The sequence below is a fragment of the Streptomyces sp. NPDC000134 genome (assembly GCF_042899225.1).
Classification (GTDB): domain Bacteria; phylum Actinomycetota; class Actinomycetes; order Streptomycetales; family Streptomycetaceae; genus Streptomyces.
The window spans coordinates 166,960-224,630 of the sequence record NZ_JBIAZN010000012.1 but is presented as its reverse complement, the minus strand read 5'-3'; the positions used below and the strand labels follow the sequence as shown (position 1 = coordinate 224,630).

The 57,671-nt window shown below is 71.3% G+C and carries 49 protein-coding genes and 3 tRNA genes (1 of these 52 running past the window's edge); 28 read left to right on the top strand and 24 right to left on the bottom strand.

Annotated features, from left to right (window positions below; all coding sequences use genetic code 11):
• Nucleotides 1-195 precede the first annotated feature (195 nt).
• The 8 genes from ACFY32_RS20120 to rpmH all read right to left on the bottom strand — a co-directional run bounded on the left by ACFY32_RS20120 (nt 196) and on the right by rpmH (nt 6,242).
• A complete protein-coding gene (locus ACFY32_RS20120; protein WP_359190403.1) occupies nt 196-1,293 on the bottom strand; it encodes a ParB/RepB/Spo0J family partition protein in 1,098 nt (365 codons plus the stop codon).
• Nucleotides 1,290-2,363 carry a ParA family protein gene (locus ACFY32_RS20115; RefSeq protein ID WP_359190902.1) on the bottom strand — a complete coding sequence of 358 codons (1,074 nt, stop codon included), beginning with the start codon at nt 2,361-2,363 and terminating at the stop codon, nt 1,290-1,292. The genes ACFY32_RS20120 and ACFY32_RS20115 overlap by 4 nt, the downstream gene beginning before the upstream one ends.
• Nucleotides 2,364-2,663: 300 nt before the next feature.
• Nucleotides 2,664-3,383: a 16S rRNA (guanine(527)-N(7))-methyltransferase RsmG gene (gene rsmG, locus ACFY32_RS20110; protein ID WP_390674870.1), complete on the bottom strand. Its 720-nt coding sequence runs from the start codon at nt 3,381-3,383 to the stop codon at nt 2,664-2,666.
• 124 nt (nt 3,384-3,507) lie between these two features.
• Complete coding sequence (locus ACFY32_RS20105) at nt 3,508-4,020, bottom strand: R3H domain-containing nucleic acid-binding protein (RefSeq protein ID WP_359190397.1); 513 nt, start codon at nt 4,018-4,020, stop codon at nt 3,508-3,510.
• A gap of 15 nt (nt 4,021-4,035) precedes the next feature.
• Complete coding sequence (gene yidC, locus ACFY32_RS20100) at nt 4,036-5,337, bottom strand: membrane protein insertase YidC (RefSeq protein ID WP_359190394.1); 1,302 nt, start codon at nt 5,335-5,337, stop codon at nt 4,036-4,038.
• Between the two features lie 3 nt (nt 5,338-5,340).
• A complete protein-coding gene (gene yidD / locus ACFY32_RS20095) occupies nt 5,341-5,715 on the bottom strand; it encodes a membrane protein insertion efficiency factor YidD (RefSeq protein WP_390674869.1) in 375 nt (124 codons plus the stop codon).
• A complete protein-coding gene (rnpA, locus tag ACFY32_RS20090) occupies nt 5,712-6,083 on the bottom strand; it encodes a ribonuclease P protein component (protein ID WP_390674868.1) in 372 nt (123 codons plus the stop codon). Before rnpA ends, yidD begins: the two co-directional genes overlap by 4 nt.
• A gap of 21 nt (nt 6,084-6,104) precedes the next feature.
• Nucleotides 6,105-6,242: a 50S ribosomal protein L34 gene (rpmH, locus tag ACFY32_RS20085; protein WP_003956500.1), complete on the bottom strand. Its 138-nt coding sequence runs from the start codon at nt 6,240-6,242 to the stop codon at nt 6,105-6,107.
• Between the two features lie 117 nt (nt 6,243-6,359).
• Between rpmH and dnaA the strand changes: the two genes are divergently transcribed.
• From dnaA to ACFY32_RS20040, 9 genes are all read left to right on the top strand, one after another.
• Complete coding sequence (dnaA, locus tag ACFY32_RS20080) at nt 6,360-8,582, top strand: chromosomal replication initiator protein DnaA (protein ID WP_390674867.1); 2,223 nt, start codon at nt 6,360-6,362, stop codon at nt 8,580-8,582.
• Between the two features lie 904 nt (nt 8,583-9,486).
• Nucleotides 9,487-10,617 carry a DNA polymerase III subunit beta gene (dnaN, locus tag ACFY32_RS20075; RefSeq protein ID WP_359190382.1) on the top strand — a complete coding sequence of 377 codons (1,131 nt, stop codon included), beginning with the start codon at nt 9,487-9,489 and terminating at the stop codon, nt 10,615-10,617.
• A 154-nt stretch (nt 10,618-10,771) separates the two neighbouring features.
• The gene (gnd, locus tag ACFY32_RS20070) at nt 10,772-11,647 is read left to right on the top strand and encodes a phosphogluconate dehydrogenase (NAD(+)-dependent, decarboxylating) (RefSeq protein ID WP_359190379.1); all 876 of its coding nucleotides are present in this window, start codon (nt 10,772-10,774) and stop codon (nt 11,645-11,647) included.
• Nucleotides 11,648-11,679: 32 nt separating this feature from the next.
• Complete coding sequence (gene recF / locus ACFY32_RS20065) at nt 11,680-12,801, top strand: DNA replication/repair protein RecF (protein ID WP_359190376.1); 1,122 nt, start codon at nt 11,680-11,682, stop codon at nt 12,799-12,801.
• Complete coding sequence (locus tag ACFY32_RS20060) at nt 12,798-13,397, top strand: DUF721 domain-containing protein (RefSeq protein WP_390674866.1); 600 nt, start codon at nt 12,798-12,800, stop codon at nt 13,395-13,397. The genes recF and ACFY32_RS20060 overlap by 4 nt, the downstream gene beginning before the upstream one ends.
• A 435-nt stretch (nt 13,398-13,832) precedes the next feature.
• Entirely contained in the window at nt 13,833-15,893 is a 2,061-nt protein-coding gene (gyrB, locus tag ACFY32_RS20055) for a DNA topoisomerase (ATP-hydrolyzing) subunit B (protein ID WP_359190370.1), read from the top strand.
• Between the two features lie 42 nt (nt 15,894-15,935).
• Nucleotides 15,936-18,530 (top strand): DNA gyrase subunit A, encoded by a 2,595-nt coding sequence (gene gyrA, locus ACFY32_RS20050; protein ID WP_359190367.1) that lies wholly within the window; start codon nt 15,936-15,938, stop codon nt 18,528-18,530.
• 18 nt (nt 18,531-18,548) lie between these two features.
• Entirely contained in the window at nt 18,549-19,340 is a 792-nt protein-coding gene (locus tag ACFY32_RS20045; RefSeq protein WP_359190364.1) for a DUF3566 domain-containing protein, read from the top strand.
• A gap of 88 nt (nt 19,341-19,428) precedes the next feature.
• Nucleotides 19,429-19,505: transfer RNA gene (locus ACFY32_RS20040), tRNA-Ile, on the top strand.
• Between the two features lie 326 nt (nt 19,506-19,831).
• On the opposite strand, the gene ACFY32_RS20035 is transcribed toward ACFY32_RS20040, so the two are convergent.
• From ACFY32_RS20035 to ACFY32_RS20015, 5 genes are all read right to left on the bottom strand, one after another.
• Nucleotides 19,832-23,782 carry an AAA family ATPase gene (locus ACFY32_RS20035; protein ID WP_390674865.1) on the bottom strand — a complete coding sequence of 1,317 codons (3,951 nt, stop codon included), beginning with the start codon at nt 23,780-23,782 and terminating at the stop codon, nt 19,832-19,834.
• 304 nt (nt 23,783-24,086) lie between these two features.
• Entirely contained in the window at nt 24,087-24,650 is a 564-nt protein-coding gene (locus tag ACFY32_RS20030; RefSeq protein ID WP_359190359.1) for a hypothetical protein, read from the bottom strand.
• 274 nt (nt 24,651-24,924) lie between these two features.
• On the bottom strand, nt 24,925-25,680 hold the full coding sequence (locus ACFY32_RS20025; protein WP_359190356.1) for a glycosyltransferase: 756 nt from the start codon (nt 25,678-25,680) through the stop codon (nt 24,925-24,927).
• Between the two features lie 8 nt (nt 25,681-25,688).
• A complete protein-coding gene (locus tag ACFY32_RS20020; RefSeq protein ID WP_390674864.1) occupies nt 25,689-26,477 on the bottom strand; it encodes a GntR family transcriptional regulator in 789 nt (262 codons plus the stop codon).
• Nucleotides 26,478-26,676: 199 nt separating this feature from the next.
• Nucleotides 26,677-27,063 (bottom strand): DUF6344 domain-containing protein, encoded by a 387-nt coding sequence (locus ACFY32_RS20015; protein WP_390674863.1) that lies wholly within the window; start codon nt 27,061-27,063, stop codon nt 26,677-26,679.
• A 339-nt stretch (nt 27,064-27,402) separates the two neighbouring features.
• On the opposite strand from ACFY32_RS20015, the gene ACFY32_RS20010 reads away from it, so the two are divergent.
• Both ACFY32_RS20010 and ACFY32_RS20005 read left to right on the top strand, forming a co-directional pair.
• Nucleotides 27,403-27,531: a DLW-39 family protein gene (locus ACFY32_RS20010; protein ID WP_003999697.1), complete on the top strand. Its 129-nt coding sequence runs from the start codon at nt 27,403-27,405 to the stop codon at nt 27,529-27,531.
• Between the two features lie 206 nt (nt 27,532-27,737).
• Nucleotides 27,738-29,024 carry a hypothetical protein gene (locus tag ACFY32_RS20005; protein WP_390674862.1) on the top strand — a complete coding sequence of 429 codons (1,287 nt, stop codon included), beginning with the start codon at nt 27,738-27,740 and terminating at the stop codon, nt 29,022-29,024.
• Nucleotides 29,025-29,031: 7 nt separating this feature from the next.
• Here ACFY32_RS20005 and ACFY32_RS20000 read toward each other — a convergent pair whose 3' ends face one another.
• Nucleotides 29,032-30,534: a protein kinase gene (locus tag ACFY32_RS20000; RefSeq protein WP_390674861.1), complete on the bottom strand. Its 1,503-nt coding sequence runs from the start codon at nt 30,532-30,534 to the stop codon at nt 29,032-29,034.
• A gap of 116 nt (nt 30,535-30,650) precedes the next feature.
• Nucleotides 30,651-31,199 carry a DNA-binding protein gene (locus tag ACFY32_RS19995; protein WP_030244913.1) on the bottom strand — a complete coding sequence of 183 codons (549 nt, stop codon included), beginning with the start codon at nt 31,197-31,199 and terminating at the stop codon, nt 30,651-30,653.
• Nucleotides 31,200-31,381: 182 nt separating this feature from the next.
• Here ACFY32_RS19995 and ACFY32_RS19990 point away from each other — a divergent pair.
• Together ACFY32_RS19990 and ACFY32_RS19985 are read left to right on the top strand one after the other, a co-directional pair.
• Nucleotides 31,382-31,454: transfer RNA gene (locus tag ACFY32_RS19990), tRNA-Ala, on the top strand.
• Between the two features lie 259 nt (nt 31,455-31,713).
• Nucleotides 31,714-32,490, top strand: coding sequence for an isoprenyl transferase (locus ACFY32_RS19985; RefSeq protein ID WP_359190341.1), 777 nt, complete (start codon nt 31,714-31,716; stop codon nt 32,488-32,490).
• 102 nt (nt 32,491-32,592) lie between these two features.
• Here the strand turns inward: ACFY32_RS19985 and ACFY32_RS19980 are convergent, their stop codons facing one another.
• The gene (locus ACFY32_RS19980; RefSeq protein WP_359190338.1) at nt 32,593-33,294 is read right to left on the bottom strand and encodes a DUF5324 family protein; all 702 of its coding nucleotides are present in this window, start codon (nt 33,292-33,294) and stop codon (nt 32,593-32,595) included.
• Between the two features lie 339 nt (nt 33,295-33,633).
• Between ACFY32_RS19980 and ACFY32_RS19975 the strand changes: the two genes are divergently transcribed.
• Nucleotides 33,634-34,167, top strand: a complete 534-nt coding sequence (locus ACFY32_RS19975; RefSeq protein WP_359190335.1) for a peptidylprolyl isomerase — start codon at nt 33,634-33,636, stop codon at nt 34,165-34,167.
• Nucleotides 34,168-34,289: 122 nt separating this feature from the next.
• Entirely contained in the window at nt 34,290-35,183 is an 894-nt protein-coding gene (locus ACFY32_RS19970; RefSeq protein ID WP_359190332.1) for a rhomboid family intramembrane serine protease, read from the top strand.
• A 258-nt stretch (nt 35,184-35,441) separates the two neighbouring features.
• On the opposite strand, the gene crgA is transcribed toward ACFY32_RS19970, so the two are convergent.
• Nucleotides 35,442-35,696: a cell division protein CrgA gene (gene crgA / locus ACFY32_RS19965; protein ID WP_190203074.1), complete on the bottom strand. Its 255-nt coding sequence runs from the start codon at nt 35,694-35,696 to the stop codon at nt 35,442-35,444.
• Nucleotides 35,697-35,837: 141 nt separating this feature from the next.
• On the opposite strand from crgA, the gene ACFY32_RS19960 reads away from it, so the two are divergent.
• The 5 genes from ACFY32_RS19960 to ACFY32_RS19940 all read left to right on the top strand — a co-directional run bounded on the left by ACFY32_RS19960 (nt 35,838) and on the right by ACFY32_RS19940 (nt 39,538).
• Entirely contained in the window at nt 35,838-36,617 is a 780-nt protein-coding gene (locus ACFY32_RS19960) for a DUF881 domain-containing protein (RefSeq protein WP_359190328.1), read from the top strand.
• Nucleotides 36,618-36,890: 273 nt separating this feature from the next.
• Nucleotides 36,891-37,052 carry a hypothetical protein gene (locus ACFY32_RS19955; protein WP_097266338.1) on the top strand — a complete coding sequence of 54 codons (162 nt, stop codon included), beginning with the start codon at nt 36,891-36,893 and terminating at the stop codon, nt 37,050-37,052.
• Complete coding sequence (locus ACFY32_RS19950) at nt 37,049-37,687, top strand: aminodeoxychorismate/anthranilate synthase component II (protein WP_359190325.1); 639 nt, start codon at nt 37,049-37,051, stop codon at nt 37,685-37,687. The genes ACFY32_RS19955 and ACFY32_RS19950 overlap by 4 nt, the downstream gene beginning before the upstream one ends.
• The gene (locus tag ACFY32_RS19945) at nt 37,684-38,760 is read left to right on the top strand and encodes a class E sortase (RefSeq protein WP_390674860.1); all 1,077 of its coding nucleotides are present in this window, start codon (nt 37,684-37,686) and stop codon (nt 38,758-38,760) included. Before ACFY32_RS19950 ends, ACFY32_RS19945 begins: the two co-directional genes overlap by 4 nt.
• 13 nt (nt 38,761-38,773) lie before the next feature.
• A complete protein-coding gene (locus ACFY32_RS19940) occupies nt 38,774-39,538 on the top strand; it encodes a class E sortase (RefSeq protein ID WP_359190320.1) in 765 nt (254 codons plus the stop codon).
• Between the two features lie 170 nt (nt 39,539-39,708).
• On the opposite strand, the gene pknB is transcribed toward ACFY32_RS19940, so the two are convergent.
• The 6 genes from pknB to ACFY32_RS19910 all read right to left on the bottom strand — a co-directional run bounded on the left by pknB (nt 39,709) and on the right by ACFY32_RS19910 (nt 47,956).
• Nucleotides 39,709-41,742 carry a Stk1 family PASTA domain-containing Ser/Thr kinase gene (gene pknB / locus ACFY32_RS19935; RefSeq protein ID WP_390674859.1) on the bottom strand — a complete coding sequence of 678 codons (2,034 nt, stop codon included), beginning with the start codon at nt 41,740-41,742 and terminating at the stop codon, nt 39,709-39,711.
• Between the two features lie 203 nt (nt 41,743-41,945).
• A complete protein-coding gene (locus ACFY32_RS19930) occupies nt 41,946-43,418 on the bottom strand; it encodes a penicillin-binding protein 2 (RefSeq protein ID WP_359190314.1) in 1,473 nt (490 codons plus the stop codon).
• Nucleotides 43,415-44,857 (bottom strand): FtsW/RodA/SpoVE family cell cycle protein, encoded by a 1,443-nt coding sequence (locus ACFY32_RS19925; protein ID WP_359190310.1) that lies wholly within the window; start codon nt 44,855-44,857, stop codon nt 43,415-43,417. Before ACFY32_RS19925 ends, ACFY32_RS19930 begins: the two co-directional genes overlap by 4 nt.
• A 27-nt stretch (nt 44,858-44,884) precedes the next feature.
• Complete coding sequence (locus tag ACFY32_RS19920; RefSeq protein ID WP_359190899.1) at nt 44,885-46,420, bottom strand: Stp1/IreP family PP2C-type Ser/Thr phosphatase; 1,536 nt, start codon at nt 46,418-46,420, stop codon at nt 44,885-44,887.
• 143 nt (nt 46,421-46,563) lie between these two features.
• Nucleotides 46,564-47,079, bottom strand: coding sequence for an FHA domain-containing protein (locus ACFY32_RS19915; protein ID WP_359190307.1), 516 nt, complete (start codon nt 47,077-47,079; stop codon nt 46,564-46,566).
• 10 nt (nt 47,080-47,089) lie between these two features.
• On the bottom strand, nt 47,090-47,956 hold the full coding sequence (locus tag ACFY32_RS19910; RefSeq protein WP_359190305.1) for a DUF3662 and FHA domain-containing protein: 867 nt from the start codon (nt 47,954-47,956) through the stop codon (nt 47,090-47,092).
• A 396-nt stretch (nt 47,957-48,352) separates the two neighbouring features.
• Between ACFY32_RS19910 and ACFY32_RS19905 the strand changes: the two genes are divergently transcribed.
• The 7 genes from ACFY32_RS19905 to ACFY32_RS19875 all read left to right on the top strand — a co-directional run bounded on the left by ACFY32_RS19905 (nt 48,353) and on the right by ACFY32_RS19875 (nt 54,390).
• Nucleotides 48,353-48,436, top strand: a tRNA-Leu gene (locus ACFY32_RS19905).
• A gap of 159 nt (nt 48,437-48,595) precedes the next feature.
• Entirely contained in the window at nt 48,596-50,017 is a 1,422-nt protein-coding gene (locus ACFY32_RS19900) for a DUF2252 domain-containing protein (RefSeq protein ID WP_359190302.1), read from the top strand.
• A gap of 245 nt (nt 50,018-50,262) precedes the next feature.
• Nucleotides 50,263-51,066: a hypothetical protein gene (locus ACFY32_RS19895; RefSeq protein WP_359190299.1), complete on the top strand. Its 804-nt coding sequence runs from the start codon at nt 50,263-50,265 to the stop codon at nt 51,064-51,066.
• Nucleotides 51,067-51,119: 53 nt separating this feature from the next.
• A complete protein-coding gene (locus tag ACFY32_RS19890; RefSeq protein ID WP_359190896.1) occupies nt 51,120-51,449 on the top strand; it encodes a rhodanese-like domain-containing protein in 330 nt (109 codons plus the stop codon).
• A gap of 144 nt (nt 51,450-51,593) precedes the next feature.
• The gene (locus tag ACFY32_RS19885) at nt 51,594-52,307 is read left to right on the top strand and encodes a DUF5819 family protein (RefSeq protein ID WP_359190296.1); all 714 of its coding nucleotides are present in this window, start codon (nt 51,594-51,596) and stop codon (nt 52,305-52,307) included.
• Nucleotides 52,304-53,644, top strand: a complete 1,341-nt coding sequence (locus tag ACFY32_RS19880) for an HTTM domain-containing protein (protein WP_390674858.1) — start codon at nt 52,304-52,306, stop codon at nt 53,642-53,644. Before ACFY32_RS19885 ends, ACFY32_RS19880 begins: the two co-directional genes overlap by 4 nt.
• Nucleotides 53,641-54,390, top strand: a complete 750-nt coding sequence (locus tag ACFY32_RS19875; protein ID WP_359190290.1) for a TrmH family RNA methyltransferase — start codon at nt 53,641-53,643, stop codon at nt 54,388-54,390. The genes ACFY32_RS19880 and ACFY32_RS19875 overlap by 4 nt, the downstream gene beginning before the upstream one ends.
• Nucleotides 54,391-54,410: 20 nt before the next feature.
• On the opposite strand, the gene paaN is transcribed toward ACFY32_RS19875, so the two are convergent.
• Nucleotides 54,411-56,105: a phenylacetic acid degradation protein PaaN gene (gene paaN / locus ACFY32_RS19870; RefSeq protein WP_390674857.1), complete on the bottom strand. Its 1,695-nt coding sequence runs from the start codon at nt 56,103-56,105 to the stop codon at nt 54,411-54,413.
• 160 nt (nt 56,106-56,265) lie between these two features.
• Between paaN and ACFY32_RS19865 the strand changes: the two genes are divergently transcribed.
• Nucleotides 56,266-57,671, top strand: partial view of a 3-hydroxyacyl-CoA dehydrogenase gene (locus tag ACFY32_RS19865; protein ID WP_359190285.1) — the 5' portion only. It continues 112 nt past the right edge of the window; only the first 1,406 of its 1,518 coding nucleotides appear in the window; it begins with the start codon at nt 56,266-56,268; the stop codon falls past the right edge of the window.

Here is a 57,671-nt window from a genome sequence, read left to right as displayed (position 1 = left end):
CAGTGCACTCCGTTCCCTGAGCAGCCTGCCGATGAACCCGGCGACCGCACGTCATACCTGATCGCATCGTATCCACCATACGATTGCCCTGATACCGACTGAAAGCAAAGAGCGAGCCACGTTCCGGTACACACCGGACATGGCCCGCTCCATCGACCGGCGCGGCACCCGAGGTGCCTTCAGCCGGTCCGTGGCTCAGGAGTCGGAGTCCTCCGGCTCCCCCTCCAGAAGGCTCGTCTGCAGCACGGGCCCCTCGCCGGGAGCGAGCGTGCCGAGAATCCGCTCAAGGTCCTCCATCGAGGCGAACTCGACGGTGATCTTGCCCTTCTTCTGCCCCAGGTCGACCTTCACCCGGGTCTCGAAGCGGTCCGAGAGCCTGGTCGCGAGGTCGGAGAGCGCCGGGGAGACCCGAGCACCGGCTCGCGGCCCCTTGGGGCGCAGGGCCTTCTCCGGCCGGGACCCCATCAGCGTCACGATCTCTTCGACGGCCCGCACCGAGAGCCCCTCGGCCACGATCCGGTGAGCCAGCCGGTCCTGCTCCTCGGAGTCCTCCACCGAGAGCAGCGCCCGCGCGTGGCCCGCGGAGAGCACTCCGGCCGCGACCCGCTTCTGCACCGACGCGGAGAGCTTCAGCAGACGCAGGGTGTTGGAGACCTGGGGCCGGGACCGGCCGATCCGGTCCGCCAACTGGTCGTGCGTGCAGTTGAAGTCCTTCAGCAACTGGTCGTAGGCGGCGGCCTCTTCCAGCGGGTTCAATTGGGCGCGGTGCAGGTTCTCCAGGAGGGCGTCCAGGAGGAGCTTGTCGTCCTCGGTCGCCCGCACGATCGCCGGGATCGCCTCCAGGCCGGCCTCGCGGCAGGCCCGCCAGCGCCGCTCGCCCATGATGAGCTCATAGCTCTCCGGGCCCGTCTGCCGGACGACGACCGGCTGAAGGAGACCGACCTCCTTGATGGAGGTGATCAGCTCCGCGAGCGCGTCCTCGTCGAAGATCTCACGCGGCTGACGCGGGTTGGGCGTGATGGAGTCCAGCGGAATCTCGGCGAAGTGCGCACCCATGGGAGCCATGGGCGGCTCCGCCGGAGTCGGGGCCCGTTCCTCTGTTTCACGTGAAACAGGCGGCAGACTTGCCACCTTCGCCGCCGCCACCCCCCGATCGGTCGTCAGCCCGGGTACGGCCGTGGGGGACGCGGACGGCGCGGCTCCCAGGGCGGCCGAGGCCACCGACTTCTCCGTTGAGGCAGGGGGGATCAGTGCAGCCAGTCCGCGACCCAACCCCCTCCGTCGCTCGTTCACTGCATCCCCTCCGCCATACTCGGGTCGTTCTGGGCGCCGGTGTGGGCGTGTGTCGGGTCATAGCTGACTCCCACGCCCCTCAGCGCGATCTCTCGGGCCGCCTCAAGATAGGAGAGGGCACCGCTTGATCCTGGATCGTAGGTCAGTACCGTCTGCCCGTAGCTCGGCGCCTCGGAGATACGGACGGAGCGGGGAATGCTCGTCCGCAGCACCTCGTCGCCGAAGTGGTTGCGCACCTCGTCGGCGACCTGGGAGGCGAGTCGCGTCCGGCCGTCGTACATGGTGAGCAGGATGGTCGACACATGGAGTGTGGGGTTGAGGTGCCCCCGCACCAGGTCGACGTTGCGCAGCAACTGGCCCAGTCCCTCCAGCGCGTAGTACTCACACTGAATGGGGATGAGCACCTCTTGACCCGCGACGAGCGCGTTCACCGTCAGCAGGCCCAGGGACGGCGGGCAGTCGATGAGGATGTAGTCCAGCGGCTGCTCATACGCCTGGATCGCCCGTTCGAGCCGGCTTTCGCGGGCCACCAGGGAGACCAGCTCGATCTCCGCGCCGGCGAGATCGATCGTGGCGGGGGCGCAGAAGAGGCCCTCGACGTCAGGGACGGGCTGGACGACGTCCGAGAGAGGCTTGCTCTCGACCAGGACGTCATAGATGGATGGGACATCGGCGTGGTGGTCGATGCCCAGGGCGGTCGAGGCATTGCCCTGGGGGTCGAGGTCGACCACCAGGACGCGACCGCCGTGCAGGGCCAGCGAGGCGGCCAGATTGACGGTCGTCGTCGTCTTGCCGACTCCGCCCTTCTGGTTGGCGACCACGATGACACGGGTCTGCTCAGGACGTGGCAGGCCCTCGCCGGCTCGGCCCAGCGCCTCCACCGCCAGTTGGGCCGCACGACCGATCGGAGTGTCGTCCATCGGAGGCGGTGTTTCACGTGAAACATCCGCCCCCATCGACTCGGTACGGGGACCGGGGACCGGATCGGTCATCGGTCCCGCGATGTTGGCGTCGGACCGCAAGGATTCACTCTCCTCGACTTCAGGCTCGCGATGAACAGAGCCTCCCATGCCTTCGGGGTCACGAACCAGTGAGGTCAGGGGTTCTGTGGAGAAATCCACCTCTGTGGACAACTCCGTACCCCTTGCGGGGACCGAACCGCCCTCAGCGAGGGGAGTGCCCTCGGCGGAAGCATCGTCTCCCAGGTATCCGAGGGGCTTGCGGTCGTGAGGTTCGGCCGCAGCGCGGCCGCGACTGATGATGCCGTGCAGCAGTGAGCGACGTTTCACGTGAAACACGATGCACAGCCGCCGAGGCCGAACTGCCGCGACACTCCGGCGCCCCTGGGCGGGGAGGCTGGTGTGGAGTAACTAGCCGCGGCGGCGACGTGCCCGCCCCGTACGGGCCGCCTTCGCCCGCTTGGCCGCGAAGCGCACACCGCCCGGACTCTCCCCCACCTCCACGCGGACGACCGTGGACCTCGGGTCCACGATGCCCTCGCCGACATGCAGGATCGACGTCTCCACGGCACCCAGCTTGCTCAGTGCCGTCGACGCGCTCTTCAGCTCCTCCTCGGCGGTGTCGCCCTTGAGCGCGAGCATCTCCCCGTACGGCCGCAGCAGCGGGATGCCCCAGGTGGCCAGCCGGTCCAGCGGAGCCACGGCACGGGCGGTCACCACATGCACCGGGGGCAGCTTGCCCATGACCTCCTCGGCCCGGCCCCGGACCACGGTCACATGGTCCAGCCCCAGCAGCTCCACGACTTCGGTGAGGAAGGTGGTGCGCCGAAGAAGCGGCTCCAGGAGGGTGATCTTGATGTCCTCCCGCACCAGCGCCAGCGGGATGCCGGGCAGGCCGGCCCCCGAGCCGACGTCGCAGACCGTCACCCCCGAGGGCACGACCTCCGACAGCACCGCGCAGTTCAGCAGGTGCCGCTCCCACAGGCGAGGCACTTCACGCGGGCCGATCAGCCCGCGCTGCACACCGGCCTCGGCCAGCAGCTCCGCGTAGCGGACCGCATCCGCAAAGCGATCGCCGAACACCTCGCGTGCCTGCTCGGGCGCAGGGGGAAGCTCCGCTGCCTCCGTCACGGGGACCGTCCTTCCGTACCGCGCCGGCGCCTCGGGCGCCGACACCAGAACCACCAGAACTATCAGGCTGACAAAGTTCGGCCCCGCCTGCGCAACAGACGGGGCCGGGGGACGCGGGGTCCGATCAGGCGGGCAGTACGACGACGAAGCGCCCCGGCTCCTCGCCTTCGGACTCGCTGCGCAGGCCGGCGGCCTTGACCGCGTCGTGCACGACCTTGCGCTCGAACGGCGTCATGGGCTTCAGGCGCACGGGCTCGCCGCTGGTCCTGACCTCGGCGGCGGCCTTGGCGCCCAGCTCGGACAGCTCGGTGCGCTTGCGGGCGCGGTAGCCGGCGATGTCGAGCATCAGACGGCTGCGGTCACCGGTCTCCCGGTGCACGGCCAGGCGGGTGAGCTCCTGGAGCGCCTCCAGCACCTCACCGTCCCGGCCGACCAGCTTCTGCAGGTCGCGGCTGTCCGTGTCGCTGACGATCGAGACGGAGGCGCGGTCGGCCTCGACGTCCATGTCGATGTCACCGTCGAGGTCGGCGATGTCGAGCAGACCCTCCAGGTAGTCCGCCGCGATCTCACCCTCCTGCTCCAGGCGGGTCAGGGTGTCTGCACCCTCGGCAGCGGCGGAGATGGTGCCTTCCGTCACGGGATGGACTCCTTCTTACTTCTTCGACGGGGACTTGGGCCGCTGGGGACCCTTGCGCTGCCCGGACTGGGCCTTGCTGCGGGTACCGGAGGCGGGCTTCTGACCGGCCTTCTTGGGCGCGGCGGGCTTGGCGTCCTCGGGCTGGTCGGCCTTGCGCAGGGACGTCGGCTCACCGGTCGCGGACGGACCCGCGGCGGACGCCCCGCTCTCACCGGCCGCCTTGGGCGGACCTGCCTGGCGCTTGGCCTTGGGCTGCCGCTTGGGCTGCTGGCGCTTGGGCGCGGCCGGGATCGGCGTACCGTCCTCGGTCTCGGCGACGATCGCGGTCTCGCTCTTGACCACGTTGCCGTCGGGCTGGGCGGCCAGGCCGGCCTTGGACAGACCGTTGATGAACTTGCGCTCGAACTCGTTGCGGTCGCGGCCCTTGGCGACGATGGCCTTGACGATGGCGCGCTCGCTGCGGCGGCGGATCTTGCCGTGCTGCGTGACGTGCTTGTGCAGGCGCTCCAGGTAGGCCGACTGGGCCTTGGAACCCGGCGTCGGGTTGTTGCGGATGACGTACATCTGCTGGCCCATGGTCCACACGTTGGTGGTCAGCCAGTAGACGAGGACACCGACCGGGAAGTTGATGCCGAAGACGGCGAACATGACCGGGAAGACGTACATCAGCATCTTCTGCTGCTGCATGAACGGCGTCTTCACCGTGGTGTCGACGTTCTTCGTCATCAACTGGCGCTGGGTGAAGAACTGCGACGCCGACATCAGCACGATCATGATCGCGGTGACGACCCGGACGTCCGTGAGGGAGGACCCGAGGGCGTCCACCTTCGACGCGCCGTCGGTGAACTTCGCCGCGAGCGGCGCACCGAAGATGTGGGCCTTCTGGGCGCTCTCCAGCAGCCGCTCGTTGATCACGCCGATGGTGTCACCGGTCGCGATGCCGTTGAGCACGTGGTACAGGGCGAAGAAGAACGGGGACTGCGCCAGGATGGGAAGGCACGAGGAGAGCGGGTTGGTACCCGTCTCCTTGTACAGCTTCATCATCTCTTCGGACTGGCGCTGCTTGTCGTTCTTGTAGCGCTCCTGGATCTTCTTCATCTCGGGCTGCAGCGTCTGCATGGCCCGGGTCGACTTGATCTGCTTCACGAAGAGCGGGATCAGGCAGATCCGGATCAGCACCACGAGAGACACGATGGACAGGCCCCAGGCCCATCCGGTGTCAGGGCCGAAGATGGCGCCGTACACGCTGTGGAACTGGACGATGACCCAGGAGACAGGTGTCGTGATGAAGCTGAAGAGGCTGGCAATCGTGTCCACTAATCATGCTCCTTGGGCATGGGACTGGGTCTCTGCGGCCGGGCTCGGGGAACCGGACCGACTCGTCGGCGCAGTCGGTCCCCCGGTGGCCGGTTCGGCGGCGGAGGGCCCGCCCTTGCGTGCGCGCCAGGCGTCACGCAGCATTTCGTGCCACCGCGGACGCTTGCGCGGCGGAACATGGTCCACCCCGCCCAGCGACCACGGGTTGCACCGCAGGATGCGCCAGGCGGTGAGCACGGTTCCCTTCACGGCACCGTGCCGGTCGATGGCCGTGTAGCCGTAGTGGGAACACGACGGGTAGTACTTGCAGACCGGCCCCAGCAGAGGACTGATCGTCCACTGGTACAGCTTGATCAGAGCCAGCAGCGGGTACTTCATCGCGCGCCCCCTCCCAGCAGCCGCTGTAGGGCGGCGTCCAGGTCTTGGGCCAGTTGTGCATGGTCGGCGTCACCCGCTCCGGGCAGCGCTCGTACGACTACCAGGCTACCGGGGGGAAACAGGCCCACTCGGTCGCGCATCAGGTGGCGAAGTCTGCGCTTCACCTTGTTGCGGACGACCGCTCCGCCCACGGTCTTGCTCACGACGAAACCCGCACGCGTCGGGGGAGCGCTCTCCCCAGGCGCGTGCGGGTCCGTGGCACCGCTACGAAAGTGGACGACGAGGAACGGGCGGCCGGCCCGGCGACCCCGTCGAACCGCGGTCGCGAAATCCTCGCGCCGCCTCAGCCGGTTCTCGGTGGGCAGCACGACGTCATGACCTGATCGGAATCAGGCGGACAGGCGGGCGCGACCCTTGCTGCGGCGGGACGCGAGGATCGCGCGGCCGGCACGGGTGCGCATACGCAGCCGGAAGCCGTGGGTCTTCGCGCGACGACGGTTGTTCGGCTGGAAGGTGCGCTTGCTCACTCGGGGGCTCCAGAAAGAATCGGTGGTGGCGGGGTGCCGTCCTGGCTGTCACCGTGCGCCCACGAGTAGCTCGCGTCACGCCCGTGTGCACCGCTTTCCGATCACCTGAAGCGATCTGTGCCCATCGGAGGCAGGCGGCAGCAGCCATCGACAACTCGACCTGGTTACGGTACGCGGGACTGCGCCATTCGGTCAAACCAGCGCCTGCCGGGAGACACTTGTCCACAGGCTGGGGACAACAACTTGAACCGCACGGGCCACGCTGACTACCGTGACTGGACTCCGATTCGTTCCCTTATCCCCGCCCGACCCGATTTTCATCCCGACCCGTCCCCGGATCACACCTTCGGGGGACCCCGTGAGAGAGCGTGCCCTGTGGCTGACGTACCTGCCGATCTTGCCGCAGTGTGGCCACGCGTGGTGGAGAAGCTCCTCGGAGAGGGCCGCGGCCAGGGCGTCGAGTCCAAGGACGAACGCTGGATCCGGCGCTGCCAGCCGCTCGCGCTGGTCGCCGACACCGCTCTGCTCGCCGTACCGAACGAATTTGCGAAAGGCGTACTGGAGGGCCGTCTCGCGCCCATCGTCAGCGAGACGCTGAGCCGCGAGTGCGGGCGGCCGATCCGGATCGCCATCACCGTCGACGACTCCGCGGGCGAGCCCCAGGGCCCGCCGGCGCCCGGTCCGCGCCCCCAGTCGCGGTACGAGGAACCCGAGCTTCCGGCCGGCGGGCAGCAGGGCCGCGACGAGTACGAGGGCTACGGCCGCCACCGCGCGGACCCGCTCCCCACCGCCCGCCCCGCCTATCCGTCGGAGTACCAGCGCCCCGAGCCCGGCTCCTGGCCGCGCCCCGGGCAGCAGGACGAGTACGGCTGGCAGCAGCAGCGCCTCGGCTTCCCCGAGCGGGACCCGTACGCCTCGCCGCAGCAGGACTCGTACGGCCAGGACGCGTACCCGCAGGACGGCGGCTATCCGCAACAGGACTACCGCCCGCAGTCGCCGGAGCGCCCGCCGTACGAGTCCGACCGCTCCCCGTACGACAAGGACCGGCCGTCGTACGACAACGACCGGCCGTCGTACGACTCGGATCGGTCGCCGTACGAGTCCGACCGGTCCGGATACGAGGCGCGGCGCTCCGACTACGAGCAGTCGCGCGGTGACTACGAGCAGCGCGGGCGGCGGGAGCTGCCCGATCCGCCGGCCGGCTCCGGGCACGTGCACCGCGGCGGGCCCGTCGGTCCGGGACCGGCCACCGGCGCTCCCGGCCCGCTGGCCGCGCAGCCCGCGCCGGCCACCGGGCCCGGGGAGCCGACCGCGCGGCTGAACCCGAAGTACCTCTTCGACACCTTCGTGATCGGCGCCTCCAACCGGTTCGCGCACGCGGCGGCGGTGGCCGTCGCCGAGGCGCCGGCGAAGGCGTACAACCCCCTGTTCATCTACGGGGAGTCCGGACTCGGCAAGACGCACCTGCTGCACGCCATCGGGCACTACGCGCGGAGCCTGTACCCCGGAACGCGCGTGCGGTACGTCAGCTCGGAGGAGTTCACCAACGAGTTCATCAACTCCATCCGGGACGGCAAGGGCGACAGCTTCCGCAAGCGGTACCGGGAGATGGACATCCTGCTCGTCGACGACATCCAGTTCCTGGCGGACAAGGAGTCGACGCAGGAGGAGTTCTTCCACACCTTCAACACGCTGCACAACGCCAACAAGCAGATCGTGCTCTCCAGCGACCGGCCGCCCAAGCAGTTGGTGACGCTGGAGGACCGGCTGCGCAACCGCTTCGAGTGGGGACTGATCACCGACGTCCAGCCGCCCGAGCTGGAGACGCGGATCGCGATCCTGCGCAAGAAGGCGGTGCAGGAGCAGCTCAACGCACCGCCGGAGGTGCTGGAGTTCATCGCCTCCCGGATCTCGCGGAACATCCGCGAGCTGGAGGGCGCGCTGATCCGGGTGACGGCGTTCGCGTCGCTCAACCGGCAGCCGGTGGACCTGGGCCTCACCGAGATCGTCCTGAAGGACCTCATCCCGGGCGGCGAGGACTCCACGCCGGAGATCACCTCGACGGCCATCATGAGCGCGACCGCCGACTACTTCGGCCTCACGGTCGAGGACCTGTGCGGCAGCTCGCGCGGCCGCCAGTTGGTGACCGCCCGGCAGATCGCGATGTACCTCTGCCGCGAGCTGACCGACCTCTCGCTGCCGAAGATCGGCGCGCTGTTCGGCGGCCGGGACCACACCACGGTGATGCACGCCGACCGCAAGATCCGCAATCTGATGGCGGAGCGGCGCTCCATCTACAACCAGGTCACCGAGCTGACCAACCGCATCAAGAACGGCTGACAGAACGGCTGCCGCCAGCGGCGTACGGGGCGGTTCGGAGCGGTTCGCGGGCCGCTGTACGGCGTCCGGGGCGCCGTCCGGAGGAGATCCGGGCGGCGCCCTTCGTCGTTCCCGGGTCACCCGGTGTTCGATTTCGCGCCAGGTTACGGTCGCCGTCCACAGATTCGGTGACTTTCTTCCGTCCACACCTTGGGGACCCGGAAGTTGTCCCGATCCTGTCCACAGGCAGACCTGGTGAAAAGCCATCAGTCCAGGTCAGTCGCCTGTGGATTCGTGGACGAAGGATCTCCACAGGGTGTGGACAGACGGATCGTCCACAAGCTGTGCACGAAGTTGTCCACGGGCAACCCACAGGCCGGGGGTGGTTGTCCCCAGTGTTCGGCGGCTTCTCCACAAGGCTGTCCACTGTTCGGCAACCCGACGCGCCTCCTCACCGCGTCGAGTGAAAGGCGTCACATCGAGGTGGCGGATTGGGCTGTGGGAAAGGCGGGTAAACCTGGGGACGGCGTTGGGGAGAAGTCGCCTCTCCCTGTGCACGGAGTGTGCAGAACTTTCCGTTCTCCACAGCGGGCCCGGGTTGTCCACCGGCTCCGCCCACAGGCCCCGTGGACAAAATTTCCGGTCTGAGCTGGGCAAACGCGGTTATCCACGGTATCCACAGGCCCTACTACTACCGACGACCAGTAAGAGCCCGGAACTCGCATCGAAGCGGGGCCTGTGCACAACTCGCCCCTCGGTGCCCGACCGCCCCTCGGCACGACTTGACCCCGAAGGGCACCTACTGTCAGTGGGGTGCGTCAGACTGGTCCCCGGTGTCCTGCCCCTCCGAGGGCCGACGACACCGGGTCAGACGACGAAGGCGAAGCAGGGCGAGAAGCGCCGGCAACAGCAGGAGGCGGCAACGGTGAAGATCCGGGTGGAACGCGACGTACTCGCGGAGGCAGTGGCCTGGGCGGCACGCAGCCTCCCGGCCCGTCCGCCGGCGCCGGTCCTCGCGGGCCTGCTGCTGAAGGCCGAGGAGGGGCAGCTCAGCCTGTCCAGCTTCGACTACGAGGTCTCCGCGCGGGTCTCGGTCGACGCGGAGGTCGAGGAGGAGGGCACGGTCCTGGTCTCCGGCCGCCTGCTCGCCGACATCTCCCGCGCCCTGCCCAACCGGCCGGTGGAGATTTCCACAGACGGTGTACGGGCGACGGTGGTCTGCGGCTCCTCCCGCTTCACCCTCCACACCCTGCCGGTGGAGGAGTACCCGGCCCTGCCGCAGATGCCGAACGCCACGGGCACGGTCCCCGGCGAGGTCTTCGCCTCGGCCGTCCAGCAGGTCGCCATCGCCGCGGGCCGCGACGACACGCTGCCCGTCCTCACCGGTGTGCGCATCGAGATCGAGGGCGACACGGTGACGCTGGCCTCCACCGACCGCTACCGCTTCGCGGTCCGCGAGTTCCTGTGGAAGCCGGAGAACCCGGAGGCCTCCGCGGTCGCCCTGGTGCCCGCCAAGACGCTCCTGGACACCGCCAAGGCGCTGACCAGCGGTGACCAGGTGATCCTGGCGCTGTCCGGCTCGGGCGCGGGCGAGGGCCTGATCGGTTTCGAGGGCGCGGGCCGGCGGACCACCACCCGGCTGCTGGAGGGCGACCTCCCGAAGTACCGCACGCTGTTCCCGACGGAGTTCAACAGCGTCGCCGTGATCGAGACCGCCCCCTTCGTGGAGGCCGTCAAGCGCGTCGCCCTGGTCGCCGAGCGGAACACGCCGGTGCGGCTCAGCTTCGAGCAGGGCGTGCTCATCCTGGAGGCCGGCTCCAGCGACGACGCGCAGGCTGTGGAAAGGGTCGACGCCCAGTTGGAGGGCGACGACATCTCGATCGCCTTCAACCCGACCTTCCTGCTGGACGGCCTGAGCGCCATCGACTCCCCGGTGGCCCAGCTCTCCTTCACGACGTCCACCAAGCCGGCGCTGCTCAGCGGCAAGCCGGCGCTGGACGCGGAGGCGGACGAGGCGTACAAGTACCTGATCATGCCGGTGCGGCTGAGCGGCTGAGCGCCCTCGGGGCCTGCGTATCCACAGCCTGTGGGCGAGGTGGGCGTACGAATGAGCGCGTATGCCCACAACTGTGCGTGACGGTACGGGTCTAGGCTCGGACATCGGTGCGAAAGTGCCTCTCACGCCACAGCGACCCTAAGGAACGCAACTGATGGAGCTCGGTCTCGTCGGCCTCGGCAAGATGGGCGGCAACATGCGCGAGCGAATTCGCCGCGCGGGCCACACCGTCGTCGGATACGACCGCAACCCGGACCTCGCCGATGTCCACAGCCTGGAAGAGCTGGTGGGCAAGCTCAGCGGCCCGCGCGTGGTCTGGGTGATGGTCCCGGCGGGTGCCGCCACCCAGTCGACCATCGACCAGCTCGCCGAGCTGCTCCAGCCCGGCGACGTCGTCGTGGACGGCGGGAACTCCCGCTGGACGGACGACGAGAAGCACGCCGAGCAACTGGCCGCCAAGGGCATCGGCTTCGTGGACTGCGGCGTCTCCGGCGGCGTCTGGGGCCTGGAGAACGGCTACGCGCTGATGTACGGCGGCGACGCCGAGTACGTCGAGAAGGTGCAGCCGATCTTCGACGCGCTCAAGCCCGAGGGCGACTTCGGCTCGGTGCACGCCGGCAAGGTCGGCGCCGGCCACTTCGCGAAGATGGTCCACAACGGCATCGAGTACGCCATGATGCAGGCCTACGCCGAGGGCTGGGAGCTGCTGGAGAAGGTCGACTCCGTGACCGACGTCCGGGAGGTCTTCCGCTCCTGGCAGGAGGGCACCGTCATCCGCTCCTGGCTGCTCGACCTCGCGGTCAACGCCCTGGACGAGGACGAGCACCTGGACCAGCTCCGGGGTTACGCGCAGGACTCCGGCGAGGGACGCTGGACGGTGGAGGCCGCGATAGACAACGCGGTGCCGCTGCCGGCGATCACCGCCTCGCTGTTCGCGCGGTTCGCCTCCCGCCAGGAGGACTCGCCGCAGATGAAGATGATCGCGGCGCTGCGCAACCAGTTCGGCGGCCACGCGGTCGAGAAGAAGTAACCAGAAGGTCCGAGGGAGGTCGGCGAACGACCATGCACGTCACGCATCTGTCGCTGGCCGACTTCCGCTCCTACGCCCGGGTCGAGGTCCCGCTGGACCCGGGCGTCACCGCCTTCGTCGGCCCCAACGGCCAGGGCAAGACCAACCTCGTCGAGGCCGTCGGCTACCTCGCCACCCTCGGCAGCCACCGCGTCTCCTCCGACGCCCCCCTGGTCCGCATGGGCGCCGACCGCGCGGTGATCCGCGCCCAGGTCAAGCAGGGCGAACGCCAGCAGTTGATCGAGCTGGAGCTGAACCCGGGCCGCGCCAACCGCGCCCGTATCAACCGGTCCTCGCAGGTCAGACCCCGCGACGTGGTCGGCATCGTCCGGACCGTCCTGTTCGCGCCCGAGGACCTCGCCCTGGTCAAGGGCGACCCCGGGGAGCGGCGCCGGTTCCTGGACGAGCTGATCACCGCCCGTTCGCCGCGCATGGCCGGGGTGCGCTCCGACTACGACCGTGTCCTCAAGCAGCGCAACACCCTGCTGAAGTCCGCCGCGCTGGCCCGCCGGCACGGCGGCCGCACCCTGGACCTGTCCACCCTGGACGTCTGGGACCAGCACCTCGCCCGCGCGGGCGCCGAACTGCTCGCCCAGCGACTGGACCTGATCGCCGCCCTTCAGCCACTGGCCGACAAGGCGTACGACCAGCTCGCCCCCGGCGGCGGCCCGGTCGCGCTGGAGTACAAACCGTCGGCGCCCGGCGAGGCGCAGGCGCGCGAGGAACTGTTCGAGCAGCTCATGGCCGCGCTCGCCGAGGCCCGCAAGCAGGAGATCGAGCGGGGCGTCACCCTGGTCGGCCCGCACCGGGACGATCTGCTGCTCAAACTCGGTGAGCTGCCCGCCAAGGGATACGCCTCCCACGGCGAGTCCTGGTCCTACGCGCTGGCGCTGCGCCTCGCCTCGTACGACCTGCTCCGGGCGGAGGGCAACGAACCGGTGCTCGTCCTGGACGACGTCTTCGCCGAACTGGACACGCGGCGCCGCGAGCGCCTGGCCGAGCTGGTCGCGCCCGGCGAGCAGGTCCTGGTGACCGCCGCCGTCGACGACGACGTACCGCACGTCCTGGCGGGAGCGCGGTACGCGGTGACCGGGGGCACGGTGGAGCGCGTATGAGCGGCGACGAGCCCCCCGGGACGCCCCCCGCATCCCCTGGGACGTCCCCCGAGAAGCCCTCCGGGAAAGCACCGGGAAAGTCGCCCGGGAAGGCACCCGAGCCCTCCGGCGTCGACCTCGCACGCGTGGCGCTGCGGGCGGCGAAGGAAGCGGCACGCGCGCGCGGCGAGGCCGCGCAGCAGAAGAAGCAGGCACGGCGCGGGGGCCTGCGCTCCGGCGCGCACGCCGACGGGCGCGACCCCATGGCGCTCGGCTCGGCGATCAACCGACTGATCACCGAGCGTGGCTGGGAGACCCCGGCCGCGGTGGGCGGCGTGATGGGCCGCTGGCCGCTGATCGTCGGCGAGGACGTGGCCAAGCACTGCGTACCGGAGCGGTACGACGAGGAGGAGCGGGTGCTCTCCGTGCGCTGCGACTCCACGGCCTGGGCGACGAACCTGCGGCTGCTCGCGCCGACCCTGGTCGCCCGGATCAACGAGGACCTCGGGCACGGCTCGGTCCGCCTGATCAAGGTGCACGGCCCCGGCGGCTCCCCCCGGCGCTACGGCCCCCTGCGCGCCCCCGGCAGCACGGGTCCCGGCGACACCTACGGGTGATCCGGACCCCCTCCGGGCGCCTTTTCCCCGGGGGGTGACAGACATCACATCTACGCGCGTCAACCGCCATTTCGTCCCGCCGGCGGCCTTCTTGCCGTACCACCGCACACGGTTGCGAATCGGGGTCTGCCTCCTCGGTAGCCAAGGGTTGACGGCCCGAAGCGCTGAGTGCCTCCGTGAGCCCCCTGGGGCCCCCATCCGCATATCGGGAGTCGGCCGAGCACGGTTCAGGGCGGCACATGCGGACTCAGGTACCGGCAAACCCCCATCAGTGTCAGTGCTACCGGTAGACTGGAGGGCAATCCCGCCCCCATCGTGGGGACCGCCCGGGAAACGCTGAGCAACGCTGATCAAGGCTTACCAACGCAACATGCCGCAGCCGCTCCGGCAACCTGCCGACGAGCCCGGCTCGTGCTGTGCCAGAAAGGGCGCTTCGTGGCCGATTCCGGCAACCCCAACGAGAACATCCCGTCCACCGACACCGGCGTGAACGACGCGGCGAGCACCTCGAACGACGAGGTCACCGCCTCGTACGACGCAAGTGCCATCACCGTCCTCGAGGGTCTGGACGCGGTCCGCAAGCGACCCGGTATGTACATCGGTTCGACCGGTGAGCGAGGACTGCACCACCTCGTGCAGGAGGTCGTCGACAACTCGGTCGACGAGGCGCTGGCCGGCCACGCGGACACCATCGACGTCACGATCCTCGCGGACGGCGGCGTGCGCGTCGTCGACAACGGCCGCGGCATCCCGGTCGGCATCGTCCCCTCCGAGGGCAAGCCGGCCGTCGAGGTCGTGCTGACCGTGCTGCACGCGGGCGGCAAGTTCGGCGGTGGCGGCTACGCGGTCTCCGGCGGTCTGCACGGCGTGGGCGTCTCCGTGGTGAACGCGCTGTCCACGAGGGTCGCCGTCGAGGTCAGGACCGACGGTTACCGGTGGACGCAGGAATACAAGCTGGGCGTCCCCACCGCCCCCCTGGCCCGGCACGAGGCCACCGAGGAGACCGGCACCACGGTCACCTTCTGGGCGGACGGCGACATCTTCGAGACGACCGACTACTCCTTCGAGACGCTGTCCCGGCGCTTCCAGGAGATGGCGTTCCTCAACAAGGGCCTGCGGATCAACCTCACCGACGAGCGCGAGTCGGCGAAGGCCACGGCCGGCGCGGACGAGGCGGGCGAGGACGAGAAGCACGAGGTCAAGCACGTCTCGTACCACTACGAGGGCGGCATCGTCGACTTCGTGAAGTACCTCAACTCCCGCAAGGGAGAGGTCGTCCACCCCACGGTGATCGACCTGGAGGCCGAGGACAGGGACAAGCACCTGTCCCTGGAGGTCGCCATGCAGTGGAACGGCGGCTACACCGAGGGCGTGTACTCCTTCGCCAACATCATCCACACGCACGAGGGCGGCACCCACGAGGAGGGCTTCCGCGCGGCGCTCACCTCGCTGATCAACAAGTACGCGCGGGACAAGAAGCTGCTGCGCGAGAAGGACGACAACCTCACGGGTGACGACATCCGCGAGGGCCTGACGGCGATCATCTCGGTGAAGCTGAGCGAGCCGCAGTTCGAGGGCCAGACCAAGACCAAGCTGGGCAACACCGAGGTCAAGACCTTCGTCCAGAAGGTCGTCTACGAGCACCTCAACGACTGGCTGGACCGCAACCCCAACGAGGCCGCGGACATCATCCGCAAGGGCATCGCGGCGGCCACCGCACGCGTGGCGGCCCGCAAGGCGCGCGACCTGACCCGCCGCAAGGGCCTGCTGGAGTCGGCCTCCCTGCCGGGCAAGCTGTCCGACTGCCAGTCGAACGACCCGACCAAGTGCGAGATCTTCATCGTCGAGGGCGACTCCGCCGGCGGCTCGGCCAAGTCCGGCCGGAACCCGCAGTACCAGGCGATCCTCCCGATCCGCGGCAAGATCCTCAACGTCGAGAAGGCGCGCATCGACCGCATCCTGCAGAACCAGGAGATCCAGGCGATGATCTCCGCGTTCGGCACGGGTGTGCACGAGGACTTCGACATCGAGAAGCTCCGCTATCACAAGATCATCCTGATGGCGGACGCCGACGTCGACGGCCAGCACATCAACACCCTGCTGCTGACCTTCCTGTTCCGCTTCATGCGGCCGCTGGTCGAGGCCGGGCACGTGTACCTCTCCCGTCCCCCGCTCTACAAGATCAAGTGGGGCCGGGACGACTTCGAGTACGCGTACTCCGACCGTGAGCGCGACGCGCTGATCGAGATGGGCCGCAACGCCGGCAAGCGCATCCGCGAGGACTCCGTGCAGCGCTTCAAGGGCCTCGGCGAGATGAACGCCGAGGAACTGCGCATCACCACGATGGACCAGGAGCACCGCGTCCTCGGCCAGGTCACGCTCGACGACGCCGCCCAGGCCGACGACCTGTTCTCGGTCCTCATGGGCGAGGACGTCGAGGCCCGGCGCGCCTTCATCCAGCGCAACGCCAAGGACGTCCGCTTCCTCGACATCTGAGTCGGTCGCCGCTGACCGCACCAGGAAGGACCTATTTCAGCAATGACCGACGAGAACACTCCCATGACGACGCCCGAGGGTGACGCCCTGGCCATGCGTGTCGAGCCCGTCGGGCTCGAGACGGAGATGCAGCGTTCGTACCTCGACTACGCGATGTCCGTCATCGTCTCGCGTGCGCTGCCCGACGTCCGGGACGGCCTCAAGCCCGTCCACCGGCGCGTGCTGTACGCCATGTACGACGGCGGCTACCGCCCCGAGCGCGGCTTCTACAAGTGCGCCCGCGTCGTCGGCGACGTCATGGGCAACTACCACCCGCACGGCGACAGCTCCATCTACGACGCCCTGGTGCGGCTCGCCCAGCCGTGGGCGATGCGGATGCCGCTCGTCGACTCCAACGGCAACTTCGGCTCCCCGGGCAACGACCCGGCGGCGGCCATGCGGTACACCGAGTGCAAGATGGCACCGCTGTCGATGGAGATGGTCCGCGACATCGACGAGGAGACCGTCGACTTCACGGACAACTACGACGGCCGCTCCCAGGAGCCGACCGTCCTGCCGGCCCGCTTCCCGAACCTGCTGATCAACGGCTCGGCCGGCATCGCGGTCGGCATGGCGACCAACATCCCGCCGCACAACCTGCGCGAGGTCGCGGCCGGCGCCCAGTGGTACCTGGAGAACTACGAGGCCTCGCACGAGGAGCTGCTCGACGCCCTCATCGAGCGCATCAAGGGCCCCGACTTCCCGACCGGCGCCCTGGTGGTGGGCCGCAAGGGCATCGAGGAGGCGTACCGCACCGGCCGCGGCTCGATCACCATGCGCGCGGTGGTCGAGGTCGAGGAGATCCAGAACCGCCAGTGCCTGGTGGTCACCGAGCTGCCGTACCAGACCAACCCGGACAACCTCGCGCAGAAGATCGCCGACCTGGTGAAGGACGGCAAGATCGGCGGCATCGCCGACGTCCGCGACGAGACGTCCTCGCGCACCGGCCAGCGCCTGGTCATCGTCCTGAAGCGGGACGCGGTCGCCAAGGTGGTGCTGAACAACCTCTACAAGCACACCGACCTGCAGACCAACTTCGGCGCCAACATGCTGGCGCTGGTCGACGGCGTGCCGCGCACGCTCTCCCTGGACGCGTTCATCCGCCACTGGGTGAACCACCAGATCGAGGTCATCGTCCGGCGCACGAAGTTCCGCCTGCGCAAGGCCGAGGAGCGCGCCCACATCCTGCGCGGTCTGCTCAAGGCGCTGGACGCCATCGACGAGGTCATCGCGCTGATCCGGCGCAGCGACACGGTCGAGATCGCCCGCGGCGGCCTGATGGACCTGCTCGAGATCGACGAGATCCAGGCCAACGCGATCCTGGAGATGCAGCTCCGCCGGCTGGCCGCGCTGGAGCGCCAGAAGATCGTCCAGGAGCACGACGAACTCCAGACGAAGATCAACGAGTACAACGAGATCCTGGCCTCCCCGGCCCGCCAGCGCGGCATCGTCAGCGCGGAGCTGGCCGCGATCGTCGAGAAGTACGGCGACGACCGCAAGACGAAGCTGATCCCCTACGACGGCGACATGTCCATCGAGGACCTGATCGCCGAGGAGGACATCGTCGTCACGGTCACCCGCGGCGGCTACATCAAGCGCACCAAGACCGACGACTACCGGGCGCAGAAGCGCGGCGGCAAGGGCGTGCGCGGGGCGAAGCTGAAGGAAGACGACATCGTCGACCACTTCTTCGTCTCCACCACCCACCACTGGCTGCTCTTCTTCACCAACAAGGGCCGCGTCTACCGGGTCAAGGGGTACGAGCTTCCCGACGCCGGCCGGGACGCCCGCGGGCAGCACGTGGCCAACCTGCTGGCCTTCCAGCCGGACGAGTCGATCGCCGAGATCTTCGCGATCCGCGATTACGAGGCGGCGCCGTACCTGGTCCTGGCCACCAAGGGCGGTCTGGTCAAGAAGACCTCGCTGAAGGACTACGACTCCCCGCGCTCGGGCGGTGTCATCGCCATCAACCTGCGTGAGCGGGAGGACGGTTCCGATGACGAGCTGATCGGTGCGGAGCTGATCTCGGCCGACGACGATCTGCTGCTGATCAGCAAGAAGGCGCAGTCGATCAGGTTCACCGCCTCGGACGACACGCTGCGTCCGATGGGCCGCGCGACCTCGGGCGTCAAGGGCATGAGTTTCCGCGACGGGGACGAACTGCTGTCGATGAATGTTGTCCGTCCCGGTACGTTCGTGTTCACTGCCACTGACGGCGGGTACGCGAAGCGGACTCCCGTCGACGAGTACCGCGTCCAGGGTCGCGGCGGTCTCGGCATCAAGGCCGCCAAGATCGTCGAGGACCGCGGGGAACTCGTCGGAGCGCTGGTGGTCGAGGAGACCGACGAGATCCTCGCCATCACCCTCTCCGGCGGTGTGATTCGCACGCGAGTCAACGAGGTCAGGGAGACGGGCCGTGACACCATGGGCGTCCAACTGATCAACCTTGGCAAGCGCGATGCCGTGGTCGGCATCGCACGCAACGCCGAAGCGGGGCGCGAGGCGGAGGAAGTCGACGGCGACGTGGTCGTCGACGAGACCGCCGAGGACGCCGCCACCGCCGGTACGGACGAGGGCGAGGCGCCCTCCGCCGAGTAACACGAGGAGAGAGTCATCGTGAGCGGAGCCACGGGCGCCGGATCGGCCAGTACCTCCACAGGTACGGACAGGGACGGCGGCGGCCGTGGCTCCGCCGCGTACGGAACCGGCGATCACGGTTCTGTTTCACGTGGAACGGACTCACCCATCCGCTCGTCGTCACTCTCGAAAGAGACTCATGGAGCCCAGGGGGGAACTGTGACGGACACCCGAGGCCCGGGGACCCAGCAGTACGAAGCTGGCGCGGGCCCGGCCGCCTCCGGCGCCCAGGCAGCGTCGCACCAGGAGGCCGCCCAGCAGTCGGCCTCCCCGCTGCCGGGCGAACGGCAGCAGCAGCAGCCCGGCGGGCCCTACCAGCCGCCGCAGGCGTACCAGACCCCGGCGGGCGGCACCTCCGGCGCCGTACGCCGGCCGCGCCCCGGCGCGCGGACCACCCCGCGGGTGCGCAAGGCCCGCCTGCGGGTGGCCAAGGCCGACCCTTGGTCGGTCATGAAGGTGAGCTTCCTGCTCTCCATCGCGCTGGGCATCTGCACGATCGTCGCGGCGGCCGTGCTGTGGATGCTCATGGACGCGATGGGCGTCTTCTCGACGGTCGGCGGCACGATCGCCGAGGCGACCGGCTCCAACGATTCGAACGGCTTCGACCTCCAGTCGTTCCTGTCGCTGCCCAACGTCCTGATGTTCACGTCGATCATCGCGGTGATCGACGTCGTCCTCGCGACGGCCCTGGCCACGCTCGGCGCCTTCATCTACAACCTCTCCGCCGGCTTCGTCGGCGGCGTGGAGCTGACGCTCGCCGAGGACGAGTGACGGACGCCGGTTACCGATTTTGGGACTGCCCCCCTCGTGCGCTAATCTTCAGGGGTCAGCGCGCGGGACACACACCGCAGAGCGCGGCGGGGCTATAGCTCAGTTGGTTAGAGCGCATCCCTGATAAGGATGAGGCCACAGGTTCAAATCCTGTTAGCCCCACCAGCGAGAAGACCCCCAACCGGTATCGGTTGGGGGTCTTCGGCGTCTACGTCTGACGTCAGCGGAGTACGCGTATGCCGGTTCCGGTCCTCGATCAAGTGATGGCGATCCGTGCCATGCCCCACAGAATGATCAGGTCGAGCGCCATCACGCTGATCGCGGCGATCGTCACCCCGGCCGCGCGGCCCAGCTCATCGTCCGCTGATGTCCGGCATGGACACGGAAACGCCCGGCCGCTGGCGACGGGGGATACGTCAGCGGTCGGGCTGTGGCCAAGGGTACAAGAACGGTGGGGCGGCGGGGGGCGAGTGGGCGGGGATGGCGTGGAGTCATCGGTCGCAGGGGGACTCGTAGTCGAGGCGGGGCAGGTAGTCGTGCCAGTTGTCCGCCGTGAGGACGCCCCGGGTGGTGGAGCAGATGCGGTCGATCGCGTCGTCGACGTCCAGATTCCACAGGCGGACGGTGTCGGTGCCGCTGGAGACGCCGATCATCTGGCTGTTGGGGCTGAAGGACAGGAACGTGCCGGTCTTGGCGTTGGGGCTCATCGCCTGGCCGATGGCGGCGGCGTGGGCGGGGCGGGAGACGTCCCACAGGCGGACCGTGTTGTCGTTGCCGCTGCTGGCCAGGGCGCTGCCGTCGCGGCGGAAGGTGAGGGAGACCACCGCCTCGGTGTGGCCGGTCAGGGCGGCCAGTTCACCGGCGTGGGCGGGGTCGGCGACGTTCCACAGGCGGACGGTGTTGTCGTCGCCGCCGCTGGCCAGGGCCCGGCCGTCGGGGCTGTAGGCGAGGGTGTTGACGGGGCCCAGGTGCCCGGTGAGGGGGCGGCCGGCGCCGGTGGCGTGCCGTGGGTCGGTGACCTTCCACAGGCGGATCGTGGTGTCCGCGCTGCCGCTGGCCAGCGTCCGCCCGTCCGGGCTGAAGGCGAGCGCGTTGACGTAACCGGTGTGCCCGGTGAGCTGGGCGCCCAGGGAGCGCGGGGCGGACGGGTCGGTGACGTCCCACAGGCGGATCGTGCGGTCGTCGAAGGCGGTCGCGAGGGTGCGTCCGTCGGGGCTGTAGGCGAGCGCGTCGGGGCCGGCGAACCGGGTGCGCAGGGCGACCGGTGGGCCGTAGGCGACGGGCCGGGCGGGGTCGGTGACGTTCCAGAGCTGGACCGCGCGGCTGCCGGTCAGCACGGCGAGGGTGCGGCCGTCGGGCGAGAACACCAGGGACCGTACGTCGCCCTTGCCCGGCCGGAACGGGGAGCCCAGGCGCAGCGGGCGGCCCGGCGCGGTGACGTTCCACAGCCGGACGCGGCCGTCCCGGGCGGCGGTGGCGAGCACCCGGCCGTCCGGCCGGAACCTGCCGATGCGGCCGAGCATGTCCGAGGTCGGGATCGACCACAGGCGGACCTTGCCGTCGCCGTTGCCGGTGGCGAGCGTACGGCCGTCGGGGCTGAAGCCCAGGGCGTACATCTCGCCGCTGGCCCCGGCGAGCGGTTCGCCGACCTGGGAGGGGGAGGCGGGGTCGGCGACCTTCCACAGGGTCGCCGTACTGTCCGCGCTGGCGGCGGCGAGCATGGTGCCGTCGGGGCTGAAGTCCACCGACCAGACCGGCCCGGTGTGGCCGGTGAGCGGGGTGCCGAGCGGGACGGCGCGGGCGGGGTCGGCCGTCCGCCACAGCCGTATGGTGTCGTCCGAGCCGCCGCTGGCGAGGGTGCGGCCGTCGGGGGCGAACGCCACCGAGTGCACGGTGGCCGTATGGCCGGTGAGGGTGCCGAGCGGGTCGGCGTGGCGGGGGTCGGTGACGTCCCACAGGCGGATCGTGGTGTCGTCGCTGCCGCTGGCGAGGGTGCGTCCGTCGGGGCTGAACGCCACGGAGCGTACGGCGGCGGTGTGGCCGGTGAGGGTGTCGAGCGGCTCCGGGCGGCGAAGGTCGGCCATGTCCCACAGGCGCACGGTGCCGTCCTCGCCGGCGGAGGCCATGGTGCGGCCGTCCGGGCTGATGGCGAGGAGGTAGACCGGGCCGTCGTGGCCGGTCAGAGGCGCGCCGATGGGGCTCGGGCGGGCGGGGTCGGTGACGTCGTAGAACCGGATGGTGCCGTCGTCGGAGGCGCTGACGAGGGTGTGGCCGTCCGGGGTGAACAGGGCGGTGCTCACCCAACTGGTGTGGCCGGTCAGGGGCTTGCCCAGCGGCTCGGGGCGGGCGGGGTCGGTGACGTTCCACAGCCGTACGGTCCGGTCGTAGCTCGCGGTGGCCAGCAGATGCCCGTCCGGGCTGAACGAGGTCAGGTACACGGCGCCGGTGTGGCCGGTCAGGGGCGTGGCCAGCGGCGCGTTGACTATGGAGAGCAGGCGGTTGCCGGTGCCCTCGTCGTCGGGGCGCAGCTTGTGCGCGACCAGGGCGAGCCGGGCGGACAGCGAGGGATCGGTGTACTGGACGCGGTCCGCCTCGGCGACGATCTGCTCGAACACCGCGTCGTTGCGCTGCTGCCAGGCGACCACCGCGGACCCGGCGGCCAGTAACGCCAGGACGACCAGCGCGGCGACCGCGGCCCGGCCGATCCGCACCGAGCGCCGGCGCAGCTTCACCGAGGCGGCCAGGAACTCCACCGCGCTGCGGGTCAGGAAGGTGTCGCCGGCGGACTCGGCCCAGCCGTGCGCCTGGGCCAGCCGGGACCCCCGGTAGAGCAGCGACGAGTCCCGGCCCGACTCCTCCCAGGCCCGGCCGTCCTCCTCCAGCCTCTGGCGCAGCAGGTTGCCGCCGCGGTCCTCGTCGATCCAGTCGCGCAGCCGGGGCCAGGCGTGCAGCAGTGCCTCGTGGGTGATCTCGACGGTCTCCGCGTCCAGCGTCACCAGCCGGGCGCGCACCAGCGCCTCCAGGGACTCCTCGGTCTTGCCGGGGTCCGTGGACTCCTCCGCCAACTGCCGCCGGGTCCCGCGCCGGCGGGTCGCCTGGGTGTCCTCGCCGAGCCGGACCAGCCGCAGCAGCAGCAGCCGCGCGGCGGTGCGCGCCGCCGGGTCCAGTCCCGACCAGGCCCGCTCGGCACTGGCCGCGACGGCGCCCTGGATGCCGCCCGCCGCGCGGTAGCCGGCCAGGGTGAGCCGGCCGCCCTTGCGCCGCTGCCAGGTGGCGAGCAGGGCGTGGGAGAGCAGCGGCAGCACGCCCGCGTCGTGCGCGCCGCGCGGGCCGTCGGCGCTCACCTCGCGGACGATCAGCTCCGCCAGTCCGGGTTCGATCTCCAGGCCCACCGCCTTGGCCGGCCGGATCACCGCTTCGCGCAGCTCGGCGGTGGTGAGGGGGCCGAGCACCATGTGGCGGTGCTGGAGGGCGTCGGCCAGTTCGGGGTAGCCGAGGCACTGCTCGTAGAAGTCGGCGCGGATGCCGAGCACGACCTGCGCGGGGGCCGCCTCCCCGGGCCCGGCCGGCGCGCACAGGGCGTGCAGGAACCGGATGAACGTCCGCCGCTCCTCCTCGTCCCGGCAGAGCGTGAAGGTCTCCTCGAACTGGTCCACGATCAGAACCGGACCGCCGGAGGACGGTGACCGCTCCCGGGCCCACTCGGCGACGGCCCGCCGTACGCGGTGGTCGGCCTGGGGGGACACCTCCGGGTCGGCGGCGATGACCGGGGCGAGCGCGGGGAGGTGCCGGGCGAGTTCGGTGAGGGGGGAGGCGCCCGGGACGAGCTGGAGGACGGTCCGGGCCGGGGGGCCGCCGTGCTCCAGGGCGGGCACCAGGCCGGCGTGGAGCAGGGAGGACTTCCCGGCGCCCGAGGCGCCCACCAGCATGACCAGGCCCCCCGTCCGCTCCGCCGCGCGCAACTGGGCGACGAGGGCCTCGGTGCTGCGCTCCCGGCCGAAGAACCAGCGGGCGTCCTGCTGCCGGTAGGAGGCCAGCCCCCGGTACGGGCACACCCCGCCGGGCACCGCCTCCTCCGGCGGCCGGGCCTCCTCGGCGGCGGGCGGGCCGGCCACCGCGCTCTCCCACAGGCGCTGCCACTGGGCGAGGTCGTACAGGCCGGGGGAGACCGGTACCGGCCGGTTCCGGCGTGCCTCGGGGACCAGGACCTGGAGCACCGCCGCGAGCGCGATGAACTGGGCGGGCACGTTCCTGGCCCGGCGCCAGTCGCTGATCCGCTGCGCGGACACCCGTACCGGACGGCCCCGTTCGTCGATCCGCTGGAGCCGGACGACCGCCTCGGCCACGCGCTTCAGGGGCGGGTCGCCCGCCTCCTTGTAGAGCAGCGCGAGACGTTCCGCGAAGGCCGTGCGTGCTCCCGAGTCGGAGCCCAAAGTCTCCACCCCTTCACTTCGCTCGCACCGGACATCCGGACCGGAAAACTCACTCTATACGTCTGACCTGCGGCGATGTAGGGAGTCGGGAACCGGAGCCTCCACGGCTCAGGCCCCAGCGGGCAGGATCATCACCCAGTGCTTCCCGCCCGCGACTGCCGGACATGCCACCAGGTCAGTGCCCGGAAACACACCTCTCGACGCCGCGTACTCCGGATCGGCCGCCGGCCGGGTCCGGGAGAAGCGCCCACCGTTCGGTACCGGTCCCCGCGAGGGGAGGGACCGGTACCGGACGATGAGGCACCCGCGGGTGTCAGTCCCCGGCCGGCGCCTCGCGGGCCGGCGGCAGCAGCAGATCGCGCTCGGGATGCTTCTCACCGGTGACGCTGCCGCGGATGCCGAGATCGGCGCGGGCCGCCTCGTGGAAGTGGTTGATCAGCCGGAAGGCGGCGCGGTGCCGCTCGCGCCACTCGGCGAGGCTGCCGGTGATCCGGCCCGTGGCCTGCCAGTCGATCTCGGCGAGCACCGTGTTCAGTTCGTGCCCGGCCTCGACCACGTCGTCGCCGCCGAGCAGCATGACCCGCTCGAACGCCGAACCCCAGCGCCGGCCGCCCTCCGCCAGGTCCTCCCGGAGGTCCTTCTCCGGCCGGTGGTCGTCGCGCCGGCCCTCCCGGGCCTCGTACAGCCGGACGGCCAGCGCGATCCGCATCTTGGCCGCGTCCACGTACTCCGCGTACGTGTCGATCTTGCGGTCGTCCCAGCGGGTCAGCTTCTGATGGCGGTTGCGGCTCCGCTCCATCAGGTGGTTGGTGACGTGCGTGCTCAGCGCGCCGAGCAGCACGGCAGCGATCGTGATGAGCTGCTCACCGGACCCCACCGCGCCTCCCCCGCCCAGGACTTCGCCCCGAAGACAATGTTTATGATCTTACGAGTACCGGGCGTCCCGGGGGACCGGTTCGGAGGGTTCGGCGGTCCCCGCCCCGGGCAGGGAGGCGGTGAAGGTCTCCCTGCCCGGCGCGGGGAGGCCGTGCGGGTCTCCGCCCGGCCGGGCCGCGAGGACGCCGGCGACGAGCGGCGGGTGCGGGACGCGGCCCGGTGGTGTCCGTCGCAGGCGATCGTCCTCACCGGGTGACGGGCGGCTCTCCCGCCGGTCAGGCCGGGGGACAGCGCCAGCCGAACTCCGCCAGGGCGCGGGCCCTGGCCGCCACCACGGCCATCCTGGCGGCGCGTTCGGCGGGGTCCACGTGGGTGAGCTGCCGGGTCGCCTGGCCCTCCCACTTGCGGTAGTAGAGGCCCACCTCCGACGAGAACCAGCCGCGGCTCACCGCGCCGAGCGCCAGCAGCAGCCCGGTGTCCTCCGAGGCGGGCAGCGCCATCCAGCCGCCGAGGGCCAGCAGCAGCTCGCGCCGGACGCAGAGGGTGGCGGGGTGGACCTGGGCGCGGAAGCCGTTCGCCGTCCAGAAGTCCAGCACCGCGCCGCGTTCGATCGGGCCCTCGTCGGGGTCGCCGGGGAACCCGGCCGTCGTCCCGTCCGGCAGCAGGTCCAGCACCCGGGAGGTGGTCCAGCCGATGCCGGGGTCGGACTCCAGGACGGCCAGGTCACGGGCGAGGGTGCCCGGCGGCAGCCGGTCGTCGGCGTCCAGGATCTTCACGTACGTGCCCTCGGCGTGCGCCAGGGCGATGGTGCGGGCCACCCCGGGGCCGCCGGGCCGGCCCTGGCGGAAGGTCACGCGCTCGTCGTCGGGGACGTACGGGCGGACGGCGTCCGTGCCGCCGTCCTCCTGGATCACCCAGTGCCACTCCCAGCCCTCGGGCAGGCGCTGCGCGCGCAGCGAGTCGTACGCCTCGGGCAGGAAGCGGGCCGACGGGGCGTGGACCGCGGTGACGATGACGATGCGCCGGCTCACGGCGGCAGTCACCACCTTTCCAACTGGGTGACGAAGAGGAGTTCCGTACGGTCGCCGGGCAGCGTGATGTCGGAGACGTCGACGGCGCGGCCGCGCACGTCGTAGGAGGTCTTGCGGAGCAGGATCACCGACGTGCCGGGCGGCAGCTCCAGCTCGGCCGCCTCCTCGGGGGTCGGCGGCCGGGCGGTGACCCGTTCCTCCACGCGGTCGACCTCGATGCCGACCGTGTGCAACTGGCTCTGCGTCCCGCCCGGCCAGGGCTCGCGGGAGGCGTCCAGGAGGTCGGGGTCACCCGCGACCAGGTCGCGGACGAGGTACGAGGTGACCAGGTTGAACGGCGCCGTCTCGGAGGCGTGGCGGGTGCGGTACGTACGCCGCAGGAGGACCGTGCCCTCCGCGACGCCGAACACCCGTGCGAGGTCCGAGGGTGCCGAGATGTCCTGGTATTCGGCGTGAAAGGCCAGGTCGGAGACGTCCAGACCGGTGTCGCGCTCCGTGGCGCCGGTGCCGGCGCGCTCGGTCAGCGGGCGCCGGGCCCGGTCCTTCTCCCACTGGTGGCGGCTGTTGGCGCGGACCGCCGGGGTGCGCGGGCGGCGGACGAAGGTGCCGCGGCCGTGCCGTCTGTCGATCAGGCCCTCCTCGGTCAGCACGCGGAGCGCGTTCTGCACGGTCGGCACGCTGCGGCGGTAGCGGGCCGCCAGTTCCGTCTCCGCGGGCAGCTTGTCGCCGGGCGCCAGCTCGCCCGCGCGGATGGCGCGGCGCAGGTCGTCCGCGATCAGTTCGTACGCCTTGGGCACACCGGGAGCGTAACAAGTCCTCATGAGGACTTGAGGAGTGGCAGGGGGTGGCCGGGTGGTGGCGGGGCGGTCGTCCCGGCACGACGAAGGCCCGGCGGCTCCTGCGAGCGGCCGGGCCTTCGTGGTCCGTGGCGGTGCGGTACGCGGATCGCCGTGACATCGGGGTCGGCGGGCGGTCGGCACGCGCGGGCCGGGCCGGTCAGCGCTGGAGCGGCGGGTCGGCGGGGGCGCGGTGCCCGGCGGCGGAGCCGTCGTCGGTGCGGCAGCGGACGACGCGGGTGGCGCCGGCCGGGTCGGCGGCGGTCGCGTCCGTCAGCGGGCGGTGCCGGCAACTGGGGGACGTGCCGTGCGCCTCGGCGTGGATGCGCTGCTTCATCGTGGGGGGCAGGGACCCGGTCCGTGACCAGGGCCGGGGAGCCGGCGCCGGGGCGGCCGTCGGTCGCGGGGCGCTCTCGCTGTTGCGCGCGGCCTCGGTCCGGGGTACCGAGGCGGAGGCGGTCGTGGTGATGAGTCCGAGCGCCGTGAACAGCGCGAGGAAGGCGGTGACGATGGCGGTCCACAACGTCATGACCTTGTTCCGGGCCATGGGCCCCTCACTTTCGGGTCGGGCGATTTGCGTACTTTCCTCATGATGTGTATGAGCGTCGCGAAGTGGTGGACCGACGCCCGTGGCGCGTCGATGTTCAGATGAACACCACACGGATGGGTGCATGACCCCACAAAAGCCACGAATACGGGAGGGAAGCGGCAAAAGGTCACCGTCCGTGGGGGTGTGATCACCCTCCGATCAGAACGGCGTCACCCTTCTCTACAGGGCTCGCCCGGCGCCCAGTTGACGCCGGACGCAGGTCACCGATCGATATCGGTCGGTGTGTATAGTCGGGCGCCAGAGGTCCCCTACGTCAACGAAAGACGAGGTCGCGCGGTGAAGAAGCTTCTCCTGGTCGCACTGGCCGCCATCGGCGGGCTCCTCGTGTACCGCCAGATCCAGGCGGATCGCGCCGAGCAGGATCTGTGGACGGAGGCGACCGACTCCGTGCCCACGGGTTCGTGAGTCCGACCGGCATACGATTCTGAGCAGACCCCGGCCGTCATCACGGTCGGGGTTTTGTGTTGCCCCGGGACGCCCGGCCCGGGTGGGTTTCGGACGCGCGTCCGCGTTGGGCGGATGGCGGACGGGGCCGCGGGGCAGGATGGGCCTCGGTGCGGATGCGGGACGGCCCCGGGGAGCCGTCGGGCGCGCGGAAGGGGTGGCGGGCGATGACGCGGGCGTCGAGGTCGGGGTTACGGGGCCTGGCCGCCGCCGGCGCGGTGCTGTGCCTGACCGCCGGTCCGCAGCGGGCGGCCACGGCCGGGCCGGCCGACACGCCGGCCGGGTACGCCTTCGCCGCCGACGCCCGGCGGATCGACGGGGCGGCCGACGCCGCGGACGCCGAGCCGCTGAAGACCGGGGCCACGTACCGCAGTTCGCTTCCCCGGGACGGCACCCTCTACTACCGGCTGGATCTCGACGCCGTCTCGACCGCCTACGTCTCCGTCACCGCCGTCCCCCGCCCCGGCGGCGAGGTCACCGCCGCCGACGGCATCCGGGTCTTCCTGCGGGACGCCGACGGCGCCTCCTGCGACTCCGGCACCGCGAACTTCGGCGCCGCCCGCAGCCCCCGCCCGGTCACCGCCTGGGGAGAACGGGAGGTCTCCCCCGGCGCGACCCGGTGCCAGGACGCGGGCGCCTACTACCTGGTGGTGCAGCGCTCCCGTCCGCAGGACTCCCCGCCGGACGCCTGGGACCTGGAACTGGCCACCGCCTCCGAACCGGGCCTGGCCCGCACGGCCGCCCGGAACACGCCGGGGACCTGGGACTCGGCGACGCCCGGACCGCCGGCGGGGACGCCGGTACGCCGCCGGGGCGGGGACGGCTTCGCCAAGGCGGCACCCGTCGGCGAGGGCGCCTGGCGGGACGACATCCGCCCCGGGCAGACGCTCTTCTACAAGGTGCCCCTCGACTGGGGCCGGCGGGTGTACGCCACCGCGGAACTCGCCGCCGGCGAGGAGGGCGGCGGCTACGCGACCGCCGCGCTGCAACTGGCCCTGCACAATCCCGTACGCGGCCGGGTCGACAGCGCCGCCGCCGGCTACAGCGGCCGGCGCACCGCCGCTGACCTCGGCCCCGTCCCGCCGGTGGCGTACGACAACCGGTACGCCGTCGCCGGGCGGGTGAGCGCGATGCGGTTCGCGGGCTCCTACTACCTGGTGGTGCACCTCGCCGGACAGGTCGCCGACGACTTCGGGGACGGGCCGTTCGGTCTCACCCTGCGGGTACGGCTGCTCGGCACGGCCGGTGCGGGGCCCGGTTACGCGGGGGAGCCGGTGCCGCGAGGTCTCTTCTCGGTCGCCGGACGTGACCGGGAGGCGGCGGCCGGGCCGGGCGAGGGCGGCAGCGGGGACCCGGCGATGACGGCCGTCGCGGTCGGCGGGATCGGCACGGGGAGCCTGCTGCTGGCCGGGCTCGGGGTGTGGACGGCCGTGGCGCGGCGCAGGGGCGCGTGATCGGCGGTCACAGACGGGTCAGGGCCCAGAAGCCGACCGCGTAGCAGATCAGCGCGAGCAGCAGGACCGGGACCGCCACCTTCGCCGGGGGGCCGGGGCGGCGCAGCTTGTGCGCGCGGCGCCGCGTGCTCGCCGGGGCGGGGGGCGGGGCCTGGGCGTGGTCGGGAGCGGGGGCGGGGGCGGGGGTATGGGCTTGAGCGTGGGCTTGGGCTTGGGCTTGGGCGGCCTGGGCGGTGTACGGAGCCGTAGGGGTGTCGATGCGATCGGGGCCGGCGTGACCGGGCTCCGGGTACGCCGGTGCCCTGCCGACGGGCGACGGGGGCGGGGTGTGGGGGAGCGGGACGGCGTTCGAAGGCAGGGGTGGGTGCTGGGGCGCCTGTTCGGGCCCCGTCCGTGGACCGCGCGGCGGGAGGGAGGTGGTCGCGGTCGTGGCCTGCGGGGGCGGCAGGGGGAAACTGCCGGTGTCCGACTGGGGGAAGAACGGGACACCGCGGGGGTCGCCGGCCGCGGGGGCGGGCGTCCGACCGGAAGTGACGCCGTGTCCGCCCGAGTTCGCACTGTCCGGTCCGTACGCTGCCTGGGACGGTGACGCCTCGCGCGGCGCACGCGGCCCGGCCGCCCGCCGGGCGCCGGTCGGACCGTCGGGCCCGAACCCCGGGGGCAGCGGCCCGACTTGCTCGAAGATCTCGATCCGCTCGTCGTCGGGGCCGGGTTCCGGCAGCAGCTCCGCCGCCGCGGCCAGCGCCTTGCGCGCTCCCGTCGCCGTGCGGAACCGGGCCAGGGGATCGGGCTGCACCAGCGTGGCCACCACCTGCCACAGCGGCTCCGCGATCCCCTGCGGCGCGCTCGGGGTGCCGTGCTCGGCGAAGTGCTCGACCAGCGCCTTGGTGTCCGGCTTGGCGCCCTCCAGGAGATACAGGGCGACCAGTCCCACGGCGAACAGGTCCGCCGGGAAGTCCGGCTCGGCGCCCATCATCTGCTCGGGCGCCAGATAACCGGGCGTCCCCACCACCAGGTTGGTCTCCGTCAGCCGGGGTTCGCCCAGCCTCATGGCGATGCCGAAGTCACCCAGCCGAAGCTGGGGCCGGCCGGTGCCGGTGGCCTCCAGGAGGACGTTGGCGGGCTTGATGTCGCGGTGCACGACGTCCTCCTCGTGCACCGCGGCCAGCCCGGACAGGAGCTGGTCGAGGAGGGTGCAGACGAAGGCCGGCGGCAGCGGACCGTAGTCCCCGACCAGGTGGACGAGGGAACCGCCGGTGACCAGGTCCATGGTGAACAGGACCTTGTCGTCGTCGGCGGCCCAGCTCAGGGGCGCCAGCACATGGGGATGATCGATGCGCAGCGCCTGTTCACGGACGAAGCGCAGCAGGGAGTGCGCGTCGCGCTGCTGGAGCACCTTGGCGGCCACATAGCGCTTGCGGCGGTGGTCGAAGGCCCGCCAGACCGCGCCCACCCCTCCGCGCCCGATCGGGTCGACCAGTTCGTACCGGCCGGCGAAGACCTCACCCATGGCTTTCCGCGTCGCTCCTCCCCCTGAGGCTCCCCGTCGTCCGCCGCGCGCCCCTCGGGCGCCGCTCCCGGGCCCAGCCGCCGCGCCCCCTTGAGGTCGGTCGGGCCCGGAGGGGGTCAGCTCTGGTGGGACTGGTAGTGCGCGACCGCGTCGGAGGTGCGGCCGGCGCCGTACACCCGGAGGAACTCTGCCAGCTCCGGGTGGCTCGGGGCGAGGGTGTCCGCCGCTTCTATGATGTCGCCCGCGGCGGCCACCGAGCGCAGCAGCGACTGGATCTCCCGGACCACCCGCTTCACCGTCGGCGCTCCCGAACTGCTGGTCGTCTGCGTCGTGTTGCTGAGCACCGAGCCCCCCTGAGACTTCTTGATCTCTTCCATGCGCTCCGTGGCCTCGGCGGCGCTCACACTGCCGTCGGCGACCTGCCCCGCCAGGTCCTGGAGCAACTGCACCCGCTGGACCACCGCCGGATTGCCGATCTTCGCCCGCTGGCCGCTCATGAGCTGCGACAGCATCGGTGCGGACAGCCCCAGTACCCCCGCCAGACGAGCCTGATTGAGACCAAGATCGTCGATGAGCCTACGGAAGAGCGCCCCCAACGGCTCTCCGTACCAGTTCCGCTGCAGTTCCCGCGCTCTTGCGGTGGCTTCCTGCTGTGCGGCGTCCATTGCGTCTCCCCATCGCTTCCCCGAAAACCGCAGTTCGCTCCAGCGAACCACGCCGAGCATCTTACGGAGAGTGGTCGTTCACCGGGACCCCCAATCTTTTTGCGAGATACCGGGGGCGACCCGGTACTCTTGGCTGCGGCGACCACCGCGGCGACGCCCGCCCGGCCGGTCACGCCGTTTCCGGGGCCTTAGCTCAGTTGGTAGAGCGCTGTCTTTGCATGGCAGATGTCAGGGGTTCGACTCCCCTAGGCTCCACGCGGAAATAGCCCCTTCACCTGCGAAAACGCGGATGGAGGGGCTTTTCGTTCCAGATGTTCCGGGAAGTATCCGGCAAGGTTCCGGGAAGGCGGAACGGGCTGTCCCGAGGGCCGAGTTCGGCACCGGGGGCGGCCCCTCCGCTCTTGATATCGTCACTCCACAGGGCACCAGGACCCCCACCGCTGCGGGGCGGTGCCACGTGGCTCACGCCGTCGGAGCCGTCCGGTCGCTGCCGACGAGGTGGAAGGGGTTGACCATGCGGGCGAAGGTACGGGCCGCTCTCGACGCGCTGTACATGAAGCGCCTCGTCAGGGAGTTGGAGGGACGCCCACGCCCCCAGCACATCGGCATCATGCTGGACGGCAACCGCCGGTGGGCCAAGATGTCGGGGATAGACGATCCCCGCGAGGGCTACCGGGCGGGCGGCGCCAAGGTGCTGGACTTCCTCCGCTGGTGCGATTCGGCGGAGATCGAGCACGTCACCCTCTACATGCTCTCCGACGACAACCTGCACCGGCCCGAGGAAGAGCTGAACCCGCTGATCGACATCATCGCCGAGGTGGTGGAGCGGCTGGCCGTGCCGGGCAACCCCTGGCCCGTCCAGGTCGTCGGCGCCCTGGACCTGCTGCCGGCCGAGTCGGCGAGCCGGCTCAAGACCGCCACCGCCGCGACCCAGGACCGCCGGGGCGGGACGAAGGTGGACGTCGCCGTGGGCTACGGCGGCCGTCGCGAGATCGTCGACGCCGTCCGTTCGGCGCTCATCGAGCACAGCGCCAAGGGCGGGGACATCGACGAGTTCATCGACACCTTCACCATGGAGCACATCTCCAAGCACCTGTACTCCAAGGCGCGCTCGGAATCCGACCTGATCATCCGGACCTCCGGCGAGCAGCGCCTCTCCGGATTTCTGCTCTGGCAGTCCGCGTACGCGGAGATGTACTTCTGCGAGACCTACTGGCCGGACTTCCGGGAGATCGACTTCCTGCGCGCCCTGCGCTCCTACTCGCTGCGGGACCGCCGCTACGGACGGTGACCGGCCGGGCGGCCGGGTGGCGTTCCACGTGAAACATCGCCGCGGGGCGGGAGAAGAGGTTCTCCCGCCCCGCGGCGATGTCCGTACTGCCTACGACGGCCCTCAGAGCTGGTCGTCGCGGTGCGCGCCCTCGTTCTCGGCCTGCTTGGCCTGCACCTCGGGGTCCAGCTCGGACTGACCGCTGCCGTCCACCGACGTCAGGTGGCCCGCCTCGGGGACCTCCGTCGCCGCCGGCGGCTCGACCAGCCAGTCCGGGTTGGCCTGCTTGTCCCACCACTTCCAGGCGGCGAAGGCGCCGCCCGCGACGGCGCCCAGGATCAGCAGCATCCGGGCGGCGCGACCGGCCTTCGCGCGGCGCTGGTGCTTGCGCGCCAGCTTCTGGATCTCCGCGGCCGAGACCTGACCGCGCAGCGCGGCCAGCGCCGCGGCCCCGCGCAGCGCCGCCTCGTCCCGGACGGGGCCGGCCGCCGCCACCGCCTGCTCGATCTTGGGGCGGGAGTACTCGGCCGCCTGCCGGGCGGCCAGGCGAGCACGGACCGCGGCCTCCTGGGCGGCCTGGTCCACCTTCGGCGGCACATGCGAACGGGCCTGCTCCAGCTTCGGCGCGAGATGGGCGCCGTACTGGAGGCGGGCCTGATCGGCGGCCTGGGTCACCTTGGGCGCCAGCCGTACGCGCGCCTCGTGTGCGTAGTGCGCGGCCCTTTCCTTGGCCGTGTCGGCGTAGGGCGCCACCACTTCCGCGGCGTGCAGCACGCTGTCCTTCGCCGAACCGGTCGCGGCGCGCACGCTGTCGATGCGGGTCACGGGTTCCTCCTCCTCGGTGGCGTACGGTAATTCGACTTTCCACCCTTTTACGGATCATGCCTGCCGACGCTCTGTCAGGCATGCGAAGACAGGCATCCGGGTCACGGACGACCTCGGCGGAGCGTGGACCGATCGCGATAGCGGGTGAATCCGGAGCAACAGGAGCTTGTCGTCGACAATGCCACGGATCGACGTCCGCTGTCCCGCGCTCCGGGGCGACTCGGCCGGATTTCCGCGAGCGACGTTCCCCGCAAGGCGCTCCGGACGGACCGCTGGGCGACGCGGGGCGCGGACCGTGCGAGGATCAGGGAGTCACAGGAAGACAACGGAAGGCAGATCGTGGCTGAGCAGCTTTACGCCACCCTGAAGACCAATCACGGCGACATCGAAGTCCGGCTCCTGCCGAACCATGCTCCCAAGACGGTCAAGAACTTCGTCGAGCTCGCCCAGGGCGAGCGGGAGTGGACGAACCCGGCCACGGGCCAGAAGACCACGGACAAGCTCTACGACGGCACGGTCTTCCACCGGGTGATCAGCGGCTTCATGATCCAGGGCGGTGACCCGCTGGGCAACGGCACCGGCGGTCCCGGTTACCAGTTCGGAGACGAGTTCCACCCGGACCTCGCCTTCGACAAGCCCTACCTGCTGGCCATGGCCAACGCCGGTCCGGGCACCAACGGGTCGCAGTTCTTCGTCACCGTCGCCCCGGCGACGTGGCTGAACCGCAAGCACACCATCTTCGGCGAGGTCGTCGACGGGGCCAGCCAGAAGGTCGTGGACTCCATCGCCACCACGCAGACCAACCCGCGCACCGACCGTCCGCTCAACGACGTCGTGATCGAGTCGGTCGTCGTGGAGACCCGCGAGGGCTGAGCCCCGCCGCGACCGGGCCCGATCCGGGAGCAACCGGTTGCCAGGGGAACCAAACGCCCCGCCCGTCCGTAAGGATGGGCGGGGCGGTGCTTTTCGCACCACGACACGATCGAGGGGACCTCATGGACCAGGCAGCAGGGGGCAGCCCGCAGGACGCCGGGAGCCTGCCGGTCTGCTACCGCCATCCGGACCGCGGGACCGGCATCCGCTGCACCCGCTGCGACCGGCCGATCTGCCCCGAGTGCATGGTGGACGCCTCGGTCGGTTTCCAGTGCCCCGACTGCGTCCGCGGCACCTCCGGCACCGGGCCCGCCCCCGCGGCCGCCCGGCCCCGGACCCTCGCCGGCGGCGGTGTCGCGGCCGACCCGAGGCTGGTCACCAAGGTGCTCATCGGCCTGTGCCTGGCCGCCTTCCTCGCCCAGTTGTCCGCCGGGGACTCCTTCACCAACCGCTTCGAGCTGATCGGCCGGGCCTATGTGCCGCTGCTCGGCGGCGTCGAGGGCATCGCGGAGGGGCAGTACTACCGGCTGCTGACCTCGATGTTCCTGCACGGCAGCTATATCCACATCCTGTTCAACATGCTCAGCCTGTGGTGGATCGGCGGCCCCCTGGAGGCGGCCCTCGGCCGGGCCCGCTATCTCGCCCTGTACGTCGTCTCCGGACTGGCCGGCAGCGCGCTCACCTATCTGATCGCCGCGCCCAACCAGCCCTCGCTCGGAGCCTCGGGGGCGATCTTCGGACTCTTCGGAGCCACCGCGGTCCTGCTGCGCCGGCTCAACCAGGACATGCGGCCGGTCGTCGCGCTGCTGGTGATCAACCTGATCTTCACCTTCAGTCCGGGCTTCAACATCGCCTGGCAGGCCCACATCGGCGGCCTGGTGGCGGGCCTGGTCGTCGGCTACGGCATGGTCCACGCCCCGCGCCGGCGGCGCGCGCTGGTCCAGTACGGCACCTGTGCGCTGGTCCTGGCGGCGGTCGTCGTGCTGACCCTGCTGAGAACCTCGCAGCTCACCTGAGCATCCCGTTGTCCACAGCGGGTGGCGGATCTTGTGCACATTGTGCGGGAACATCTGTGCCCCCTGTCACCGGACCGTGTTTGCGCAGGTCAGACAGGGGGCTCAGGTACTTTCGGTCGCCGGTGATTCTGTCATACCGGCGTCAACCTCCGGTGAGTTATCCACAGATCGTCGTTTCTTTTCCTCATCCTGTGGAAACGGCTGTGGATAACTCAGTGGATAGCCGTGGGCAGAGCTGGGCTCACCGGTCGACGGAGGTCACTTCCACTGGGTGGAGACACCGAACCCGGCGGCGATGAAGCCGAAGCCCACCACGATGTTCCAGTTGCCCAACTGCTCGATGGGCAGCGAACCGTCGGTCACATAGAAGACGACGATCCAGGCCAGCCCGATCAGGAACATGGCCAGCATGACGGGGGCGACCCAGGCACGGCTGTTGAGCTTGATGCTCGTCGTCTGCTTCGCCGGCGGCGGCGTGAAATCGGCCTTCTTGCGGATACGTGACTTCGGCACGAGGGTCTCTCCTGTCGATGCGCTGCGTGGCCGCGCAGGGAACTGGGTCGGGCTCGGGGCAACGTACAAGGGGACTCTGAGCGCTCCCCCGGGCGTCCGTTAGCGTAGTGCTTCCGTGGCGCCGAAGGAGATAAGGGTACGTTGAGCAATTCTGCCGACTCCCCCGGGACGGGTTCCAGTGCCCCTCGCAGCCGCCGCTTCCGGCCGGTGCGGGTGCTCACGGCACTGGTCTTCGCCCTCGCCGGTCTGATCTTCTTCACCAGCTTCAACACGGCCAAGGGCACCAACATCCGCACGGACGCCTCCCTGCTGAAGCTCTCCGACCTCATCCAGGAGCGCAGCCGCAAGAACGGCGAGATGGACGAGTCCAACGCCGCCCTCCGCCACGACATCGAGTCGCTGGCCGAGCGCGACGACGACAGCACCCAGGCCGAGGACGACAAGCTCTCCGACCTGGAAAAGCGCGCGGGCACCCAGAAGCTGACGGGCCGGGCCGTCTCCGTCACCCTCGACGACGCCCCGCCGGACGCCACCGCCAAGCTCCCCGGCTATCCCGAGCCCCAGCCCGACTACCTGGTCATCCACCAGCAGGACCTCCAGGCCGTGGTGAACGCGCTCTGGCAGGGCGGCGCCGAGGGCATCAAGGTCATGGACCAGCGGCTGATCTCCACCAGCGCCGTGCGCTGCGTGGGCAATACCCTGATCCTCCAGGGTCGCGTCTACTCGCCGCCGTACAAGATCACGGCGGTCGGTGACCCGGAGAAGCTGAAGAAGGCGCTGGCCGCCTCCCCGGCGATCCAGAACTACATGGTGTACGTCAACGTCTACGGGCTCGGCTGGCACGTCGAGGACGACGGCACGGTGACGCTGCCCGGCTACACGGGCACCGTGGACCTGCACTACGCCCGGCCCGTGGAGTGAGCCCCCGCGTCCACGCGCGTCCCGTGGCCCGGTTTCACGTGGAACATGCCGGTGCGGGCGGGCCCCGGCCACGGCGCGGTCCGCGTATCGGATGGACAAAGGGCCGGACAAATCGGCCCCGGCCGGCCCCGGCGTGATCGATCCTGTGTCCAGGGCGGCCGGGCGCCCTGGACCCCACCGGGCCCGTGCAGGCCGGGAAACCTCGGGCGCCGCGCCGTTAGTCTGTTGACGTACGGCGTGAGTCCGGTGCCGTGGTGCGAGGGAAGGGACGGCATGTACGGCTGGATCTGGCGGCATCTGCCGGGAAACGCATGGGTGAAGGCACTGCTCTCCCTCGTGCTCGCGCTGGCCGTGGTCTACGTCCTCTTCCAGTACGTCTTCCCGTGGGCCGAGCCGCTGCTTCCCTTCAACGATGTGACGGTGGACAACCAGTGAGCGCACGCATCCTCGTCGTCGACAACTACGACAGCTTCGTCTTCAACCTGGTCCAGTACCTCTACCAGTTGGGCGCCGAGTGCGAGGTGCTGCGCAACGACGAGGTCTCCACCGCGCACGCGCAGGACGGCTTCGACGGCGTGCTGCTCTCGCCCGGTCCGGGCGCCCCCGAGCAGGCGGGCGTCTGCGTCGACATGGTCCGGCACTGCGCGGCCACCGGCGTCCCCGTCTTCGGCGTCTGCCTCGGCATGCAGTCGATGCAGGTGGCGTACGGCGGTGTGGTGGACCGGGCGCCGGAGCTGCTGCACGGCAAGACCTCGCCGGTCGAGCACGGGGGCAGGGGCGTCTTCGCCGGCCTGCCCTCGCCCTTCACGGCGACGCGGTACCACTCCCTGGCCGCCGAGCCGGCCACCGTGCCGCCGGAGCTGGAGGTCACCGCCCGTACCCCCGACGGGATCGTGATGGGCCTGCGCCACCGTGAACTGCCCGTCGAGGGCGTGCAGTTCCACCCGGAGTCGGTGCTGACCGAGCACGGCCACCGGATGCTGGCCAACTGGCTGGCGGAGTGCGGCGACCAGGGCGCGGTGGCGAGGTCTGCGGGGCTCGCCCCGGTGGTGGGCAGGGCCACGGCGTGACCGCGCTGCGCCCCGAGCGCGAGTCCGGCGCGAGCGGCGGCGCCGGCACCCCGGGGACGTCGTACGGGCAGCGGCCGTACGGGAATGACGGTGCGATCGGGGACGGCCGGTACGCACCCGGCACGGCCGGCCGGACCCCCGCGCAGCCGTATCCGGCCGTGGTGGACGAGGAGACGGTGGCGCTGCGCCTGCCCGACCCGCCGGCCCGCCCGGCGGACGAGCGGCCCTCCGGTCCCCCCACCGGCGGCCGGGCGGCCCGCAGGAAGGCCGCCAAAGGGCGCCACGGCGGCCGTAGGGGCGCCCGCCGGTCCTCCGGCCCCGCCACCGCCTCCGAGGCCCTGGAAGCCCCCGAGCCGCCCCTCACGCGGGTCGAGGCCCGCCGCCGGGCCAAGGCCAGCAAGCCCGGCCCGGCCGTCATCGCCAGCCGGGTGATAGGCGAGGTCTTCATCACCACCGGGGTGCTGATGCTGCTGTTCGTCACCTACCAGTTGTGGTGGACGAACGTGCGGGCGCACGCGCAGGCCGACAAGGCGACCAGCAGCCTCCAGGACGACTGGGCGGACGGCAAGCGCAGTCCGGGCGCCTTCGAGCCGGGCCAGGGCTTCGCCATCCTGCACCTCCCCACGCTGGACGTCGTCGTGCCGATCGCCGAGGGCATCAGCAGCGAGAAGGTGCTGGACCGGGGCATGGTCGGGCACTACGCCGAGGGGGCGCTGAAGACGGCGATGCCCGACGCGAAGACCGGCAACTTCGGGCTCGCGGGGCACCGCAACACCCACGGCGAGCCGTTCCGGTACATCAACAAGCTGAAGCCGGGCGACCCGATCGTCGTGGAGACGCAGGACAAGTACTTCGTCTACAAGATGGCGTCCATCCTGCCGGTGACCTCGCCCGGCAACACGAGCGTCCTCGACCCCGTGCCGCGGCAGTCGGGCTTCACCGGGCCCGGCCGCTACATCACGCTCACCACCTGCACCCCCGAGTTCACCAGCAAGTACCGGATGATCGTCTGGGGCAAGATGGTCGAGGAACGGCCGCGCAGCAAGGGCAAGCCGGATGCGCTCATCAGTTAAGGGCAGATGACCAGTGGCAGCGACCACCGACACCGATCACGACGAGCACACCGGACCCGCGCCCGGCTCCGCACCGCCGGGCCGCCCGCGCCGCCGGGGTCGGATCGCGACGGCGGTCGGTCTGCTCGGTGAACTCCTCATCACCGCGGGCCTGGTGCTGGGACTCTTCGTCGTCTACTCGCTGTGGTGGACGAACGTCGTCGCGGACCGCCACGCGGACCGGCGCGGGGACGAGGTCCGCGACAACTGGGCGCAGGACGCGCCCGGCCCGTCCGGACCGGGCGCGCTGAACACCAAGGACGGCATCGGCTTCCTGCACGTGCCCGCCCTGTCCAAGGGCGAGATCCTCGTCGAGAAGGGCACCTCGATGAAGGTCCTCAACGACGGCGTGGCCGGCTACTACACCGACCCGGTCAAGGCCGAGCTGCCGATGACCGGCAAGAAGGGCAACTTCTCGCTGGCCGCGCACCGCGACGGGCACGGCGCCAAGTTCCACCGCATCGACAAGCTGCGCAAGGGCGACCCGATCGTCTTCGAGACGAAGGACACCTGGTACGTCTACAAGGTCTACGGCATCCTCCCGGAGACCTCGAAGTACAACGTCGAGGTCCTCGCCGGCGTCCCCGAGGAGTCGGGCCGCGAGAAGGCCGGCCACTACATCACGCTGACCACCTGCACGCCCGTCTACACCAGCCGCTACCGGTACGTCGTCTGGGGCGAGCTGGTCCGCACCGAGAAGGTGGACAGCGAGCGGACCCCGCCGAAGGAGATCCGCTAGGGCCTGTCGTTCGGATCACCCCGCAGACGCGGGGCTCACGGCAGGACGAGGCGCAGCAGATTCCCTGCGACCTGATCCGAACGACAGGCCCCAGCCGCCCGCGCGACACGGAAAGAGCCCCGGACCCTTCACCAGGGGTCCGGGGCTCCGCCCGTGTCGCGCGGGCCGCGTCAGTCTCCGTCGCCGCCGGTCAGGCCGCCGAAGATGCCGCCGAGGCCGCCGTTCCCGCCATCGCCGCCGTTCCCGCCGTTGCCGCCGCCCTGGGCGATGGCGATCAGGGTGACCTTGTCGCCCTTCTTGACCTCCTGGCCCTCGGACGGGCTGCTCGCGACCACCTTGGCGTTGTCGTCCTGGGCGCCCTGGACGCGCTCCAACTGGAGCCCGGCCTGGCCGAGGACCTGCTTGGCCTGGGCGACCGTCATGTCGGTCACCTTCGGCATCGCGAACTTCTGCTCCTGCTCCTCGGCCGGCTTCTTGGCGATCTTCACGTCGACGGTGCTGCCGCGGTCGACGTCCGTGCCCGGGGCGAAGCTCTGCTCGAAGATCTTGCCCTCCTCCTGCGCGGTGGACTCCTCCGTGGACTGCGAGCCGAGGACCAGGCCCTTGGCCTCCAGGATCTGCTTGGCCTCGTCCGGCGTCTTGCCGGTCACGTCGGGCACGGTCACCTGGGCGGTCTGCCGGGCCACGGTGACGGTGACGGTGGAGCCCTTCTCCTTGGAGGTGCCGCCGTCGGGGTCCTGGGCGATGACCGTGTCCGGGGTCTCGGTGGACTCCTGGGTCTTCTTCTCGACCTCGAAGCCCTTGTCCTTCAGGGTCGACTCGGCCTCCGCGTAGGTCAGGCCCTCGACGTCCGGGACATCGACCTTGGGCGCCCCGGTCGACACCACCAGCTCGACGGTGGACTGCTTGTCGACCTCGGTGCCCTCGTCGGGCGTCTGCGAGCAGATCTTGCCCTTGGGCTGCTCCTCGCAGGTGTCCTCGGAGAAGGTGACCTTCAGGTCCGAGTTGACCGCCTGCTTCTCGGCGTCGGCCTTGGTCAGGCCGACGAAGTTCGGCGCGGTGACCGAGCCGTTGCCGGTGCCGCCGTCCCCGCTGAACACCCACTTGCCGATCAGGATGGCGCCGACCAGGACCAGGATGCCCGCGAGCACCAGCAGCACCGTGGAGGTGCTGGACTTGCGCTGCGGCTGGCGGCGCCGGTCGGGCCGGTCGTCGTAGCCGCCGTCGTCCGGGTTCATCGGCGGCAGCATCGTGGTGGCGCCCGCGCCGGAGTCCGAGCGCAGGGCCGTCGTCGCCTGGTCGTCGGGATAGCCGCCGTACCCGCCGTAGCCGACCGCGCCCATCGCGGCGGTCGCGGCGACCGGCTGGCCGTCGAGGCACGCCTCGATGTCGGCGCGCATCTCGTCGGCCGACTGGTAGCGGTAGTCGGGGTCCTTGACCAGCGCCTTCAGCACGATCGCGTCCATCTCGGGCGTGATCTCGGGGTCGAAGACGCTGGGCGCCTGCGGCTCCTCGCGGACGTGCTGGTAGGCGACCGCGACCGGGGAGTCGCCGACGAACGGCGGCCGGACGGTCAGCAGCTCGTACAGCAGGCAGCCGGTGGAGTACAGGTCGGAGCGGGCGTCGACCTGCTCGCCCTTGGCCTGCTCCGGGGAGAGGTACTGGGCGGTGCCGATCACGGCCGCCGTCTGCGTCATCGTCATGCCGGAGTCGCCCATGGCGCGGGCGATGCCGAAGTCCATCACCTTGACCTGGCCGTTGCGGGTCAGCATGACGTTGGCCGGCTTGATGTCGCGGTGCACGATGCCGTTGCGGTGGGCGTACTCCAGGCCCTGGAGGATGCCGATGGTCATCTCCATGGCCCGCTCGGGCAGCAGCTTGCGGCCGCTGTGCAGCAGCTCGCGCAGGGTGGAGCCGTCGACGTACTCCATCACGATGTACGGGATGGAGACCCCGTCGATGTAGTCCTCGCCCGTGTCGTAGACCGCCACGATCGCGGGATGGTTGAGCGAGGCGGCCGACTGGGCCTCCCGGCGGAACCGGGCCTGGAAGGACGGGTCTCGCGCGAGGTCCGCGCGGAGCGTCTTCACCGCCACCTGGCGCCCGAGCCGGGAGTCATGCGCGTGGTAAACCTCCGCCATGCCACCACGGCCGAGCACCGGGCCCAGCTCGTACCGGCCGCCGAGGCGACGCGGCTCTTCCATAGCTACCTACCAGCCCTCTCCGTCGGTCCCGACCGGCATGCTTGTACGGTCGGAGGCTGCCGTCCGGCCTACCGTACCCGGCTCGCTTTGTGTGACCTGGCCAAGCCCGTCACCCGATACCGGACCGGTATCGCAACGTGCACGGATGTGAAGCGGACGTGAGCGGAGTCACTTGCCGTTCAGCGCGTGGCCACTTCGTGCTGTCACTTCTTGCTGTCCAGGACGGCCTCCATCACGCTCTTCGCGATCGGCGCGGCCAGACCGCCACCGGAGATGTCGTCCCGGTTGGCGGCCTCGTCCTCGATCACCACGGCGACGGCCACCGGCGAGCTGCCGTCGCTCTGCTTGGCGTAGGAGATGAACCAGGCGTACGGGTTCTCGCTGTTGTCGACACCGTGCTGGGCGGTACCGGTCTTGCCGCCCACGGTGACGCCGTTGATCTGCGCCTTGGTTCCCGTGCCCTCCTTGACGACCGTCTCCATCATCGACTGCAGGATCTGGGCGTTGTCCGCGGACAGCGGCTTGCTCATCTCCTCGGGGTCGGTCTTCTCGATGGTGTCCAGGTTCGGGGCCTGCAGCTCGTCGACCATGTACGGCTTCATCAGGGTGCCGTTGTTGGCGATCGCCGAGGTGACCATGGCCATCTGCAGCGGGGTCGCGGCGGTGTTGAACTGGCCGATGGAGGAGAGCGCGACCTGCGAGGGCTCCATGTCGTCGGAGAAGACCGAGGCGGCGGAGCGGACGGGGACGAACTGCTCCTCGGTGAAGCCGAACTTCTTCGCCATGTCGAGCATCTTCTCGTTGCCCAGGTCGGCGCCGATCTTGCCGAAGACGGTGTTGCAGGAGACCCGCAGCGCCTCGCGCAGGGTGGCGTTCTTGCAGGGCAGGTCGCCCTCGTTCTTCAGCTCGGTGCTGGTCTCCGGCATGGTCCAGGGCAGCGGGGAGTCGGTCTTCTTGTCCGCGCTGTCGTACAGGCCGTTCTCCAGCGCCGCGGCGGCGGTGAGCACCTTGAACGTCGAGCCGGGCGGGTAGACCTCGCGCAGCGCCCGGTTGAGCGTCGGGTCGTCCTTGTTGTTCTCCCTCAGGAGGCCCTTCCACGCCTTCGCGTCGGAGTCCCCGCTGCCCGCGATGGACGACGGGTCGTACGACGGGAAGGAGGCCAGCGCCAGGATCTTGCCGGTGGACGGCTCGATCGCGGCGACCGCGCCCTTGCCTCCCTGCGCCTTCAGACCGTCGTAGGCGGCCTTCTGCGCGGCGGCGTTGAGGGTGGTGACGACGTTGCCGCCCTCCTTCTTCTTGCCCGTGACCATGTCGAGCGTGTTGCGGAAGAAGAGCCGGTCGTCGTTGCCGGTGAGGATGCCGTCGTCGATGGCCTCCAGTTGCGTGGCGCCGTACGCCTGGGAGACGTAACCGGTCACCGGCGCCCACATGGGGCCGTCCTTGTAGGTGCGCTTGTACTTGAAGTCGCCGTCGGTGGTGGCGTGGCCGGTGATGGCCTTGCCGTCGACGATGATGTCGCCGCGCGGGGCGGCGTACCGCTCGATGGCCACCCGGCGGTTGTTCTCGTCGTCCTTGAGGCTGTCGGCCTTGACGTACTGCAGCCAGTTGTCACGGACGAGCAGCGTGAGCACCAACAGGCCGCAGAAGATCGCGATACGGCGCAGGGGCTTGTTCACGGTCGGACCACCTGGGTCATCTCGGCGTCGGGATTGGCCGCGGGCGCGGGCGCGGGCCGGCGGGCGGTGTCGCTGATCCTCAGCAGAATGCCGATCAGCGCCCAGTTGGCGATGACGGACGAACCGCCGTACGCCAGGAACGGCATCGTCATACCGGTCAGCGGGATCAGGCCCATCACACCGCCGGCGACGACGAACACCTGGAGGGCGAAGGCGCCGGACAGGCCGATGGCGAGCAGCTTGCCGAACGGGTCGCGGGCGGCGAGGGCGGTGCGCACGCCGCGCTCCACGATCAACGCGTACAGCAGCAGGATCGCCATCACGCCGGCCAGGCCCAGCTCCTCGCCGAAGGTGGCGAGGATGAAGTCGGAGTTGGCGGCGAAGCCGATGAGGTCGGAGTTGCCCTGGCCGAGCCCGGTGCCGAGGGTGCCGCCGGAGCCGAACGCCCACAGGGCCTGCATCGACTGCTCGGTGTGGCCGACGACGCCCTGCCGGGAGAGCTTGAACTCGTTGGCCGGGTCGAGCCACGCCTGGACGCGCTGCTGCACGTGCGGCTCGAAGGAGGCGACGCTGACCGCGCCGGCCGCGGACATCAGCAGGCCGAACACGATCCAACTGGTCCGCTCGGTCGCCACGTACAGCATGATCACGAACATGCCGAAGAACAGCAGCGAGGTGCCGAGGTCGGTCTCGAAGACCAGGATCAGGATGGACATGACCCAGACCACCAGGATCGGGCCGAGGTCCCGGCCGCGCGGCAGGTACAGGCCCATGAACCGGCGGCTGGCCAGCGCCAGCGCGTCCCGCTTCACCATCAGGTAGCCCGCGAAGAAGACCGCGAGGACGATCTTGGCGAACTCACCGGGCTGGATGGTGCCCAGACCGGGGATCTTGATCCAGATCCGCGCGCCGAAGACGTTCTGCCCGAGTCCCGGGACCAGCGGCAGGATCAGCAGCACCAGGGCGCCCGCCATGGAGATGTACGTGTAGCGCTGCAGGACGCGGTGGTCCTTGAGGAAGACCAGCACGGCCACGAAGAGCGCCACGCCCAGCGCGGAGTACATCAACTGGCGGGGGGCCGCCTCGACGAACGTATGGCTCGCCTGGAGCCGCTTGGACTGGTCCAGACGCCAGATGACGACCAGTCCGATGCCGTTGAGCAGCGTGGCCAGCGGCAGCATCAGCGGGTCCGCGTAGGGCGCGAACTTGCGTACGACGAGATGGCCGACGCCCGCGATGAGACCGAGTCCGAGACCGTAGCTCAACAGGCCGGGCGGCACCGAGTCGTTGATGGCCAGGCCGACGTTGGCGTAGGCGAAGACCGGGATGAGAACGGCGAACACCAGCAGCGCCAGCTCGGTGTTGCGCCGGCTGGGCGCTCCGATGGCGCCGATCGTGGACGTATGGTGCGTCGACGGGTGGGAAGTACTGCTGCTCATCGTGTGACGGGGCCTCTCACGGCTTGCCTACTGCTTACCGCACAGCGAGACGACCTTCTGCTCTTCCTCCGAGAGGGTGGGGCCGGGGCTGGAGGTGGGTGCGGTCGTGGACGGGGACGGGGACTCGGACGCCTTCGGTGAGCCCGACGGGGTCGGCGTCGGCGTCACCTTGGACGGGAAGGAGGCGGGAGTGGTTCCCGTGGTCCCCCTGGCCTCGCCCTCGCCGGTCTTGGCGTTGCTCTCGTTCTGCGCGGTGCGCCGCTCGGCCTGCTTCTTGCAGGCGGAGGCCTGCACCGCCAGCTCGTCGATCTTGGATCGGGCGCCGTTCAGATCGCCCTCGGCGATCGTCGCCTCCACCTGGTCCTGCTGGTAGGGCGGCAGGTACTTGAGTTCGATCTCGGGGTGGTCCGTCTCCACCTTGGACAGCGACACCCAGGCCAGGTCCTGGCTGATGCCCCGGTACAGCGCGACGTGGTCGTCCCTGGTGCCGACGTAGTACTGGGTCTGGGTCCAGCGCCAGCCGCCGTACAGGCCCCCGCCGACGACGGCGAGGGCCAGCACCGTGTAGAAGGACCTCTTCACCCAGCGGCGGCCCTTGCGGGGCTTGGTGAAGTCGTCGTCGCCGTAGTCGCCGAAGCCGCCGGCCGGGATGTAGCCGGTGGTGTCGCCGCTGCCGGGCGGGCCGAACTCGCCGCCCCCGCCGCCCTGCCGGCCGAGCCCGGAGGCGCGTCCGGCGGGGGTCTGCATGATGCCGTTGTCGCCGATCTGGGACTGGTTCTCGGCGACGGCGCCGACCACGACCGGGGTGTCGGACAACTGGCCGGCCAGGGTGTCGCCGGTGTCCAGGTCGAGGACGTCGGCGACGATGACGGTGATGTTGTCGGGGCCGCCGCCGCGCAGGGCGAGCTGGATCAGCTCCTGCACGGTCTCCTGGGGGCCCTGATAGCTGGCGAGGGTGTCCTCCAGCGTCTGGTGGGAGACGACGCCGGAGAGCCCGTCGGAGCAGATCAGATAGCGGTCGCCGGCCCGCACCTCGCGGATGGACAGGTCGGGCTCGACGTGGTCGCCGCTGCCCAGCGCCCGCATCAGCAGGGAGCGCTGGGGGTGGGTGCCGGCCTCCTCCTCGGTGATCCGGCCCTCGTCGACCAGGCGCTGCACCCAGGTGTGGTCCTGGGTGATCTGCGTCAGCACCCCGTCCCGCAGCAGATACGCGCGGGAGTCGCCGACGTGCACCATGCCCAGCCGCTGGCCGGTCCAGAGCAGCGCGGTCAGGGTGGTCCCCATGCCCTCCAGGCTGGGGTCCTCCTCGACCATCTGCCGCAACTGGTCGTTGGCCCGCTGCACGGCGGTGCCCAGCGAGGTGAGGATGTCGGAGCCGGGCACGTCGTCGTCGAGGGCGACGATGGTGGAGATGACCTCGGAGGAGGCGACCTCGCCGGCCGCCTGGCCGCCCATGCCGTCGGCGATGGCGAGCAGCCGGGGACCGGCGTAACCGGAGTCCTCGTTGCCCTCCCGGATCATGCCCTTGTGCGATCCGGCGGCGAAGCGCAGTGACAGACTCATGCGCACCTCGCCCGTCGGCTGCTCCGGGTACAGCCGGTCGTGTCGAGCCACACTGCCCACCCTCCGGTCGGGAGCGCGCCGGTGGACGGGGTGCCGGCCGCCGCTGCGTGCTCGCTCCGCTCGCGCTCATTCATGACGTAGCACTACTTCCGCAGCTCGATGACGGTCTTGCCGATGCGGATCGGCGCACCCAGCGGAATCGGTGTGGGAGTCGTCAACCGGGACCGGTCCAGATACGTGCCGTTGGTGGAGCCCAGGTCCTCGACGATCCACTGGCCGCCCTGGTCCGGATAGATCCTGGCATGGCGGCTGGAGGCGTAGTCGTCGTCCAGCACGATCGTCGAGTCGTGTGCCCGTCCGAGCGTGATGGTCTGGCCCTGGAGGGCCACGGTGGTGCCCGTGAGGGTGCCCTCGGTCACCACCAGCTTGGTGGGGGCGTTGCGGCGGCCGCGGCCACCGCCGGTCTGCTGGCGCTGCGGTGGCGGCGCCTGTCGTGCGGCGGCCTGCTGCTGGGCCCGGCCGTCGGCCCGGCGCGACCCGCGCTGGGTGACGCGCGTACCGAACAGGTCGCTGCGGATGACCTGCACGGCCACGATCACGAACAGCCACAGTACGGCCAGGAAACCCAGCCGCATGACCGTGAGGGTCAGCTCTGACATTGCCCCCGGATCACCCTTCGGCTTGCCTATAGATAACGGTGGTGCTGCCCACGACGATCCGCGAGCCGTCGCGGAGCGTAGCGCGGGTGGTGTGCTGCCCGTCCACCACGATGCCGTTGGTGGACCCGAGATCCTGGATCGTCGAGGGCGTTCCGGTCCGGATCTCGCAGTGCCGTCGGCTGACGCCGGGGTCGTCGATCCGCACGTCGGCCTCGGTGCTGCGGCCCAGCACCAGCGTCGGGCGGGAGATCTGATGGCGGGTGCCGTTGATCTCGATCCAGTGGCGGGTGCGTCCGCCGGGCGCCGCCATCGGGGCGGGAGCGGCCGGCGGCCGCTGCGCGCCCGCGGCGGGCGGATAGCCGTACCCGCCGGGCCGGGCGCCGGGCGGCGGCGCGGCCGGCATCGGCGGGGCCGGGGCGGCGGCGGGCGGATAGCCGTAGCCGCCGGGACGTCCGGCCGCCGGCCCGGCGGCGGGGGCGGGCCCGCCGGCCTGCTGCGAGCTGGAGGAGGCGAGCGTACGGCTGCGGACCCGGTACAGGCCGGTGTCCAGGTCGTCCGCCTTCTCCAGGTTGACCTTGATCGGTCCCATGAAGGTGTAGCGCTGCTGCTTGGCGTAGTCGCGCACCATGCCGGCCAGCTCGTCGCCGAGCTGCCCGGAGTAGGGGCTGAGCCGCTCGAAGTCCGGGGCGCTCAGCTCCACGATGAAGTCATTGGGGACGACGGTCCGGTCGCGGTTCCAGATGGTCGCGTTGTTGTCGCACTCGCGCTGAAGCGCGCCCGCGATCTCCACGGGCTGTACCTCGGACTTGAAGACCTTCGCGAAGGTGCCGTTGACCAGACCTTCGAGACGCTGCTCGAACTTCTTCAGGACTCCCATGGGGCACCTCCTCCGTCGCTGCCGTCCTGTCCACCGCTTACCTGGTACTGCTTACTGATCGTATCCACGCGCCGGTCGATCGGCTGGTTCCCCCTGTCGGCCCGGTCGACGGGTGTCGACACCCCTCCTACCCGTACTTCTGCCCAGGATCGTAGAGGCGCTCGCAGACCAGTGTCCCGCACCGGGCTGTGCGGGCCGCCCGGCTCCCGGGGAGACGGACCGGACCGGTACGAGGTTGATACCTGGTCGGGCATCCGCCGACACGTCGGCGATACGTCGGCCGCCGTCCTCCCGGGGGCCGGCAACGGATGTGAATCCACCCGCTGCCGCGTGCTAATGTTCTGCGTGTCGGAAGGCGCCGGGCCGAAAGGAACGGGGCCGGAGGACACACCCAATGCGCGGGTGGCGGAATAGGCAGACGCGCTGGATTCAGGTTCCAGTGCCCGAAAGGGCGTGGGGGTTCAACTCCCCCCTCGCGCACCGTGAGAACGGGCCTCGGCAGGTGACGCAAGTCACTTACCGGGGCCCGTTCTTCGTTTCCCCGCGGACCCCAGCGCGTGAGCTATCTCACCGTGGTGCGCGCGGGGAGTACCGTCAGGGCGCGTCGACGCGGGTGGACGGACGGGGAGGGCGACGGGGATGGCCGGAGCGGGCGGGAAGACGGCGGACACGGGCGAGGGGCGGATACCCCCCGTACCGGGATTCGCGCGGTGGCCGGCGGGCGGCTCGGCCAAGGCCGAGGGCAAGGCCCTGCGCGGGAGCGTCCCGCGCTCCGCGCACGCCGTCCTCGAACCGGACGCCGCCCGGCCCGGCGCGGTGCGCGCGGTCGAGGAGTCGGGCCGCGGCCGGATTCCCGGGCTGACCCCGCTGCGGGTCGGCCGGATGACCACGAGCCCCTTCGCCTTCCTGCGCGGCTCGGCCGGACTCATGGCGTACGACCTGGCGCGTACGCCGGTGACCCGGATCGGGGCGCAGATCTGCGGCGACGCCCACGCGGCCAACTTCGGCCTGTACGGGGACGCCCGCGGCGGTCTGATCATCGACCTGAACGACTTCGACGAGACGGTGCACGGGCCCTGGGAGTGGGACGTCAAGCGGCTCGCCGCCTCCCTGGTGCTCGCGGGCCGGGAGGCCGGTGCCGCCGAGGACGTCTGCCGCGCCGCCGCGCACGACGCGGCGGGCGCGTACCGGCGCACCATGCGGCTGCTGGCCAGGCTGCCGGTGCTGGACGCGTGGAACGCCATCGCCGACGAGGAACTGGTCTCCCACACCGACGCCCACGACCTGCTGGGCACCCTGGAGCGGGTGGCGGAGAAGGCGCGGGCCAACACCAGCGGGCGGTTCGCGGCCCGCTCGACCGAGCCGGCCGAGGACGGCGGGCGGCGGTTCACCGACGCCCCGCCGGTGCTGCGGCGGGTGCCGGACGCGGAGGCCGCGGCGGTGGCGGCGTCGCTGGCGGAGTACCTGACCACGCTCCCCGAGGACCGGTTGCCGCTGCTGGCCCGGTACGCGGTGCAGGACGTGGCGTTCCGGGTCGTCGGCACCGGCAGCGTGGGCACCCGGTCCTACGTGGTGCTGCTCCTGGACCACCGGGGCGAGCCGCTGGTGCTCCAGGTGAAGGAGGCCCGCCCCTCGGCGCTGCTGCCGCATCTGGCGGCCGCCGGTTTCCAGACGCCCGGCGCGGCCCACGAGGGGCGCCGGGTGGTGCTCGGGCAGAAGCGGATGCAGGTCGTCAGCGACATCCTGCTGGGCTGGACCACGGTCGACGGGCGGCCCTTCCAGGTACGGCAGTTCCGCAACCGCAAGGGCAGCGTCGACCCGGCCGCGCTGGCCGCCGACCAGCTCGACGACTACGCCCGGATGACCGGCGCCCTGCTGGCCCGCGCCCACGCGCACAGCGCCGACCCGCGGCGGGTGGCCGGGTACTGCGGGAAGAGCGAGGAACTGGACGAGGCGGTGGCCGGCTTCGCCGTCGCGTACGCCGACCGTACGGAGGCGGACCACGCGGAGCTGGTGGCGGCGGTCCGGGCGGGCCGGATCGCGGCCGAACCGGTCGGGTGAGCGGGCCGGCGGGCAGGGCCCGGGGCTGTCGCGGCTGCGCGTGCCGGGCCCCGCGCCGCAGGGAGCCGGCCGCGCTTCGTCACGCCGGTGAGGGCCCGCGTCCGCGGCAGGCAGGGAATCCGCTGCGCCTCCTCATGCCGGTGAGGCCCCGCGGCCGCGGCACGCAGGGAATCCGCTGCGCCTCCTCATGCCGGTGAGGCCCCGCGTCCGCGGCATGATCCAATGACAGGCCCTAGGCTGGGCGTGTGACGACCCCGGAAGCTGAAACGGGCGGCGCGGCGCGGCCGGAGGCAAAGCTGGAGCAGGCCGTGCGGGCCGCCGAGCAGGCGCTCATCGAGTTCGAGATCGCGGTGGAGACCTTCCGAGTGGAGGTCGAGAACTTCTCCCGGCTGCACCACCAGCGGCTCGGCCCGGTCTACGCCCGCCTGGAGGAGCTGGACGCCCGCGTCCTGGAGGCGCGGGCCGCGCGCAGCGGCGACCCCGAGGACCGCCGGCGGGCCGAGGAGGCGCGGGCGCGGCTGGTGCCGCTGCCCGGCGTCGAGGAACTGCTGCACGGCTGGATGGACGGGGACGGCCTGTTCCCGGAGGCGTCGGCGATGCTCACCGGGCAGGCGGTACGGCCCCCGCAGCGGGTGCGGCCCGGCGAGGGGGCGCGCAAGCTCTACCGCGAGCTGGTCCGCGAGGCCCACCCCGACCTGGCGCGCGAGGAGGACGAGCGGGTGCGGCGCGAGGAGTTCCTCACCCGGGTCAACGCCGCCTACGCCCGCGGCGACGAGAAGGAGCTGCGCGAGCTGGCCGAGGAGTGGGCCGCCGGGCCGCGCGAGCAGCGCAGCCCGAGCCGCGCCGAGGAGCTGTACGACCGGCTGGAGTGGCTGGCCGCGCGCAAGGACCTGCTCACCCAGGTCGCCCGGGAGCTGGAGGAGAGCGCGATCGGCGGGATGCTGCGGCTCGCCCCGGACGATCCCGACCGGCTGCTCGACGAGATCGCCGAGCAGTTGGCGGCGCAGGTGAGCGAGCGCGAGGCGGAACTGGCGGAACTCCTGGGGTAGGCCGCGCCGGGCGGCGTTCCGGTAGCGTCGGGGCCATGACTTTCGGAGCTGGAGTGCCCACGGTCGAGGTCGCGGACCTCAAGGACGACGACTTCCTGCTGGACGTCCGGGAGGACGACGAGTGGGCGGCGGGGCACGCCGAGGGCGCCCTGCACATCCCGATCAGCGAGTTCGTGGCCCGCTACGGCGAGCTGACCGAGGCCGCGCCGCAGGACGGGCGGGTGCACGTCATCTGCCGGTCCGGCGGACGCTCGGCGCAGGTCGCCATGTACCTGGTCCAGCAGGGCGTGGACGCCGTGAACGTGGACGGCGGGATGCAGGTCTGGGCCGCCGCCGGCCGGCCCGTCGTGACGGACTCCGGCCAGCCGGGACACGTGCTCTAGCCGCCCCCGCCCGACCGGTTTTCCACAGCCCGTGCCCGCCCCCGGCGGGGGCCGTAAGGTGTCCCCCGATCGGGTCCCGCGGTGCGTCCGGTGACGCACGGGGCGGGTGGGGAGACGGATACCGGGATCGGGGAGCGGGGCGCAATGGACGGGTACGACACGGGGCCGGACGCCCGGCACGGACCGGACGGACCGGCCGCCGCCGACACCCGTACCGGCGTCGCCGCGCTCTCGCCGCGCTACCAGGTCGGCGCCGCGCTGGCGCTGGCCGTGGTGGCCGTCACGGTCTGCGTCCACATCGGCATGACGTTCCTGCACGTCGCCCCCTCCAACACGGTCACCAAGCGGCACGGCGCGGCGGTCGAGGAGTGGATCTACCCGGAGTTCGAGCAGAACTGGAAGCTGTTCGCGCCCAACCCCCTGCAGCGGAACATCTCCGTCGAGGTCCGCGCCGAACTGCGCACCGCCGACGGCGGTATACGCACCACCGGCTGGTACGGCCTGTCCGCCGAGGACGGCCGGGCCATCGACGGCAACCCGGTGCCGAGTCACACCCAGCAGAACGAGCTGCGCCGCGCCTGGGACTTCTACGTCGCCACCCACGACTCCGGCAACCGGCCGGTGGGCGTGCGCGGCTCGCTCTCCGAGGCGTATCTGCGCCGGATCGCGGTGCTGAGGCTGGACCGGAAGGACGCGGTCCGGCCGGGCGAGGTCCTCGGCCAGGTCCAGTTCCGCTCCCGGAGCACGGCGGTGCCGCCGCCCCGGTGGAGCGGTGAGCGCGTCGCGGACCGGACGCAGACCCGGGACCTGCCCTGGTGGCCGGTGCCCGCCGACGAGGCGGAAGGAGGCGTGGCGTGAACGGCCTCGCCCTGTCGGTCTCCCGCGCGATCGCCCGCGTCACCGGCGCCGCCCTCGGCCCGTACCAGACCGCCGTGATCCGGATCGGCTTCGCCGCCACCTGGCTGCTGTTCCTGCTGCGCGAACTGCCCCACCGCCACGAGCTGTACGGCCCCGACGGGCCCTGGAGCTGGCGGCTCGCCGAGCGGCTGATCGACGGCAACGGCGCGTTCTCGCTGCTGATGTGGTCCGACGACCGGATCTGGTTCGAGGCGGTGTACGCGCTCGCCGTGCTGTCCTCGGTGGCGCTGCTGCTGGGCTGGCGCACCCGGACCGCGTCGGCGCTGTTCATGGCCGGGGTGCTGTCGCTGCAGAACCGCAGCGTCTTCATGGGCGACGGCGGCGACAACGTCCTGCACCTGATGAGCGTCTACCTGGTCTTCACCCGCTGCGCCCAGGTCTGGTCGCTGGACGCCCGCCGGGCCCGGCGGGCGCGGGCGGCACGTGCGCGTGGGGAACGCGGCACGGACCGGCTCGGCCCGGTGCTGTGGGTGGTCCTGGGGATCGCGCTGGCCGTCGTGACGCTTCCCGGACGCCTGGGCAGCGAGTGGTTCGTGCCGGTGCTGCTGTGGACGGTGTGGCTGGCGCAGGGCCTGTGGTGGGCCGTGGGGCGCCGGGCGAAGGGCGGCGAGGCGCGCATCCTGCTGGACGTGGTCGCCGACATCGCGCACAACGGCGCCCTGCTGGTGATCATGGCCGAGGCGTGTCTGATCTACGCGACGGCCGGCTGGTACAAGGTGCAGGGCTCGCGCTGGCAGGACGGCACCGCGGTCTACTACCCGCTGCACCTGGACTACTTCTCGCCCTGGCCGGCCCTCGGCGACCTGCTGTCGGTCAGCGGCACCATGGTCATGCTGATCACCTACGGGACGGTCGCGGTGCAGGTCGCCTTCCCGTTCACGCTGTTCAACCGGCGGGTGAAGAACGTGCTGCTGGCCGCCATGATGACCGAGCACGCCGTGATCGCCGTGGTGCTGGGGCTGCCGTTCTTCTCGCTGGCGATGATCGCGGCCGACGCGGTGTTCCTGCCGACGTCGTTCCTGCGCCGGCTCGGCGACGGGGCGGCACGCGTGCGCGGACGCCTGGTGCGGCGCGGGGGCGGCGCGGCGGCGGTGCCGGACCAGGGGGCGCGGCACGGGGAGGCGGCCGGCGGGGACGCCGGTGCGGACGCCGGTGCGGATGCCGGTGCCGGGGCTGGGGCTGGGGAGGTGGCTGGCGCGGATGCCGGGGCCGGTTCCGGAGAGGGTGCTGGGGCCGGGGAGGGGGCAGGGGAGGCGCGCGTAGGGTCGGGGGCATGACCGACCCCCTGCGCGCCTGGCACGGCCTGGCCGGCACCTCGGTGCTGCTCGACGGCTTCCACGCGCTCAAGCACGCGCTGCGCTTCGGGGCCGAGGTCCCGGTCGCGGTCACCGCCGACCGGGCGGCGGCGCTCGCCCTCGCCGACGCCCTGGCCCCGGACGTCCGGGACGCCCTGGACGCCCTGCTCACGGAGGTGCCGCGGGCCGCGTACGCCGCCCTGGTGCCGCGTCCGCACCCCACCGAGGTCGCCGCCCTCGCCGTACGCCCCGCGCGGGAGGCCGGGCTCGCGAGGCTGGCGCGGGCGCCGCGCACCGCGCCCGTCGTGGTCCTGGACAACCCGCGCAATCTCGGCAACGCGGGCGCGGTGATCCGGCTGGCCGCCGGGTTCGGCGCGACCGGGGTCGTCACCACCGGCACCCTCGACCCCTGGCACCCGGCGGTGGTGCGCGGCGGGGCGGGGCTGCACTTCGCGACCGCCGTGGAGAGGCTGGCCGTCGGGGAACTGCCCGCCGGGCCCCTGTACGCCCTCGACCCGGAGGGCGAGGACATCCGGGGGACGAAGCTGCCGGACGGGGCGCTGCTCGCCTTCGGCTCCGAGCGCAGCGGGCTCTCCCCCGAACTGCGGGCGCGGGCCGACCACCTGCTGGCGCTGCCGATGCGCCCCCAGGTCTCCAGCTACAACCTCGCCACCAGCGTGGCGATGACGCTGTACCACTGGAGCCTGGGCGCGCCGCACGCCGGCTGAGCGCCGCCGTCCCGGCGGGGTCACGCCTCGCGGCGGACCTCGATCATCCGGAAGCGGTTCGCCACGAAGGCGGCGTCGGTGAGGGTCGCGTTGGCCGCCGGGTTGCCGCCGGAGCCGTGGAAGTCGGAGAAGGCGGCCGTCTGGTTGACGTACACCCCGCCGGTGAGGTTGAGGGAGAGCTGGGCGGCCTCCTCCAGGCAGACCTCCTCCACGGCCCGCTCGAACTCCGCGTCCGTGGTGTACGCGCCGACCGTCATCGCGCCCTGCTCGCGGATGCCCCGGCGCAGCAGCTCCAGCGCGTGGGCCGCGGAGTCCACCGCGACGGCGAAGGAGACGGGGCCGAAGCACTCGCTCAGGCAGGCGGCCCGGTCGTCCGGCTCGGCGCCGTCCAGCCTGACGATCAGCGGGGTGCGCACGGTCGCGCCGGGAAAGTCGGGGTTGGGCACCGCGCGGGAGGCGAGGGCGACCTCGCCGAGACCGGCGGCGGCCTCCAGGCGGGCCTTGACGTCCGGGTTGACGATCGCCCCCAGCAGGGCGTTGGCCCGGGTGTCGTCGCCCAGCAGGGCGTCGACCGCGCCCGCGAGGTCGGCGACCACCTCGTCGTAGGACCGGGGGCCCTGGTCGGTGCCGATGCCGGCGCGGGGGATGAGCAGGTTCTGCGGGGTGGTGCACATCTGGCCGCTGTAGAGGGAGAGCGAGAAGGCCAGGTTGGCGAGCATCCCCCGGTAGTCGTCGGTGGACTCCACGACCACCGTGTTGACCCCGGCCTTCTCGGTGAAGACCTGGGCCTGGCGGGCGTTGGCCTCCAGCCAGTCGCCGAAGGCGGTCGAACCGGTGTAGTCGATGATCCGGATCTCCGGGCGGGTGGCGAGGGTCTTGGCGATGCCCTCGCCGGGCCGCTCGGCGGCCAGCGCCACCAGGGCGGGGTCGAAACCGGCCTCCGCGAGCACCTCGCGGGCGATCCGCACGGTGAGGGCCAGCGGCAGCACCGCACGCGGGTGGGGCTTGACCAGTACCGCGTTGCCCGTGGCCAGGGAGGCGAACAGGCCCGGATAGCCGTTCCACGTGGGGAAGGTGTTGCAGCCGATCACCAGGGCGATGCCGCGCGGGACCGGGGTGAACCGCTTGGTCAGCCGCAGCGGGTCGCGCTTGCCCTGCGGCTTGGTCCACTCCGCCGCCTCCGGGACGCGGACCTGCTCCGCGTACGCGTACGCCACCGCCTCCAGGGCGCGGTCCTGGGCGTGCGGGCCGCCCGCCTGGAACGCCATCAGGAACGCCTGGCCGGAGGTGTGCATCACCGCGTGCGCGAACTCGTGCGTCCGGGCGCTGATCCGCTTCAGGATCTCCAGGCAGACCAGGGCGCGCTGCTCCGGGCCCGCGTCCCGCCAGGCCCGCTGCCCGGCCCGCATGGCGGGCAGCAGCACGTCGAGGTCCGCGTGCGGATAGCGCACGCCCAGCTCGATGCCGTACGGGGAGACCTCGTCGCCCACCCAGTCGTCGGTGCCGGGCTGGCCGAGGTCGAGCCGGGTGCCGAGCAGGGCGTCGAAGGCGGCCCGGCCCGCCGCCGCGTCCAGGCTGCCGTGCTCCTCGCCGTACGCCTTGGGGTGCTCCGGGTGCGGGGACCAGTACGCGCGTGTGCGGATCGCTTCGAGCGCCCGGTCGAGGGTGGGCCGGTGCTCGGCGAGCAGGGTGGACGCGGTGAGTGCGGCGGCCATGCGGGACCAACTCCTCGTCTGACGGAACTCTTCGTCGAGTCCATGGCCTGGGCGGAACCCGGGCGGAAACGGCCGGACAGAGCTAGAGTAACCGAACGATCGGTCGGGACAAGGGGGTCCGCCGCTTCTGTGGAAAACCCTGTGCGGGAGGATCGCGCACATGACAGCACTCGACCTCAGCAGCCCCGTGGCAGTCGTCGGTACCGGCACCATGGGCCAGGGCATCGCCCAGGTCGCACTGGTCGCCGGTCACCCCGTGCGGTTGTACGACGCCGCCCCCGGTCGCGCCCGGGAGGCCGCCGACGCGATCGGCGCCCGGCTCGACCGGCTCGTGCTCAAGGACCGCCTCACCGCGGCCGACCGGGACGCGGCCCGCGCCCGGCTCCGGCCCGCCGAGGACCTCGCCGAGCTGGCCGACTGCGCGCTGGTCGCGGAGGCCGTCGTGGAGCGACTGGACGTCAAGCGGGAGCTGTTCCGCGCGCTGGAGGACGTCGTCGCCGCCGACTGCCTGCTGGCCACCAACACCTCCTCCCTGTCCGTCACGGCCGTCGCCGGCGGCCTCGCCCGGCCCGGCCGCCTCGTCGGCCTGCACTTCTTCAACCCGGCGCCGCTGCTGCCGCTGGTGGAGGTGGTCTCCGGGTTCGCCACCGACGCGTCCTCGGCCACCCGCGCGTACGAGACGGCCCGCGCCTGGGGCAAGACGCCGGTCGCCTGCGCCGACACCCCCGGCTTCATCGTCAACCGCATCGCCCGGCCCTTCTACGCCGAGGCCCTCGCCGTGTACGAGGCCCAGGCCGCCGACCCGGCCACCATCGACGCCGTGCTGCGCGAGTCGGGCGGCTTCCGGATGGGCGCCTTCGAACTGACCGACCTCATCGGCCAGGACGTCAACGAGGCCGTCACCCACTCCGTCTGGCAGTCCTTCTTCCAGGACGCGCGCTTCACCCCCTCGCTCGCCCAGCGCCGCCTGGTGGAGTCCGGCCGCCTCGGCCGCAAGAGCGGCCAGGGCTGGTACGACTACCGGGACGGCGCCGAACGCCCCGAGCCGCACACCGCCGAACCGGCCGCCCCGCCCGCCCACGTCGTCGCCGAGGGCGACCTCGGACCGGCCGGCGAGCTGCTCGCGCTGATCCGCGAGGCGGGCATCGAGGTCCGCGAGGAACCCGAGGACCACGGCACCCGGCTCGTGCTGCCCGGCGGCGGACAGCTCGTCCTCGCCGACGGCCGGACCTCGGCCGAGTTCCGCGACGTCGTCCACTTCGACCTCGCCCTGGACTACCGCGAGGCGACCCGGATCGCCCTGGCCGCCTCCCAGGACGCCGCGCCCCGCACGCTCGCCGAGGCCGTCGGCCTCTTCCAGGCGCTCGGCAAGAAGGTCAGCGTCATCGGTGACGTCCCCGGCTTGATCGTCGCCCGCACGGTGGCCCGGATCATCGACCTGGCGCACGACGCGGTCGCCAAGGGCGTGGCCACCGAGGAGGACGTCGACACCGCGATGCGCCTGGGCGTCAACTACCCCCTCGGGCCCTTCGCCTGGAGCCGCGCGCTCGGCCGGGACTGGGCCTA

Coding starts and splice junctions, on each gene's coding strand:
- ACFY32_RS20115 (WP_359190902.1), bottom strand. CDS start 2,363: ATGGGAGGCTCTGTTCATCGCGAGCCTGAAGTCGAGGAGAGTGAATCC.
- yidD (WP_390674869.1), bottom strand. CDS start 5,715: ATGAAGTACCCGCTGCTGGCTCTGATCAAGCTGTACCAGTGGACGATC.
- gnd (WP_359190379.1), top strand. CDS start 10,772: ATGGAGCTCGGTCTCGTCGGCCTCGGCAAGATGGGCGGCAACATGCGC.
- recF (WP_359190376.1), top strand. CDS start 11,680: ATGCACGTCACGCATCTGTCGCTGGCCGACTTCCGCTCCTACGCCCGG.
- ACFY32_RS20060 (WP_390674866.1), top strand. CDS start 12,798: ATGAGCGGCGACGAGCCCCCCGGGACGCCCCCCGCATCCCCTGGGACG.
- gyrA (WP_359190367.1), top strand. CDS start 15,936: ATGACCGACGAGAACACTCCCATGACGACGCCCGAGGGTGACGCCCTG.
- ACFY32_RS20015 (WP_390674863.1), bottom strand. CDS start 27,063: ATGGCCCGGAACAAGGTCATGACGTTGTGGACCGCCATCGTCACCGCC.
- ACFY32_RS20005 (WP_390674862.1), top strand. CDS start 27,738: ATGACGCGGGCGTCGAGGTCGGGGTTACGGGGCCTGGCCGCCGCCGGC.
- ACFY32_RS20000 (WP_390674861.1), bottom strand. CDS start 30,534: ATGGGTGAGGTCTTCGCCGGCCGGTACGAACTGGTCGACCCGATCGGG.
- ACFY32_RS19995 (WP_030244913.1), bottom strand. CDS start 31,199: ATGGACGCCGCACAGCAGGAAGCCACCGCAAGAGCGCGGGAACTGCAG.
- ACFY32_RS19985 (WP_359190341.1), top strand. CDS start 31,714: ATGCGGGCGAAGGTACGGGCCGCTCTCGACGCGCTGTACATGAAGCGC.
- ACFY32_RS19970 (WP_359190332.1), top strand. CDS start 34,290: ATGGACCAGGCAGCAGGGGGCAGCCCGCAGGACGCCGGGAGCCTGCCG.
- ACFY32_RS19955 (WP_097266338.1), top strand. CDS start 36,891: ATGTACGGCTGGATCTGGCGGCATCTGCCGGGAAACGCATGGGTGAAG.
- pknB (WP_390674859.1), bottom strand. CDS start 41,742: ATGGAAGAGCCGCGTCGCCTCGGCGGCCGGTACGAGCTGGGCCCGGTG.
- ACFY32_RS19925 (WP_359190310.1), bottom strand. CDS start 44,857: ATGAGCAGCAGTACTTCCCACCCGTCGACGCACCATACGTCCACGATC.
- ACFY32_RS19920 (WP_359190899.1), bottom strand. CDS start 46,420: ATGAGTCTGTCACTGCGCTTCGCCGCCGGATCGCACAAGGGCATGATC.
- ACFY32_RS19915 (WP_359190307.1), bottom strand. CDS start 47,079: ATGTCAGAGCTGACCCTCACGGTCATGCGGCTGGGTTTCCTGGCCGTA.
- ACFY32_RS19910 (WP_359190305.1), bottom strand. CDS start 47,956: ATGGGAGTCCTGAAGAAGTTCGAGCAGCGTCTCGAAGGTCTGGTCAAC.
- ACFY32_RS19900 (WP_359190302.1), top strand. CDS start 48,596: ATGGCCGGAGCGGGCGGGAAGACGGCGGACACGGGCGAGGGGCGGATA.
- ACFY32_RS19885 (WP_359190296.1), top strand. CDS start 51,594: ATGGACGGGTACGACACGGGGCCGGACGCCCGGCACGGACCGGACGGA.
- ACFY32_RS19875 (WP_359190290.1), top strand. CDS start 53,641: ATGACCGACCCCCTGCGCGCCTGGCACGGCCTGGCCGGCACCTCGGTG.
- paaN (WP_390674857.1), bottom strand. CDS start 56,105: ATGGCCGCCGCACTCACCGCGTCCACCCTGCTCGCCGAGCACCGGCCC.